This is a genomic window from Erythrobacter dokdonensis DSW-74 (genome assembly GCF_001677335.1).
Lineage (GTDB): Bacteria > Pseudomonadota > Alphaproteobacteria > Sphingomonadales > Sphingomonadaceae > Erythrobacter > Erythrobacter dokdonensis.
The window spans coordinates 448,736-505,296 of sequence record NZ_LZYB01000001.1 but is presented as its reverse complement, the minus strand read 5'-3'; the positions used below and the strand labels follow the sequence as shown (position 1 = coordinate 505,296).

Annotated in this window: 56 protein-coding genes (2 of these 56 running past the window's edge); 28 read left to right on the top strand and 28 right to left on the bottom strand. The window is 64.0% G+C overall.

The features are described from left to right. Positions 1-578, bottom strand: partial view of an oxygen-dependent coproporphyrinogen oxidase gene (gene hemF / locus I603_RS02490; protein WP_068862213.1) — the 5' portion only. Its footprint begins 280 nt before the window's first position; only the first 578 of its 858 coding nucleotides appear in the window; it begins with the start codon at positions 576-578; its stop codon lies off the left edge, out of view. A gap of 115 nt (positions 579-693) precedes the next feature. On the opposite strand from hemF, the gene pdeM reads away from it, so the two are divergent. From pdeM to I603_RS02475, 3 genes are all read left to right on the top strand, one after another. Next, positions 694-1,401 (top strand): ligase-associated DNA damage response endonuclease PdeM, encoded by a 708-nt coding sequence (gene pdeM, locus I603_RS02485; RefSeq protein ID WP_068862514.1) that lies wholly within the window; start codon positions 694-696, stop codon positions 1,399-1,401. Between the two features lie 124 nt (positions 1,402-1,525). After that, positions 1,526-2,005 carry a translation initiation factor IF-3 gene (gene infC / locus I603_RS02480; protein ID WP_068862212.1) on the top strand — a complete coding sequence of 160 codons (480 nt, stop codon included), beginning with the start codon at positions 1,526-1,528 and terminating at the stop codon, positions 2,003-2,005. A 289-nt stretch (positions 2,006-2,294) separates the two neighbouring features. After that, positions 2,295-3,752, top strand: coding sequence for an SLC13 family permease (locus I603_RS02475; protein WP_068862211.1), 1,458 nt, complete (start codon positions 2,295-2,297; stop codon positions 3,750-3,752). A gap of 3 nt (positions 3,753-3,755) precedes the next feature. On the opposite strand, the gene I603_RS02470 is transcribed toward I603_RS02475, so the two are convergent. Next, positions 3,756-4,496 carry a DNA/RNA non-specific endonuclease gene (locus I603_RS02470; protein WP_232305220.1) on the bottom strand — a complete coding sequence of 247 codons (741 nt, stop codon included), beginning with the start codon at positions 4,494-4,496 and terminating at the stop codon, positions 3,756-3,758. Between the two features lie 278 nt (positions 4,497-4,774). Between I603_RS02470 and I603_RS02465 the strand changes: the two genes are divergently transcribed. The 3 genes from I603_RS02465 (at position 4,775) to I603_RS02455 (ending at position 8,510) form a co-directional block, all read left to right on the top strand. Next, the gene (locus I603_RS02465; protein WP_068862210.1) at positions 4,775-6,088 is read left to right on the top strand and encodes a cystathionine gamma-synthase family protein; all 1,314 of its coding nucleotides are present in this window, start codon (positions 4,775-4,777) and stop codon (positions 6,086-6,088) included. Between the two features lie 51 nt (positions 6,089-6,139). Beyond that, positions 6,140-6,973, top strand: coding sequence for an SDR family NAD(P)-dependent oxidoreductase (locus I603_RS02460; RefSeq protein ID WP_068862209.1), 834 nt, complete (start codon positions 6,140-6,142; stop codon positions 6,971-6,973). A gap of 64 nt (positions 6,974-7,037) precedes the next feature. After that, positions 7,038-8,510 (top strand): metal-dependent hydrolase family protein, encoded by a 1,473-nt coding sequence (locus I603_RS02455; RefSeq protein ID WP_068862208.1) that lies wholly within the window; start codon positions 7,038-7,040, stop codon positions 8,508-8,510. 7 nt (positions 8,511-8,517) lie between these two features. Here the strand turns inward: I603_RS02455 and I603_RS02450 are convergent, their stop codons facing one another. Next, the gene (locus I603_RS02450) at positions 8,518-9,051 is read right to left on the bottom strand and encodes a J domain-containing protein (RefSeq protein ID WP_068862207.1); all 534 of its coding nucleotides are present in this window, start codon (positions 9,049-9,051) and stop codon (positions 8,518-8,520) included. A gap of 147 nt (positions 9,052-9,198) precedes the next feature. Here I603_RS02450 and I603_RS14410 point away from each other — a divergent pair, with 147 nt between their 5' ends. Then, positions 9,199-9,360 (top strand): hypothetical protein, encoded by a 162-nt coding sequence (locus I603_RS14410; protein WP_157090849.1) that lies wholly within the window; start codon positions 9,199-9,201, stop codon positions 9,358-9,360. A 3-nt stretch (positions 9,361-9,363) separates the two neighbouring features. Here I603_RS14410 and pal read toward each other — a convergent pair whose 3' ends face one another. The 13 genes from pal to hisB form a co-directional block, all read right to left on the bottom strand. Next, positions 9,364-9,885, bottom strand: a complete 522-nt coding sequence (pal, locus tag I603_RS02445; RefSeq protein WP_198157206.1) for a peptidoglycan-associated lipoprotein Pal — start codon at positions 9,883-9,885, stop codon at positions 9,364-9,366. Positions 9,886-9,931: 46 nt separating this feature from the next. Then, positions 9,932-11,341: a Tol-Pal system beta propeller repeat protein TolB gene (gene tolB, locus I603_RS02440; protein ID WP_068862206.1), complete on the bottom strand. Its 1,410-nt coding sequence runs from the start codon at positions 11,339-11,341 to the stop codon at positions 9,932-9,934. After that, complete coding sequence (locus I603_RS02435; protein WP_324613983.1) at positions 11,338-12,147, bottom strand: energy transducer TonB; 810 nt, start codon at positions 12,145-12,147, stop codon at positions 11,338-11,340. Before I603_RS02435 ends, tolB begins: the two co-directional genes overlap by 4 nt. A 7-nt stretch (positions 12,148-12,154) precedes the next feature. Continuing rightward, the gene (locus I603_RS02430; RefSeq protein ID WP_068862205.1) at positions 12,155-12,598 is read right to left on the bottom strand and encodes an ExbD/TolR family protein; all 444 of its coding nucleotides are present in this window, start codon (positions 12,596-12,598) and stop codon (positions 12,155-12,157) included. Beyond that, positions 12,598-13,299: a protein TolQ gene (gene tolQ / locus I603_RS02425; RefSeq protein ID WP_068862204.1), complete on the bottom strand. Its 702-nt coding sequence runs from the start codon at positions 13,297-13,299 to the stop codon at positions 12,598-12,600. The genes I603_RS02430 and tolQ overlap by 1 nt, the downstream gene beginning before the upstream one ends. Positions 13,300-13,303: 4 nt before the next feature. Further along, the gene (locus I603_RS02420; RefSeq protein WP_068862203.1) at positions 13,304-13,753 is read right to left on the bottom strand and encodes a YbgC/FadM family acyl-CoA thioesterase; all 450 of its coding nucleotides are present in this window, start codon (positions 13,751-13,753) and stop codon (positions 13,304-13,306) included. A 95-nt stretch (positions 13,754-13,848) separates the two neighbouring features. Next, complete coding sequence (locus I603_RS02415) at positions 13,849-14,229, bottom strand: histidine triad nucleotide-binding protein (RefSeq protein WP_068862509.1); 381 nt, start codon at positions 14,227-14,229, stop codon at positions 13,849-13,851. Further along, positions 14,229-14,543: a phosphoribosyl-ATP diphosphatase gene (locus tag I603_RS02410; protein ID WP_068862510.1), complete on the bottom strand. Its 315-nt coding sequence runs from the start codon at positions 14,541-14,543 to the stop codon at positions 14,229-14,231. The genes I603_RS02415 and I603_RS02410 overlap by 1 nt, the downstream gene beginning before the upstream one ends. A 14-nt stretch (positions 14,544-14,557) precedes the next feature. Continuing rightward, the gene (gene hisF, locus I603_RS02405) at positions 14,558-15,322 is read right to left on the bottom strand and encodes an imidazole glycerol phosphate synthase subunit HisF (protein WP_068862202.1); all 765 of its coding nucleotides are present in this window, start codon (positions 15,320-15,322) and stop codon (positions 14,558-14,560) included. After that, positions 15,319-16,050 carry a 1-(5-phosphoribosyl)-5-[(5-phosphoribosylamino)methylideneamino]imidazole-4-carboxamide isomerase gene (gene hisA, locus I603_RS02400; RefSeq protein ID WP_068862201.1) on the bottom strand — a complete coding sequence of 244 codons (732 nt, stop codon included), beginning with the start codon at positions 16,048-16,050 and terminating at the stop codon, positions 15,319-15,321. The genes hisF and hisA overlap by 4 nt, the downstream gene beginning before the upstream one ends. Further along, entirely contained in the window at positions 16,047-16,673 is a 627-nt protein-coding gene (gene hisH, locus I603_RS02395) for an imidazole glycerol phosphate synthase subunit HisH (protein WP_068862200.1), read from the bottom strand. Before hisH ends, hisA begins: the two co-directional genes overlap by 4 nt. After that, complete coding sequence (locus tag I603_RS02390; RefSeq protein WP_198157205.1) at positions 16,666-16,962, bottom strand: YciI family protein; 297 nt, start codon at positions 16,960-16,962, stop codon at positions 16,666-16,668. Before I603_RS02390 ends, hisH begins: the two co-directional genes overlap by 8 nt. Then, the gene (gene hisB, locus I603_RS02385; RefSeq protein WP_068862507.1) at positions 16,955-17,563 is read right to left on the bottom strand and encodes an imidazoleglycerol-phosphate dehydratase HisB; all 609 of its coding nucleotides are present in this window, start codon (positions 17,561-17,563) and stop codon (positions 16,955-16,957) included. The genes I603_RS02390 and hisB overlap by 8 nt, the downstream gene beginning before the upstream one ends. Positions 17,564-17,697: 134 nt before the next feature. Here hisB and I603_RS02380 point away from each other — a divergent pair, with 134 nt between their 5' ends. The 3 genes from I603_RS02380 to gmk all read left to right on the top strand — a co-directional run bounded on the left by I603_RS02380 (position 17,698) and on the right by gmk (position 19,274). Beyond that, the gene (locus I603_RS02380; protein WP_068862199.1) at positions 17,698-18,189 is read left to right on the top strand and encodes an SspB family protein; all 492 of its coding nucleotides are present in this window, start codon (positions 17,698-17,700) and stop codon (positions 18,187-18,189) included. Positions 18,190-18,272: 83 nt separating this feature from the next. Then, positions 18,273-18,581: a hypothetical protein gene (locus I603_RS02375; protein ID WP_143736731.1), complete on the top strand. Its 309-nt coding sequence runs from the start codon at positions 18,273-18,275 to the stop codon at positions 18,579-18,581. A gap of 42 nt (positions 18,582-18,623) precedes the next feature. Further along, positions 18,624-19,274 (top strand): guanylate kinase, encoded by a 651-nt coding sequence (gene gmk, locus I603_RS02370; protein ID WP_068862197.1) that lies wholly within the window; start codon positions 18,624-18,626, stop codon positions 19,272-19,274. 8 nt (positions 19,275-19,282) lie between these two features. Here gmk and I603_RS02365 read toward each other — a convergent pair whose 3' ends face one another. Then, complete coding sequence (locus I603_RS02365; RefSeq protein WP_068862196.1) at positions 19,283-19,969, bottom strand: aquaporin; 687 nt, start codon at positions 19,967-19,969, stop codon at positions 19,283-19,285. 288 nt (positions 19,970-20,257) lie between these two features. On the opposite strand from I603_RS02365, the gene I603_RS02360 reads away from it, so the two are divergent. Genes I603_RS02360 through I603_RS02350 form a run of 3 tightly spaced genes read left to right on the top strand, consistent with a single transcriptional unit; the run spans position 20,258 to position 24,943 of the window. Further along, a complete protein-coding gene (locus I603_RS02360) occupies positions 20,258-21,481 on the top strand; it encodes an NADP-dependent isocitrate dehydrogenase (protein WP_068862195.1) in 1,224 nt (407 codons plus the stop codon). Positions 21,482-21,504: 23 nt separating this feature from the next. Then, positions 21,505-23,142, top strand: coding sequence for a bifunctional GNAT family N-acetyltransferase/carbon-nitrogen hydrolase family protein (locus I603_RS02355; RefSeq protein WP_068862194.1), 1,638 nt, complete (start codon positions 21,505-21,507; stop codon positions 23,140-23,142). 34 nt (positions 23,143-23,176) lie between these two features. After that, positions 23,177-24,943, top strand: a complete 1,767-nt coding sequence (locus tag I603_RS02350) for a cation:proton antiporter domain-containing protein (protein ID WP_068862193.1) — start codon at positions 23,177-23,179, stop codon at positions 24,941-24,943. A 23-nt stretch (positions 24,944-24,966) separates the two neighbouring features. On the opposite strand, the gene alaS is transcribed toward I603_RS02350, so the two are convergent. From alaS to dapA, 6 genes are all read right to left on the bottom strand, one after another. Next, positions 24,967-27,636, bottom strand: coding sequence for an alanine--tRNA ligase (alaS, locus tag I603_RS02345; protein ID WP_068862192.1), 2,670 nt, complete (start codon positions 27,634-27,636; stop codon positions 24,967-24,969). A gap of 260 nt (positions 27,637-27,896) precedes the next feature. After that, a complete protein-coding gene (gene recA, locus I603_RS02340; RefSeq protein WP_068862191.1) occupies positions 27,897-28,961 on the bottom strand; it encodes a recombinase RecA in 1,065 nt (354 codons plus the stop codon). Between the two features lie 143 nt (positions 28,962-29,104). Beyond that, on the bottom strand, positions 29,105-31,540 hold the full coding sequence (locus I603_RS02335) for a response regulator (RefSeq protein ID WP_068862190.1): 2,436 nt from the start codon (positions 31,538-31,540) through the stop codon (positions 29,105-29,107). A 151-nt stretch (positions 31,541-31,691) separates the two neighbouring features. Then, the gene (locus I603_RS02330; RefSeq protein ID WP_068862506.1) at positions 31,692-32,246 is read right to left on the bottom strand and encodes a DUF2062 domain-containing protein; all 555 of its coding nucleotides are present in this window, start codon (positions 32,244-32,246) and stop codon (positions 31,692-31,694) included. Between the two features lie 196 nt (positions 32,247-32,442). Then, positions 32,443-32,925, bottom strand: coding sequence for an SsrA-binding protein SmpB (gene smpB, locus I603_RS02325; protein WP_068862189.1), 483 nt, complete (start codon positions 32,923-32,925; stop codon positions 32,443-32,445). 45 nt (positions 32,926-32,970) lie between these two features. Next, the gene (dapA, locus tag I603_RS02320; protein ID WP_068862188.1) at positions 32,971-33,858 is read right to left on the bottom strand and encodes a 4-hydroxy-tetrahydrodipicolinate synthase; all 888 of its coding nucleotides are present in this window, start codon (positions 33,856-33,858) and stop codon (positions 32,971-32,973) included. A 98-nt stretch (positions 33,859-33,956) separates the two neighbouring features. Here dapA and I603_RS02315 point away from each other — a divergent pair, with 98 nt between their 5' ends. The 10 genes from I603_RS02315 (at position 33,957) to I603_RS02270 (ending at position 42,369) form a co-directional block, all read left to right on the top strand. Then, the gene (locus tag I603_RS02315) at positions 33,957-35,927 is read left to right on the top strand and encodes a lytic transglycosylase domain-containing protein (RefSeq protein WP_232305219.1); all 1,971 of its coding nucleotides are present in this window, start codon (positions 33,957-33,959) and stop codon (positions 35,925-35,927) included. 12 nt (positions 35,928-35,939) lie between these two features. After that, on the top strand, positions 35,940-36,422 hold the full coding sequence (locus I603_RS02310) for a GreA/GreB family elongation factor (protein ID WP_068862187.1): 483 nt from the start codon (positions 35,940-35,942) through the stop codon (positions 36,420-36,422). Continuing rightward, on the top strand, positions 36,415-36,891 hold the full coding sequence (locus I603_RS02305) for a hypothetical protein (RefSeq protein ID WP_068862186.1): 477 nt from the start codon (positions 36,415-36,417) through the stop codon (positions 36,889-36,891). Before I603_RS02310 ends, I603_RS02305 begins: the two co-directional genes overlap by 8 nt. Positions 36,892-36,932: 41 nt before the next feature. Further along, positions 36,933-38,204, top strand: coding sequence for a dual-specificity RNA methyltransferase RlmN (rlmN, locus tag I603_RS02300; RefSeq protein ID WP_068862185.1), 1,272 nt, complete (start codon positions 36,933-36,935; stop codon positions 38,202-38,204). After that, positions 38,201-38,794: a class I SAM-dependent methyltransferase gene (locus I603_RS02295; RefSeq protein WP_068862184.1), complete on the top strand. Its 594-nt coding sequence runs from the start codon at positions 38,201-38,203 to the stop codon at positions 38,792-38,794. The genes rlmN and I603_RS02295 overlap by 4 nt, the downstream gene beginning before the upstream one ends. Then, a complete protein-coding gene (locus I603_RS02290; RefSeq protein ID WP_068862183.1) occupies positions 38,791-39,429 on the top strand; it encodes an MOSC domain-containing protein in 639 nt (212 codons plus the stop codon). The genes I603_RS02295 and I603_RS02290 overlap by 4 nt, the downstream gene beginning before the upstream one ends. Before the next feature lie 135 nt (positions 39,430-39,564). Continuing rightward, on the top strand, positions 39,565-40,023 hold the full coding sequence (locus I603_RS02285; RefSeq protein ID WP_068862182.1) for a glycine zipper 2TM domain-containing protein: 459 nt from the start codon (positions 39,565-39,567) through the stop codon (positions 40,021-40,023). 165 nt (positions 40,024-40,188) lie between these two features. Beyond that, complete coding sequence (locus I603_RS02280; protein WP_068862181.1) at positions 40,189-40,965, top strand: SDR family oxidoreductase; 777 nt, start codon at positions 40,189-40,191, stop codon at positions 40,963-40,965. Next, positions 40,962-41,627: a cytochrome b/b6 domain-containing protein gene (locus I603_RS02275; protein ID WP_086621833.1), complete on the top strand. Its 666-nt coding sequence runs from the start codon at positions 40,962-40,964 to the stop codon at positions 41,625-41,627. Before I603_RS02280 ends, I603_RS02275 begins: the two co-directional genes overlap by 4 nt. After that, positions 41,620-42,369 carry a molybdopterin-dependent oxidoreductase gene (locus I603_RS02270; protein WP_068862179.1) on the top strand — a complete coding sequence of 250 codons (750 nt, stop codon included), beginning with the start codon at positions 41,620-41,622 and terminating at the stop codon, positions 42,367-42,369. The genes I603_RS02275 and I603_RS02270 overlap by 8 nt, the downstream gene beginning before the upstream one ends. Here I603_RS02270 and I603_RS02265 read toward each other — a convergent pair. Then, positions 42,366-42,791 (bottom strand): DUF1801 domain-containing protein, encoded by a 426-nt coding sequence (locus I603_RS02265; RefSeq protein ID WP_232305218.1) that lies wholly within the window; start codon positions 42,789-42,791, stop codon positions 42,366-42,368. The two genes, I603_RS02270 and I603_RS02265, sit on opposite strands and share 4 nt — an antisense overlap. Positions 42,792-42,892: 101 nt before the next feature. Here I603_RS02265 and I603_RS02260 point away from each other — a divergent pair, with 101 nt between their 5' ends. Continuing rightward, positions 42,893-44,119 (top strand): SAM-dependent methyltransferase, encoded by a 1,227-nt coding sequence (locus tag I603_RS02260; protein ID WP_068862177.1) that lies wholly within the window; start codon positions 42,893-42,895, stop codon positions 44,117-44,119. Positions 44,120-44,127: 8 nt separating this feature from the next. On the opposite strand, the gene I603_RS02255 is transcribed toward I603_RS02260, so the two are convergent. Further along, complete coding sequence (locus I603_RS02255) at positions 44,128-44,541, bottom strand: hypothetical protein (protein ID WP_198157204.1); 414 nt, start codon at positions 44,539-44,541, stop codon at positions 44,128-44,130. 195 nt (positions 44,542-44,736) lie between these two features. Between I603_RS02255 and I603_RS02250 the strand changes: the two genes are divergently transcribed. From I603_RS02250 to I603_RS02240, 3 genes are all read left to right on the top strand, one after another. After that, on the top strand, positions 44,737-45,957 hold the full coding sequence (locus tag I603_RS02250; protein WP_068862176.1) for an argininosuccinate synthase: 1,221 nt from the start codon (positions 44,737-44,739) through the stop codon (positions 45,955-45,957). Between the two features lie 941 nt (positions 45,958-46,898). Then, complete coding sequence (locus I603_RS02245; protein ID WP_068862503.1) at positions 46,899-47,432, top strand: septal ring lytic transglycosylase RlpA family protein; 534 nt, start codon at positions 46,899-46,901, stop codon at positions 47,430-47,432. Between the two features lie 114 nt (positions 47,433-47,546). After that, positions 47,547-49,028 carry a sodium:solute symporter family transporter gene (locus I603_RS02240; protein ID WP_068862175.1) on the top strand — a complete coding sequence of 494 codons (1,482 nt, stop codon included), beginning with the start codon at positions 47,547-47,549 and terminating at the stop codon, positions 49,026-49,028. Positions 49,029-49,258: 230 nt separating this feature from the next. Here I603_RS02240 and I603_RS02235 read toward each other — a convergent pair whose 3' ends face one another. Both I603_RS02235 and uvrA read right to left on the bottom strand, forming a co-directional pair. Further along, the gene (locus I603_RS02235; protein WP_068862174.1) at positions 49,259-51,265 is read right to left on the bottom strand and encodes an ATP-binding protein; all 2,007 of its coding nucleotides are present in this window, start codon (positions 51,263-51,265) and stop codon (positions 49,259-49,261) included. A gap of 104 nt (positions 51,266-51,369) precedes the next feature. Further along, entirely contained in the window at positions 51,370-54,276 is a 2,907-nt protein-coding gene (gene uvrA, locus I603_RS02230; RefSeq protein ID WP_068862173.1) for an excinuclease ABC subunit UvrA, read from the bottom strand. Positions 54,277-54,480: 204 nt separating this feature from the next. On the opposite strand from uvrA, the gene I603_RS02225 reads away from it, so the two are divergent. Further along, on the top strand, positions 54,481-56,046 hold the full coding sequence (locus tag I603_RS02225) for a hypothetical protein (protein ID WP_068862172.1): 1,566 nt from the start codon (positions 54,481-54,483) through the stop codon (positions 56,044-56,046). A gap of 294 nt (positions 56,047-56,340) precedes the next feature. Here the strand turns inward: I603_RS02225 and I603_RS02220 are convergent, their stop codons facing one another. Next, a protein-coding gene (locus tag I603_RS02220; RefSeq protein WP_068862171.1) for an ABC transporter ATP-binding protein crosses the window boundary here: on the bottom strand, positions 56,341-56,561 show its 3' portion. It continues 541 nt past the right edge of the window; 221 of the gene's 762 nt are visible here — the last part of the coding sequence; its start codon lies off the right edge, out of view — the gene reads right to left on this strand; the stop codon is at positions 56,341-56,343.

Sequence of the window (56,561 nt, the reverse complement as noted above, 5' to 3'; positions counted from 1 at the left end):
AAAATCCCCCCGACCCCTCGCCCGACCTGCCGGTGGGGGATGTAGAAATATTCCTCCGCCCACTTGCTGTAGCGTTCGAAATAGGTCGGGTTGTGCGGATCGCAGGCGGCCTGCATCGCGGCATGGAATTCTGCCGTGTCCTCTTCATAGGGGATCGGCGGATTGAGGTCCGCCCCGCCGCCGAACCACGCCTTGGTGGTGGTAAGGAACCGGGTGTTCATATGCACCGCGGGAACGTGCGGATTGGCCATGTGGGCGACCAGAGAAATGCCGGTGGCGGCAAAGCCGGGATTATCCGCGCTCGCGCCGTTGATGCTGCCTGCAAATTCCTTGGCGAAGCTGCCGCGCACGGTCGAGACATTGACTCCGACCTTCTCGAACACCTTGCCTTTCATCAACCCCTGCGTGCCGCCGCCGGGATCGGGATTGCCTTCCTCGTGGCGGTTCCAGGCGGTGTAGGTGAAGCTCGCATCCGACCCCGCCTCGCGCTCTATCGCCTCGAATTCGGCACAAATCTGGTCGCGCAAATCCTCAAACCACGCCCGCGCGCGTGCAGAATGATCAGTCCAGTCCGTCATACATCCCCATCCGTCATTTGCCCGCACCATAGGCAATGCGGCGCGGCGCACAAGTCTGCAAGCTGTGTTGCAAAGCCGAATGTTTGCAGGCACAGGCTGGACCATGGTTCGCGCTATGTTCACCCCCTTCCCCTTTGCCGGACACGAACTTGCGCTTGGCGCAGGTCGCGCGCTCTACTGGCCGGCTGAACGCGCGCTGCTGGTCGCCGACCTGCATCTGGAAAAGGCAAGCTGGTTCGCGGCGCGCGGCTCGATGCTTCCGCCCTATGACAGCCGCGACACGCTGGAACGGCTGGCGGACGCGGTGCGGCAGACGGGCGCGCGGCGGGTGATTACGCTGGGCGACAATTTCCATGATGATGCGGGCGCCTTGCGGCTCGACGCGCATTGCACCGGGATGCTGGAAGCGCTGACGCGCGCGCTCGACTGGGTGTGGATTACCGGCAATCACGACGAGGCGCTGCCCAAGGGCTTCGGCGGGACGATCGTGTCGGAACTCGAAGTCGGCGGCGTGATCCTGCGCCACGAAGCCCGCGCCGGAGAGACCGCGCCGGAGCTTTCGGGGCACTATCACCCCAAGCTGCGCGTCAATGTCAGGAACCGCCATATCGTCCGGCCATGTGCCGTGCTCGGCCGCTCTGCCGCAGGAGCCGAGCGCATGATCCTGCCCGCCTTCGGCACGCTGACGGGCGGGCTCGATGCAGGCCACCCCGAAATCCTCGGCGCGCTGCAACCCGCCAGAAGGATCGAGGCGCTTATGCCCGCAGCCGGGAAGATTGCCCGCTTTCCGCTGTGGCAGGCGGCGGCGCAAGACTCCACCTAGCGCTCGGCCGCATTTCGGACTAAGGAGCGCGCAGCAAGACGCTACAACAGGAGAACACCCCATATCACGTCCACCCCGGCGCTCGCTGGCCCCGCCCGTAAAAAGCGGCCCGCGCTTTGATAACATGATCAACGTTCCCAAGGTCCGCGTCATCGATGACGAAGGCGAAAACCTTGGCGTGATGTACACCCGAGAAGCGATCGAGCAGGCCAATGACAAGGGCCTGAATCTCGTTGAAGTGTCCCCCAACGCGGACCCGCCGGTGTGCAAGTTCCTCGATGTCGGCAAATATCGCTACGAGGCCCAGAAAAAGGCCAACGCGGCGCGCAAGACGCAGAAGACGCAGGACATCAAGGAAGTGAAGATGCGTCCGAACATCGACACGCATGATTATGACGTGAAGATGCGCAACGTGAACAAGTTCATCGAGCATGGCGACAAGGTGAAGATCACCTTGCGGTTCCGCGGGCGCGAGATGGCGCACCAGCACCTCGGCATGGACCTGCTCAAGCGGGTGCAGGACGACGTGGCCGAAATCGCCAAGGTCGAGGCTTTTCCCCGGCTCGAAGGCCGTCAGATGCTGATGGTGCTTGCGCCGAAGTAAGGCGCAGCCAAAAGCGGCAGCAAAGTGGGGCGGGCCTGACGGTTCGCCCCCTTCTGCTTGGGCCGCAGCCTCACCCGCGACTATCGCTTCTCTTGCCTCCCCTTTGCCTGCCTCCAGGCTGCCCTCACCCCCCTCTTGACCCCTGTTTGCCTGGCATCGCCCCGCGCTCGCGCGCCGTGCCGCGCCTGTTCCACGTGAAACACCGGGCCGATGCCGCAAGGCTTGCAGGCTCGCCCTTCGGACTGATAGTCCTGCCCGCGGGATCGCAAAGCCGGGGGATCAAGACCGCATGACAGCACGCCGGATCGGCCTCCTCGTCGGCCCGCTGGCCTTCGCGCTGACAGCGCTGCTGCCTCCGCCTGCCGGCATGCCACCCGGAGCCTGGCTGGTGGCGGGGCTGGTGATCTGGATGGCGGCATGGTGGATGACCGAGGCCGTGCCGATGGCGATCACGGCGCTGTTGCCCTTCCTCGTCATTCCCATGACCGGCATCGCCTCCGCCGAACAGACGGCCAATGACTACTTCTCGCCGATCCTCTTCCTGCTGCTGGGCGGTGCGTTCATCGCGCTGGCCATCGAGCGCACCGGACTGCATTGCCGCCTGAGCCTCGCGATCCTGCAAATCGTTGGTTCCAAAGGAGGTTCTGCGCGCCTGCTGCTGGCATTCATGATCGCCGCCGCGCTGCTTTCGATGCTGATCTCGAACACATCGACGACGCTTATCATGATGCCAATGGCGATTGCCGTGCTGGAAGGCGGCAGGCGCTCGGGCAACGGAGCGATAGGGCAGCAAGCCGCGCCCTCAAGCAGCGAAGCGGTAGGGCCGCAAGAAGGCATCTCCGGAGCACTGCCCATGGGGATCGCCTTTGCCGCCAGTATTGGCGGACTTGGAACCATCGTCGGCTCGCCCACCAATGCGATTGCCGTCGGGCTGCTCGACCAGATCGCCGGGGTGCGGATCAGTTTTGCCCAGTGGTCGCTCTACGGCGTGCCGGTGGTGCTCGCCGGGGTGCCACTCGCGGCATGGATCATTGCCCGGGTGCAGCGGGTGGCCGCCTACCCGTTCGATCTCGCCGCCGCCCGCGCCGCCATCGCCACCCGTGCCGAGTGGAGCACGCCCGAGCGGCGGCTCGTACCGCTGGTGGCGCTGACCTTTGCCGGTTGGGCGACCCAGCCACTTGTCGCTCCGTTATTGCCGCCGGGCGCGTGGACCGACGGCACTATCGCCTCCATCGGCGCCCTCGCATTATTCCTTGTTCCCGACGGGACAGGTCGCAGCCTGCTGGCCTGGGATGAGGCCAGGACTGCTCCCTGGAGCGTCATTTTCCTGTTCGGCGGAGGACTGGCGCTGGCAGGTGGGATGCAGGCATCGGGGCTGACCGACTGGCTCGGAGCGGCGCTGCTGCCTCTGGAAGCCTGGCCACTGCTGCTGGTTGCGCTGACGGTAACGGCGCTAGTGATCGTGGTTACCGAATTCGCAAGCAATGTCGCTACCGCCACGGGGATCATCCCGGTTGTTGCTGCGCTGGTGGTGGCGATCGGAGCCGATCCGGTCGTGCTCGCCCTGCCCGCCGCGCTGGCAGCGAGCTGGGGCTTCATGCTTCCCGCGGGCACCGGGCCCAACGCCATCGCCTGGAGCACGGGCCGTATCCGCATCGGGCGGATGGTGAAGGCAGGCGCGCTGCTCGATCTTGCAGGGGTATTCCTTATCGTCGGTGTGGTGTGGGGGATCGGGGCCTTGATCTGATGCCTACCACATCGTCCCGCGCCGTCCCTTGGCCGTGTGCAGGTCGCCTCCGGAGATACGATCCCAGAACCGGCCGCCCACGATCTGTTCCGCATCGTAGGTCTTGACCAGAAACGTATCGAGCGATGCCGTCTGCGGCGCGTTGGGTATCTCGAAGGTCCACAGGCGGTGGCGCCCGCGCTTGTTCTCGACCAGCACGCTCTTGATGAAGGCATGGGGGATGGGCACGCTAATCCCGAAATCCTCCTGCTCCTTGCCGATCCGCTCGACCTTTTCTCCGAAGTAGAACACCGGACAGGTCAGCACATAGGTCTCGAGCGTGCTCGGGCGCTTGTCCAGTTCGCGGATTTCATGCTCCAACTCGCTCCAGATGCCGCGATTGAACTGGGGGTGCTGCGGCGACATGTTGGACAGAAGGAAGGTCTCGGAATTCTGGATGTTCTGGAGATCCTGGTTGGCGCTGGCGACGAGATGTCCCCGGTCATAGCCGCTGCCCTTGTAGGCCTTGAGACCGGCGCGGAAGCGCTTGGGGATCCGGGTGTCCGCGCGAAAATTGTCGAGCCGCTCGACCGCGTCGAGATCATCGACCAGTTCGCGGTCGCGGTTGATGATTTCGAGCGTCCATTTAGCCTGCCGGAAATACCAGGAATAGCCGATGGTGAAGTGCCTACCGGTCAGGATCTGGTCGCACACCGGCGCACCGTAGCGCAGTTCGCGCTGCATCTGGAACGGATCATCGATCATCTGTATCTCCCCGGCCTGCGGATGGAGCCCTGCTCCTCCCTTAACATGTCGCCCGCACTTGCAGCAGGCCACAAGAGCACGCGCCTGCCAACCTGCCTTTTCCTGTAGATGCCAGCATCCCGCTTGCTTGAAAGCGTCATCAGCGCAGGATAATCGGGGGCCAGCACAGCGAGAGGCAGCGGAGAGGCGTTCCTGCGGAGGTTAGGAACGGGCGCCCTGCCCGCCGCCGAACGGCTCCCGCCTTCCTGGGAGCGTGAGCAAAGGAAGGATGCGCCGTCATGCCTGACGCCGTCGATGCAGTCGAAACCCCCACCCCCCGCCGCAAACCCAAGCCCGCGAAACGCGAAATCGGTGGCAGGCCGCTGAAACCCTCAACCCTGATGATGGGACACGGCTATGATCCGGCGCTGTCGGAAGGATCGCTGAAAGCGCCGATCTTCCTCACCAGCACCTTTGCATTCGAGAATGCCGCGGCCGGCAAACGCCATTTCGAGGGCATCACCGGCCTGCGCGAAGGGGGCGCGGAAGGCCTCGTCTATTCGCGCTTCAACGGCCCCAACCAGGAAATCCTGGAAGATCGTCTTGCGGTGTGGGACGGGGCCGAGGACGCGCTGACCTTTTCCAGCGGGATGACCGCAATCTGCATCCTGATGATGGCCTATGCGAGCCAGAACGATGTGATTGTCCATTCCGGCCCGCTCTATGCGGCCTCCGAAGGCTTCGTCGCCAAGGTCCTGAGCCGTTTTGGCGTGACCTATGTCGATTTCCCTGCCGGTGCGAGCCGCGCGGAGCTCGACGCGGTGCTGGCGAAGGCCAAGGCGCAGGCCGAGGCACAGGGCGGCAAGGTGGCGATGATCTATCTCGAAAGCCCCGCCAACCCGACCAACGCGCTGGTCGATGTCGAGGCGGTGCGCGATGCGCGCGATGCCGCGCTTGAAGGCACGCCGATCGCCATCGACAACACCTTCCTAGGCCCCCTGTGGTCGCGCCCGCTGGAGCACGGCGCGGACATTGTCGCCTATTCGCTGACCAAATATGTCGGCGGCCATTCCGATCTCGTCGCAGGCAGCATCACAGGGGCCAAGCGCTGGATGGACCCGGTGCGTGCGCTCAGGAACACGATGGGCGGGATTGTCGATCCCAATACCGCTTGGATGCTGTTGCGCTCGCTGGAGACGGTGGAGCTGCGGATGCAGCGCGCGGGCGAGAATGCCGCCAAGGTGTGCGCCTTCCTGCGCTCGCACCCCAAGGTCGAAGGGCTGGGCTATCTCGGCTTCATCGCCGATCCGCGCCAGCAGGACATCTATGATCGCCACTGCCTTGGCGCCGGATCAACCTTCTCGGTCTTCATCAAGGGCGGCGAGGCGGAGTGTTTCCGCTTTCTCGACAACCTCACCATCGCCAAGCTCGCGGTCAGCCTGGGCGGGACCGAGACGCTGGCAAGCCACCCCGCCTCGATGACCCACCTTTCCGTGCCGCAGGCGCGCAAGTACATGCTCGGCATAACCGACAATCTGGTGCGCATCAGCATCGGGATCGAGGATGCCGACGATCTGATCGCAGATTTCGCGCAGGCGCTGGAACATGTGTGAGTTTCCTCCCCTCGCCTGCTAGTCCATTAGCAGCGCAAGGGAGAAACAAGCATGACCGACAGCCGCAAACCCGTGTTCCTCGTGATCGGCGCGGGCGCCGGGATCGGGGGCAATGCTGCCTTGCGCTTTGCCGCCGGGGGCTATCACGCGGTAATGGCGCGCCGCTCGGACGAGGCGGGATTGCAGCGGCTGGTCGGCCAGGTCGAGGCGGCGGGCGGCTCGGCTTCGGGCACGCTGCTCAATGCCGCCGAGGACGGAGCGATCGAGGAACTGGTCGCCCGCACCGAGGCTGACATCGGCCCGGTCCATGCCGCGCTCTACAATCTCGGCGCGCAGATCGGGAACCGGGCGCTTGACCAGACCCCGCACCGGATTTTCGAACTCGGCTGGCGGCTGGCGACCTTCGGCGTGTTTCGCCTCGCCCACGCGCTGTTCCCGAACATGGTCGAGCGCGCGAAGACCGGCGCGCATGGCACGCTACTGGTAACCTCGGCCACCGCAGCAATGCGCGGCAATGCCGGTCAGCACAGCCACGCCGCAGCGATGGGCGGGCGGCGGATGCTCTGCCAGACCCTCAATGCCGAATTCGCGCCTCAGGGCGTCCACGTTGCGCATGTGGTGGTCGATGGCGCGGTCGATGCCCCCGATACGCTCGGCAAGCTGCTGGGCGACAAATACGAGGCCTTCAAGCAGAAGAAAGGCCGCGAGGGCATCATCGACCCGGCGGCGCTGGCCGAGACCTACTGGCACCTCGCTCACCAGCCGCGCAATTGCTGGACCCACGAGGTCGATGTGCGCCCATGGAGCGACGTCGCATGGTGGAACGACAATCCCGATCCGCAAATCGATGCGCGCGGAAAAGGTTTCGCCGGACCAAAGGATTAGACACGCGCACAAACTTGCTGCCATAGTCCCCGCGAAGCTTGATTGACGACCGGGGGATCATCGCATGGGTCTGGAATGTTGTGGGCATGATCATGCCGAGGGCTCGCCTGAGGCGGCATGGATCAACCCCTGCCTGTGCGGTTCTCCCAAGACGCAGGCCGCCTTCGCCCGGCTAGAGGCCGACATCTCGCGGCGCGAGGCGCTGGGCGGCAGCGCGGCGGTGCTGGGCATGTTCGCAGGCTTCGGCCTAGCTCCCAGCTTCGCCCGCGCGCAAACGCCGGGTCGGCCGACTGTGCTGACCAACCTCGCGTTCTTCGACGGCAATGCTGCGAAGATGCATACCGGTCGCGAAATCGTGGTCGAAGGCGGCAGGATCACGGCTATCGTCGGAGCAGGACAAGGACCGCAGGACGCGGTGCGGATCGATTGCGGCGGTCACAGCGTCACGCCGGGGCTGATAGACTGCCACTGGCACGCAACGCTGGTGAGCGTCAGCCAGATCGCCGCACTGACGCAGGATATCGCGCTTGTTCACCTCATTGCAGGGCAGGAAGCCGGCGCGACACTGATGCGCGGCTTCACCACCGTTCGCGATACCGGCGGGCCCGTTTTCGGGCTCAAGATGGCGGTGGATCGCAATATCCTTGCCGGTCCGCGCATCTTCCCGAGCGGGGCCATGATCTCGCAGACCTCGGGCCACGGCGATTTCCGCTTCCTCAACACCCTGCCCCGGATGGACAGCGATCCGGCAGATTACACCGAGCGCACCGGCGTCGCCGCGATTGCCGATGGCGAGGCCGAAGTGCTGCGCCGCACCCGCGAGCAGCTGATGAAAGGTGCGAGCCAGATCAAGATCATGGCGGGCGGCGGGGTGTCATCGCTTTACGATCCGCTCGATACCGCGCAATTTCTTGAAGAGGAGATGCGCGCCGCGGTGCGGGCGGCGGCGGACTGGGGCACCTATGTGTGCAGCCATGTCTATACCAGCGAAGGCATCCAGCGCGCGCTCAGGGCGGGCGTCCGGTCGATCGAGCACGGCCAGCTGGCCGATGACGCTACGATCCGCATGATGAAGGCCGAAGGCGCGTGGTGGTCGATCCAGCCCTTCCTTGCCGATGAGGACGCCAATCCCAAGACCGATCCGGTGCAGATCGCCAAGCAGGAGCAGGTCTCCATCGGCACGGTGCGCGCCTTCGAGAAGGGGCGCGCCGAGGGCGTGAAGATGGCCTTCGGTACCGACATCCTGATGAACCCCGGCGGTTCGCGCAGTCAGGGGCGCCAGCTGGCCAAGCTCACCCGCTTCATGTCGCCCTTCGACGCGCTGCGCATGGCGACCGGCGCTGCGGGCGAGTTGCTGGCCATGTCGGGCGAGCGCGCGCCCTATCCGGGCAAGCTTGGCGTGATCGCGCCGGGGGCGCTTGCCGATCTGCTGGTGTGGGACGGAGATCCGGCGAAAAGCCTTGATTTTATGGGTGATCCTGATGCGAACCTGAAGCTGGTGATGAAGGGCGGACGGGTTTTCAAGGAAGCGCTGTAGCCGTCCTCTAGCCCCGCCATTCGCGCCGTTCCTCTGCTGCGCGCAGGACCTCGTAACTTGTCTGGATCAGCTGGAACTGGCGCGCGGCCTCGGCATCGCCGGGCTTCACGTCGGGGTGCACTTCCTTGGCGCGGGCGCGGTAGGCCTTCTTCACCGTGTTGAAATCAGCATCGGCCTCAAGCCCCAGCACCTCGAGCGCCCGCATCTCGTCAGCCGAGCGCGAACCATCGCCCGAACCCGCCCAGCCGTAATGCGCGCTTTCGGCATAGCCGGCGCTTTCCTGACGTTCGGCGCGGGCACGTTCTTCCTTTTCGGCCTTCTCCAGCCCCTCGAAATAGTCCCACTTCGAATTGTATTCGGCAGCGTGCTTCTGGCAGAAATACCACCGGTCGCGGCTGTTCGGCGCCTTGGGTGCAGGGCAATCGCCGGGCTCGTCACAACCGTGGCGGTCACAGATGCGAACATTGGTCGCCTCCTGCGATGAGCCATAGGGCCGCCAGCGCGGAAAGCCCCAGTCCATCGAACGGCGCGCGCGGCTCATGGCTGGTGCCTGTGCTGGCGATAGGTCATGTCGTTGGTCGATTGGGTCACGCGGTCAATCTAGGCGAGGTGGTAGGCCAAGGGAAGGCGTGAGATACGGGAACCAGTTGCATTGTGAAATGTTGCAGTGCAAACGAAAGACCGAGACATGAGCCAGCAACTGACGATCTCCAGCCTGTTTTCCGTGCTAGCCCTGGCCGGGCTGTGCGTGGTTACGAGCGCACGGGATCTGTATGGTGCCGAGATCGTCGCATCGCCCTCCGGCTATGCGGTGCAGGCCGAGCTTGCGCCCGGCCTGCTGGGAAGCTGACAATCAGTTGATGATGACACTCGCGGCGCGGCGGTTCTGCGCCCAGGCGCTTTCGTTCGAGGCCAGCGCCACCGGGCGTTCCTTGCCATAACTCACCACCGAGATCCGGCCCGGATCGACGCCGAGACTGACCAGAAAATTCTTGGCGGCATTGGCACGACGCTCGCCCAGCGCGAGATTGTATTCGCGCGTCCCGCGCTCGTCGGCATGGCCTTCGATCGTGAAGGTGACCTGCGGATAGCGCGCGAAATACTGGGCCTGAGCCTGCAGCGCGGCCGCATCCTGGGAATCGACATTGTAGCGGTCGGTGTCGAAATAGATCGTGGTCGACGAACCGACGGCAGCTGCGAAATGGGCCTGCGTACCGACCTGCGGGCCGGTCGGCTGGACCTGCGGGGTCGGCTGTGCGGTGGGCTGCGTGGTTTCGGGCGGCGGCGGGGGAAGCTGCTCCGGGGCCTTCTTGGCGCAAGCGGCCAGAGTGGAGGCCGAGGCCAGCATCAGGATCGTGGCAATTTTCCTATTCATCGCTCTTTTCCTTTCGGGTGAAGTCTATCAGGCAAGCGTCGGGCCGTCACGGACGGATCGGACCCCAGGCGGGATCGGACGCATCGACCGGAGTCGGCAGCCGGCGTTCGTTCTGACCGGTCAGGTCGACCTGCCAGATACCCGAACGCCCGGTGTTCCTTTCGGTGCGGAAAAACTGGATGATGCGGCCATTGGGCGCCCAGGTGGGCGCCTCATCCTGCCATCCGCGGGTCAGCACCCGCATATTGCCGCCGCCGGTGTTCATCACCGCGATGTTGAAGTCGCCGGCGATGCGGGTGAAAGCGATCTGGTCGCCGCGCGGGCTCCATTCGGGCGTCGCGCAGCGGCCCCCGAAAAAGCTGATGCGCTTCTGGTTGGTGCCGTCGGCATCCATGACATAACACTGCTGGCTACCCGAACGGTCGCTCTCGAACACGATCTTGCGGCCGTCGGGCGAATAGGAGCCGCCCACATCGATGCCGGGATTGTTGGTGAGCCGCACACTCTGTCCGCCGGTCGCGGGGACGCGGTAGATATCGGTATTGCCCGCGACTGCCATCGAATAGAGGATGAACTTGCCATCCGGCGACCAGCGAGGAGCGATGGTCGGATTACGGTTCTCGGTCACCAGCGTCTGCTTGCCGGTGCCGATGTCATAGACATAGATCCGCGGATTGCCGTCGACATAGGAGAGATAGAGGATCTTCGAATAGTCGGGCGAATAGCGCGGCGTCAGGGCGGTGGCGCTGCCGAGCGTCAGAAAGCGATGGTTGGCACCGTCGGAATCCATGATCGCGAGGCGCTTTACACGGGCATTCTTCGGGCCGGTTTCGGCGATATAGGCGATGCGGCTGTCGAAGAACGGACTTTCACCGGTCAGGCGCGAGAAGATGAGATCGGAGCATTTGTGCGCCGCACGGCGCCAGTCGGCGGGGCCCACCACCCAGCCCTCGCGCACCAGCTCGTCCTGCAAGGCGACATCGTAGAGGTAGCAACCCACCACCAAACGCCCGTCATCGCGCGCGCGCACATATCCGTGCACCAGCATCTCCGCACCGCGCCCGCTCCACGTACCGAAGGACGGTGCTGTGATTTGCGGGAAGGCGGGCTGTGGCAGGCTGTCTGGACCGACCGGCTTGAACAGGCCGTTGTTGCGCAAGTTGGCAGTGATGACGCGCGCGATCTCGCGGCCCAATGCGCCGGTGCCATCGGCATTGGCGGCGGTGGCACGGTCGCGGTCGGTGGCGAAGGCGGGGATGGCGATGCCGATGTCCGACCAGGCGGATTCGTCTGTGACGGTGAAGGAAATGCCTTCCTCTGCCTGAGCCTGCGAAGCTTCGGTCGCGGTGGTTTCGACCTGCCCGTCCTCGCTGATCGGCGCCCCGAGATCCTGAGCCACGGCATAGGCGGGCAGCGAGGCGGTAATCATCAGGGCAGCGACTAGAGCGAATTTCATCGTGACGTGTTCCTATCAAATCGGGCGCCGCGAACGCTCTTCCATGCCTCGTAATACTCGGCCGGAAGATCGAAGGGCGTAGCAAGCTGCACCGCGCGGATGGCATTCTCCGCGTGGCGCGCGGCCTGTGCGCGGTTGGAGTCTGTGATGCCACTCTGACTGCGCACTCGCGGACGACCTTTGAGTGTGCCATCCGGGTTGAGATCAAAGTCGATCAATGTGACGAGCTCGTCAACATCGAGCCCCTGCGGCGCTGTCCAGTGAGGTTTGACCTGACGCGCCAAAGCCTGGCCGATCGAGGCCTTGGCGCTGGGTCCGATCTGCGAGGCGGGGATGCGGGTTTCGGTCGTGCTGGTGGAACTGCCCGCACCGGGCAGGAAATCATCCCCGATGCGGCTGCCGCCGCCCTTCTCCGCCGCCTTTGCAGGGGTCGGACTTGGCTTGCTCGTTGGCGCACGATCCGGGCGTGAACGCTCGCGGGTCGGGGCGGGCTGGCTGGTCGCGGTGCGGGTAGCCGGTTTCGGCGGCGCCGGCTGAGCACCCTCGGCTGGCGCGGTATCGGGCGCGGGCGCAGGCTCTTCGGACAGGGTCGGCGCGATAGCTGCGCGGCTTTCGGCGACCGGGTCGGGCGAGGCCGCCTCCAGCCCCACCTCGGTTGCCAGGCTCACCGTCATGCGTTCGGGGAACACCGAAACCTCGCTGCGCACCGTCTGCAACAGCAGCACCGCCACCAGCGCGCCGTGCAGCACGAGCGCGGCGGCAAGGCCGATTTTCTCCTCGTTGCGAAAGGCGACTGCTCCCATCATGCGCGGGTTATGGCGGCGTAACTGAACCGTCGGTGACCAGCGAGATCGAGGTGAAGCCCGCCCGCCCCAACTCGCCCATCACTCGCATCACCCGGCCATAGTCCAGGCTGCGATCCCCGCGCAGCACGATCAGCGGCGGCTGGCCACCGCGATCGAGCGCTTCGAGTGCTTCGGGCAGGCGCCCGGCTTCGACAGCCTCGTTCTCGATATAGATCACGCCGGCGCGGTCGATCGATATGGTCACCTGATCGGGCTGTTCCTCGACCGGCGCGGCGCGGCTTTCGGGCAGTTCCACCGGCACGCCGACCGCCGGTAGCGTCACCGTCACCATGAAGATGATCAGCAGCACCAGCATCACGTCCACGAGAGGGGTAACGTTGATTTCAGCCATGGCGGCGCGGCGCGAACGCTTGCCGCGGCGGGCGGAGGAAGAGGCGACACCCATCCCCATCAGAGACGGTCCAGCTCGCGGCTCAGCCCGGCGTGGACCTTGTCGGCAAAGCGTTGCAGCTTGGCCTCGTACACATTCACCGCGCCTGAGAAGCGGTTATAGGCGATGACCGCCGGGATCGCGGCGAACAGGCCGATGGCGGTGGCAAACAGCGCCTCGGCAATGCCGGGGGCGACCACCGCGAGGCTTGCGCTCTGCTGCGCGCCGATCTGGAAGAAGCTGTTCATGATCCCCCAGACCGTGCCGAACAGGCCGACAAAGGGCGCCACCGAACCGACCGTGGCGAGGAAATTCAGCCGTCCGGCAAGTTCATCCGCTTCCTCGGCGACCTGGCTTTCCATCGCCGCACCGATACGTTGGCGGGTAGCATCGCGGTCAACCGGCTGCTTCGCCGTGGATTTCTTCCATTCGTCCAGTCCCGCACCAACGACACGCGCTGCGGGGATTTCCTTGCGCTGCTCCTTGCCGACCAGTGCCTGCGTGTCGCGCTCCCCCCAGAAATCGTTCTCGTAATCGCGCGAGGCCTTGTCGAGCTTGCCGATCCGCAGGGAGAAAGAAACGATGATCATCCACACCCAGATACTCGCGAGAATAAGGCCTACCATTACCGCCTGAACGATGATGTCGGCCTGCAGGAAGAGATCGACCGGATCGAGCCGGGTCGGTGCAGGAGCGGCAGCGCTGAGCAGGGCAAGCGTCACGGGTTCAATTGTCCTCGTTCATGAAAGTCTGGAAGGCGGCGCGCCATTCGGCAGGCTGGCGCCGCGGACGGCCGTCAAGCGTGATGAAGCCGACGCGCAAATGCGCTTCGCAAAGCATTTCGTCTCCCCGCCGGGCGATCTGGTGCATCCGGCATGATGCAGCGCCGAGTTCGGTGCAGCGGGTTTCGATCACCACATCATCGTCGAGCCTGGCCGGAAGCAGATACTTGAGATTGACCTCCGAAAGGGCATAGGCGCCCTCCCCGCTCTCGATCGCCGCGCGCTGGTCGATACCAAGCAGGCGCAAGAGGTCGCTCCGGGCACGTTCGAACCAGCGCAGGTAATTGGCATGATACGTAATCCCCGACAGATCGGTGTCCTCGTAATAGACGCGCACGGCATAAAGATGCCGCGCTCCATCGATCACGCCGTCTGGGGAATTGGGAGAGGTCATCACCCGCCACCTAGCCTAGCAGGGAATCGCTGCAAAGGCGCGTTTCGCAATTTCTCGATGAACGGCTGCGGAAATGGGGGCTAACCCCCCCGGGATTACCGGCGCATGATCATCGGCCCCAATGGCTGGCCACCGAAGATATGCACGTGGAGATGCGGCACTTCCTGCCCGCCGTGCGCGCCGATATTGGCGAGCAGGCGGTATCCCGGCTCGACCAGGCCTTTCATCCGCGCCACTGCGCCCACAGCGCGCACGAAACCGCCGATTTCGGCGTCGGAAGCCTTCTCGGAAAAATCGTCCCAGCTGACGTAGCGTCCCTTGGGTATTACCAGCGTATGGACCTGGGCCTGCGGGTTGATGTCCTCGAATGCGAAGGCCCAGTCATCCTCGTAGACCTTGTTGCACGGGATCTCACCGCGCAGGATCTTCGCGAAGATGTTGTCATCGTCGTACGGCTGGGTCGGGTCGATCGGCATCATTCGCTCCGGCTGGCTTTTTCGGCAATTCCCGAGGTGCCCTCGCGCCGGTCGAGTTCGGCAAGCACCTGTTCGAGGCGCACCCCCTTTTCGGCGAGCAGCACCATAAGGTGGAACAACACGTCCGCCGCTTCGCCCACCAGTTCGGCCTCGTCGCCGGCGAGCGCGGCGATCACTGCCTCGGTCGCTTCCTCGCCCAGTTTCTGGGCGATTTTCTTGAGCCCCTTGGCATGAAGCTTTGCCACGTAGCTTTCATCCGGCGAGGCGGTGAGGCGCTGGGCGATAGTCGCTTCGAGGCGGGTCAGGGTGTCCATGCGGGCCTTTTCGGTCAAACCCCGCGCGCGGGCAAGCCCGCTGCTCTAAGCGCCGCGTGGGCCTCGGCGATGGTGTGGGTGCCGAAGTGGAAGATCGAGGCGGCGAGCACCGCGCTGGCGTGGCCTTTGGTCACGCCTTCGACAAGGTGCTCAAGGCTCCCCACCCCACCGCTGGCAATCACCGGCACGCTGACGGAGTCGGCGATTTCGCGGGTGAGATCGAGGTCATAGCCGGCTCTCGTGCCGTCCCCGTCCATCGAGGTGACGAGCAATTCGCCCGCGCCGAGGTCAGCCACTTTGCGCGCATATTCCACGGCGTCGATGCCCGTCGGCTTGCGCCCGCCATGGGTGAAGATTTCCCAGTTCCCGCGCGGGGTGCGGCGCGCATCGACACTGGCGACGACGCACTGGCTGCCGAAGCGTGTCGCAATCTCGCCCACCAGTTCGGGCCGGGCGACAGCGGCGGAGTTCACCGCGACCTTGTCCGCCCCTGCCAGCAACAACGCGCGCGCATCCGCGGCCGAGCGCACCCCGCCGCCGACAGTCAGCGGCATGAAGCACACCTCCGCCGTGCGCCGCACCATGTCGAGCAGCGTCCCGCGTCCTTCGTGGCTGGCGGAAATGTCGAGAAAGCACAGCTCGTCCGCGCCCGCCGCATCGTAGGCGCGCGCCTGCTCCACGGGATCGCCCGCGTCCTTGAGGTCAACAAAGTTCACGCCCTTGACCACGCGGCCATCGGCGACATCGAGGCAGGGTATGACGCGGATGCGGACGGTCATCCGACACGCGCCCCCATCGCAATCGCCGCCGCCAGATCGAGCCGACCTTCATACAGCGCCCGCCCCGTGATCACCCCCTCGATCCCCTCGTGCGCGTGGAGCGCGAGGATGTGGATGTCATCAAGCCCCTTCACCCCGCCGCTGGCGATCACCGGAATGTCTACCCGGCGGGCGAGATCCACCGTGGCGTCGATGTTGACGCCCTTGAGCAACCCATCGCGCCCGATATCGGTGAACAGCAGGCTGGCGACGCCCGCATCCTCGAAGCGGCGGGCGAGGTCGGTGACGGGAACGTCGGAAACTTCCGCCCAGCCCTCGGTCGCCACCATGCCATCACGCGCGTCCACGGCGACGACAATGCCGCCCTCCCACTCGCGGGCCATGTCCTTGACGAAATCGGGGTTCTTGAGCGCGGCCGAACCCATCACCACCCGCGCCACGCCGAGGTTGAACCAGTCCTCCACGGCCTTCGCATCGCGGATGCCGCCCCCCAGCTGCACATAGCCGGGGAAGGCTTTGACGATCGCTTCCACCGCCGCGCGGTTGCGGCTTTCGCCCGCGAAGCTGCCGTCGAGATCGACGACATGGAGGTGCTCCGCGCCGGCTTGCGCAAAGATCATCGCCTGCGCCGCCGGATCATCGCCGTAGATCGTGGCGCGCTCCATGTCCCCTTCGGCAAGGCGCACGACCTGGCCGCCTTTGAGATCGATCGCGGGGAATACAATCACGGATACCACTCCAGAAAGCGCCGGAGGGTCGCAAGGCCATAGGCCTGGCTCTTCTCCGGATGAAACTGCACGCCGAGCACATTGCCCTTCGCCACCGCTGCCACGAGCCCCTCGCCGTGATCGGTCATCGCGGCGACATCGTGCCAGTCGCGGGCGGCGAAGTGATAGGAGTGGAGGAAATAAGCCTCGCCCTCCTCGATTACGGGATGGTCCTTGGCATGGGGCAGCACCGCCACATCGTTCCAGCCCATGTGAGGCACCTTGATGGCAAGGTCTGTCGGTTCGATCAGCCGCACCTCGCCCGGCACCCAGCCGAGGCCTGGCGTGACGCCATGTTCGAGGCCCCTATCAGCCAGCAATTGCATCCCAACGCAAATGCCGAGGAACGGCGCCCCGCCCACGTGGACGCGCTCGGTCATTGCCTCGATCATGTGGGGAATGGCGTTCAGCCCTTGCGCGCAGGCCTTGAAGCTGCCGACACCGGGAAGCACGATCCGGTCGGCCGCGCGCACCACGTAGGGGTCTGCGGTGACGGTGACTTCTGCCCCGGCGGCCTTCAGCGCATTGTGAACCGAATGCAGATTGCCCGCGCCGTAATCGATCAGCGCGATCACCTCAGCCATTGAACGCCTCGAGACCGGGGAAGGCCATGCGCGGGATCCATTCGGTAATGGTCAGATCGGCAAGCGCGTGGAGTATGAAGGGATCACTCGCGAGCAGCGCCTCGGCCTCGTCGCGGCTCGGTGCCTTAACGAAGATCAACCCGCCGTCACGTGGTTCGCGCGGACCCCAGGCGATGAAATGTCCCGCTTCGTGTCCGGCCTTCAGCCACGCCAGATGATCGGCCAGCACCGCATCTACCCTTCCGATCGGTACGATGTAGGTCAGCGAGGCTATGAAGATGCTAGCCACCGAGCTGCCCCTTGGTCGAGGGAATCGCCCCGCCCTTGCGCGGATCGCGCTCCACCGCCTGTCGCATCGCGCGGGCAAAGCCCTTGTAAAGGCTTTCGCAAATGTGGTGGTTGTTGGTGCCGTAGAGCAGTTCCATGTGCAGCGTGATGCCCGCCGCCTGGGCAACCGAATGGAACCAGTGCTCGATCAGCTCCGTATCCCACTCGCCCAGGCGTTCCTGTGTGAATTTGGCATTCCACACGAGATAGGGCCGACCGGAAATATCCAGCGCTACCCGGCTAAGCGTCTCGTCCATCGGCGAATAGGCCGCGCCGTAGCGCCCGATCCCTGCCTTGTCGCCCAGCGCCTGCGCAATCGCCTGACCTAGCGCAATCGCCGAATCCTCCGTGGTGTGGTGCTGATCGACATGCAGATCGCCCTCTACCTTCATGGTCACATCGATCAGCGAATGGCGGCTGAACTGTTCGACCATGTGATCGAGAAAGCCGATGCCGGTCGACACGTCATAGGAGCCGGTGCCGTCGAGATCGACATGGATCGCAATGCGCGTTTCGGTGGTGTTGCGCGCGATTGATCCGGTGCGTGATGGGATGCTGGCCATGAGCGGCGCTATAATCCTCTCGCCGCCCATGACAAGCATCCGCCGCAGGCCCTAGCGCTATCCCCTGTCAAACGCACGAAGTGGCGCGGGAAAGGCTTGACCAAGCCCGCGCGCCCCGTCACGATTCATCAGGTATGAGCAACGATACGCCAGACAGCCTTATTCCCTACGACGAAATCGTGCAGGAAGCCCTGCGCGCGGTCGTGGGCCGGGTGCTCGGCGCAATAGTGAATGGCGGGGGCACGCTGCCAGGAACGCATCATTTCTATATAACCTTCAAGACCGGAGCGCCGGGCGTCTCGATCCCGCCGCACCTGCGCGAACGTTTCCCCGATGAGATGACCATCGTGCTCCAGAACAAGTTCTGGGATCTTGAGGTCGGCGCGCAGGGCTTTTCGGTCAGTCTCACCTTCAATCAGGTGCCGGCCAAGCTGACCATTCCCTTTGCCGCGATCACTGCTTTCGTCGATCCGGCGGTCGATTTCGGGCTGCAGTTCCAGGCCGCGGTCGATGAACTCGCACCCGAAGCCCACGACGATGCGGAAAATGACGGACCCGATGGGAGCGGCGAAGGCGATGGTGACGGCTCCAATGTCGTCACGGTGGATTTCGGGCGCAAGAAGTAATTCCGATGGTGCGGCGCAAGTCCAAAAGCAAGCCTACCAAGAGGGGTAAGCTGGACGATTCGCGCCTGCCATCGCCCGATCCCGTGACCAATCTGGTGATTGCCGATATCGTCCTGCGCGGCGCAGGCTCGCTGCTGCGTCAGCGGCTCGAGAAGGGTTTGCTGACAGGTCAGCTTGATGGCGACAAGGCCAAGCATCTGGTCGAAAGCCGGGGGATGGTCAGCACTCTTGCGCTCTGGGGGGCGAGCCGCCTTGCCACCCGTTCGCCCGTCGGACTTGCGGTCGTCGCCGGCGGACTTGCGGCAAAGGTGCTTTACGATCGCGGCAAACAGATCGAGGCAAAGCGCCGGGCGCGCAAGGCCGCGGCCGCATCCGGACAGAGCGATTCCTGACTGGCCCTTGATTTGTGCGGCCTGCCTGGTGCAACGGGGCCTATGGGCGACACTCCTCAAAATCCTTTCGACACGCTCCAGCGCAGGGGCCTGATGTTCATCCTTTCCTCGCCATCAGGGGCGGGCAAGACGACTCTGTCGAAAATGCTGCTGGCAAAAGACAGCGAGATAAAGCTCTCGGTTTCGGCCACCACGCGCCCGCCCCGCCCGGGAGAGATCGACGGGGTTCACTACCACTTCGTCTCGCCCGAGCGCTTTCAACAGATGATCGACGAGGATGATTTCTACGAATGGGCCGAGGTCTTCGGACACCGCTACGGCACGCCCAAGGGCATGATCCGCGCCGCGCTCAAGGAAGGACAGGACTTCCTGTTCGACATTGACTGGCAAGGCACCCAGCAGCTCTATCAGAAAGACCAGCAGGATGTGGTGCGGGTATTCATCCTGCCGCCCTCGATCGAGGAACTTCACCGTCGCCTGCAAAGCCGCGCCACCGACAGCGCCGAGGTAATCGCTGCCCGGATGGAGCGCGCCCGCGCGGAAATCAGCCACTGGGACGGCTATGACTACGTCATCATCAATGACGATGTGAACATCTGCTTTGCAAAGGTCTGCGCGATTCTTGAAGCGGAACGGATGAAGCGCCAGCGGCAGACCGGGCTCATTCCCTTCGTGCGCGAATTGATGACATAGCGCGGCGCTCACTCCGCCACGATTGTCTCCGGTGCCGGTGCCTGTGCCTCGCCCCCTAACAGCACACGGCACACCCCCATGGCCGCCAGAGCGCCCGCCAACTGCGAGGCAATGAAGCCGGGAATATCACCCGGTGCAATCCCGGTGAAAGTATCGGTCAGGCTCCGGGCGACAGTGATCGCCGGGTTGGCAAAGCTGGTCGAGGACGTGAACCAGCAGGCCGCGAAAATGTAAAGCGCAACGCTCGCTGCCACCCAGTCCGGCCGCGCCCGCGCTGTGGCGAGGATCGTCACGATAAGCCCGAAGGTCGCCACCCCCTCGCCCGCCCATTGTCCGATCCCCGTACGCGGTGTGTCGGCGATCTGGAAAACCGGCAGGTCGAACATCAGGTGGACCACCCAAACGGCGATAACGCCGCTCGCCAACTGGACAAGCACGTAGGCCAGTGCCGCGAGGGTTTCGATCTCGCGGCGCAGCCACACCACCAGCGTCACCGCCGGATTGAAATGCGCCCCCGAAAATGGCGCGAGCATAGCGATTATCACGAAGAGGATCGCACCGATGGGGAGCGTCGTGCCGATCAAGGCCACAGCGACATTCCCGCCCGCCAGCCTGTCGGCCATGATCCCGGCGCCGATCACGGTAGCGAAAAGAAAAAAGGTGCCCAGCGCCTCGGCTAGCAGGCGAATGGTCAAGGCACGTCACCCCTGGTGCCCATGGTTGTCTGGCGCATCGCGGTTTCCCCCCTCGTCTTTTCGCTCTGCTGCATCTAGCAGCGGCCGCCCATTTCCCGCAAGCTGCACCAATATGCGGTCAATCCGGTCCTAGCTTGCAACCGCCTTACCAGAGTTTGCAAATCATTTGCAAAGTGCCCCGCTTGCATAGGCGGCAGGCCCTGCTAAAGCCCGCCCGGGATCTTTCACGACATCCTGTTCACTCACAGGCTGCCCGCGGACGGGCGATGCGAATGGGGCAAAATAGCAATGCAGAAAATCAAGGTGGCAAACCCGGTCGTCGAGCTCGATGGCGACGAGATGACCCGGATCATCTGGCAGTGGATCCGCGAGCGGCTGATCCTGCCCTACCTCGACATCGACCTGAAATACTACGACCTCTCGATCGAGAACCGCGATGCCACCGATGACCAGGTCACGGTCGATTCCGCCAATGCGATCAAGCAGTATGGCGTAGGCGTGAAGTGCGCCACGATCACCCCGGATGAAGCCCGCGTGGAGGAATTCGGTCTCAAGAAGATGTGGAAGTCGCCCAACGGCACGATCCGCAACATCCTGGGCGGTGTCGTTTTCCGCGAACCGATCGTGATCGACAACGTGCCGCGGCTGGTGCCGGGCTGGACCGATCCGATCGTGGTCGGCCGTCATGCCTTCGGCGACCAGTACCGCGCCACCGATACGCTGATCCCCGGCCCCGGCAAGCTGCGGCTGGTCTTCGACGGCGAGGATGGCACCAAGATCGACCTCGATGTGTTCGACTTCCCCAGCGCCGGCATTGCGATGGCGATGTACAACCTCGACGATTCGATCCGCGACTTCGCCCGCGCCAGCTTCAACTATGGCCTCAACCTTGGCTGGCCGGTCTACCTCAGCACCAAGAACACGATCATGAAGGCCTATGACGGGCGCTTCAAAGACCTGTTCCAGGAGGTGTTCGACACCGAGGGCTTCGCCGAGAAGTTCAAGGAAAAGGGCATCGTCTACGAACACCGCCTGATCGACGACATGGTCGCCAGCGCTCTCAAGTGGTCCGGCAAGTTCGTCTGGGCCTGCAAGAATTACGACGGCGATGTGCAGTCCGACACCGTTGCGCAAGGCTTCGGCTCGCTCGGCCTGATGACATCCGTGCTGATGACGCCGGACGGCAAGACCGTCGAGGCCGAAGCCGCGCACGGCACAGTCACCCGCCACTATCGCCAGCACCAGCAGGGCAAGGCGACCTCGACCAACCCGATCGCCTCGATTTTCGCCTGGACCCGCGGCCTGATGTATCGTGGCAAGTTCGACAACACCCCCGACGTGGTGCGCTTTGCCGAAACGCTCGAGAAGGTCTGCATCCAGACCGTCGAGAAGGGCTACATGACCAAGGATCTGGCGCTGCTGATCGGCCCGGGCCAGGCGTGGCAGACCACCGAGCAGTTCTTCGAGACCATCGTGCAGAACCTCGAGAAGGAAATGGCGGGCTGGGCGTAAGGCCCGGCCTTCAAGGAGGCATCTTGGCGAGCAGATCGAAAGCGCGGCTGGAAGTACGCCAGGCCAAGCTGAAGGACGTGCGGGCGATCGGTGAGCTCGTGCGCCGTGCCTATGACGATCTGCCCGCCTATACCCAGGGCGAGATCCGCGGCCAGATCAACAACTATCCCGAAGGCTGCTTTGTCGCAAAGCTCGATGGCGAAGTGGTGGGCTACTGCGCCTCTATGCGGCTGGACGAGCGGGTGGCGCTGTCGAACCATACCTGGGACGAGGTAACCGGCAACGGGTTCGGCAGCCGCCACGATCCGACCGGCGACTGGCTTTACGGCTACGAGATGTGCGTCGATCCGCAGGTGCGCGGCACCCGGCTCGGCCGGCGGCTTTACGAGGAACGCCGCGCGCTGGCCGAGCGGCTGGACCTGACCGGCATCGTTTTCGGCGGACGGATGCCCGGCTATGCGCGGGCCAAGCGGCGCAAGACCAACCGCGCCGAAACGCCGCAGGACTATCTCGACCAGGTCATCGAAAACCGCATTCACGATCCCGTGCTGCGCTTCCAGCTTGCCAACGGTTTCGAACCGCAAGGCATTCTTCCCAAGTACCTACCCGAGGACAAGGCGAGCCGCGGCAACGCCGTGCGCATGGTTTGGCGCAATCCTTACGTCGATAGCGACGCGCCGCCCAAGCACCGCCTTCCGCGTGATGTGGAAAGCGTGCGGATTGCCACCTGCCAGCTCCAGGCCCGCGCGGTCAGCGGCTTCGACGAGTTCATGAAGCAGATCGAATATTTCGTCGATGTGGCAGCAGATTACGAAGCGGACTTCATAGTCTTTCCGGAAATGTTCACGGTCATGCTGCTCTCCGCCGAGCCTTCAGAGCTGACCCCGCTGGAAGCGATCGAGACGCTCAGCGACTACACCCCGCGCATCCGTCGGCGCCTTTCCGAAATGGCCCTGGCCTACAACATCAACATTATCGGCGGTTCGCATCCCACCCGGATGCCCGATGGCGACATCCACAATGTCGCCTATGTCTGCCTGCGCGACGGTTCCATCCACGCGCAGGAGAAGATCCACCCCACCCCCAACGAGGCATATTGGTGGAACATCAAGGGTGGCGACAGCATCGACGCGATCCCGACCGATTGCGGCCCAATCGGCGTCCTGATCTGCTATGATAGCGAATTTCCCGAACTCGCCCGCCGGCTGGTCGACGAAGGCGCGCGGATCATCTTCGTGCCCTTCTGCACCGACAGCCGGCAAGGCTACATGCGGGTGCGCTATTGTTCGCAGGCGCGCGCGATCGAGAACCAGTGTTTCGTTGTGCTCAGCGGGAATGTCGGCAACCTGCCCAATGTCGCCAACATGGACATCCAGTATGCCCAGAGCTGCATCCTCACCCCCTGCGACTTCCCCTTCGCGCGCGACGGCATTGCTGCCGAGGCTTCCGAGAATGTAGAGACCCTGACGATCAGCGACGTCAATCTTGCGGATCTGTCCTGGGCGCGGGCCGAGGGCACCGTGCAGAATCTCGCCGACCGGCGTTTCGACCTCTACCGCATCGAGTGGGACAAGCGCGTCGGCAATATCAAGGACCCGCTGGGCGAGGAACGCGCCGGCTATCTCGCCAAGCCCGTCGGGCCTCCCTCGGCACGCGGTTGATGACAGGGGCATCGGCCCACGCTAAGCCGATGGCGTGGCTGGCGAACTGACCCCCTCTCCGCTCCTGTCCGATGCGCTGGTGATCCTCGGCGCGGCGGGAATCGTGATTCCGGTCTTTGCGCGCTTCCGCATTACGCCGATCATCGGGTTTATCCTGATCGGCGTGCTGGTCGGTCCCTATGGCCTCGGCTCGCTGGTCGAGCGAATACCCTGGCTTACCCATATCACCATTACCAATCCCGAAGTGCTCGTGCCCTTCGCGGATTTCGGGATCATCCTGCTGCTGTTCGCCATCGGCCTCGAGTTGTCATTCAACCGCCTGTGGCAATTGCGCCGGCTGGTCTTCGGCCTGGGCGCCTTGGAACTGATCATCATCGGCTCGTCGCTGGCGGCGTTCCTCGGCCTGACCGGAATGCTCGACTGGACGGCTGCGCTCGCGCTGGGATTTGCCCTCGCCTTCTCCTCGACCGCAATCGTGCTGCCGATATCAGGCACCCGCACTCCGGTGGGCCGCGCGGCGCTTTCGATGCTGCTGTTCGAGGACATCATGATCGTGCCGATCATCTTCATCCTCGGCGCGCTGGCACCTAATGCGCAAGGCGAGGGCTGGGCCGGGCTCGCCGAGACACTCTGGCAGGGCGGATTGGTCATTGCCGTGCTGCTGGTGGTCGGACGGGTCGCACTACCCCGCCTGTTTGCACAGGCCGCGCGCACCAAAAGCCCCGAACTTTTCCTCGCCGCCTCAATGCTGGTGGTAATCGGCGCCAGCCTCGCCACGGCCGCTGTGGGCCTTTCGCCGATCGTCGGCGCGCTGATCGCGGGGCTGCTGATCGCCGAAACCGAATATCACACCGAAGTCGAACTGATCATGGAGCCGTTCAAGGGCCTAGCCCTCGGCGTGTTCCTGATCACCATCGGCATGAGCATCGACCTTTTGGCCATCAGCGCCAATCTCGGCGCGCTGGCACTGGCGGTGGTAGGTGTTCTGGTGTTCAAGGCTCTGGTCACCGGCATCCTTCTCCGGCTGATGGGCGCGCGCCGCAGCACGGCCGCCGAAACCGGCGTGATGATGGCCTCGCCATCAGAGACCACGCTCATCGTGCTTTCGGCAGCAACCGCCGCGCTGGTCGTGGATATGGAAACCGCGCAATTCTGGCAGACGGTAACCGCGATCGGCCTTACCATTACCCCGCTGCTCGCCAAACTCGGCCAGGTTATCGCCCGCAGGGTTGACGGCGCGCCGCATCTTGCCGGCGAGGATGATAGCGACGAGGAGCGCACGATCATCGTCGGCGGTGGCCGCGTGGGCCGTCTGGTGGCCGACATGATGAAGACCCATGGCCAGCCCTATGTGGTGATCGATTCCGATCCGGATCTTATCGCCCGGGTCCAGCGCGACGGATATCGGGCGGTGTTCGGCGATGCTGCCCGCGGTGATGCTCTGAGCAAACTCGGGGTCGAGCGCGCTCCGGCGGTAGTGCTGACCATGGACGAGCCAGTGCTGGCCCAGCGCCTGGTCAGCAAGCTGCGTCGCGAACATCCCGATCTGCTGATCGTCGCGCGCGCTCGCGACACAATCCACGCGGCCGAACTCTATCGGGCCGGGGCGAGCCATGCCGTGCCGGAGACGCTGGAAAGCTCGCTTCAGCTGTCAGAGGCAGTATTGGTCGATATCGGCGTGGCAATGGGTCCGGTGATCGCCTCGATCCACGCAAAACGCGACGAATTCCGGGAACAGCTGGAACGTGACGGGGGGCTGAACGAAAAGCCGAAGCTGCGGACGTCGAACGCCGAGGCCTGAGGCGTTTCGAGCGCGCTTGCGGTTCAGACGGCAGGCTGTGCGGCCAGCACCGCCTTTACCGCCGCCAGAGCATCTGCCGCCCTCGAGCCGTCCGGTCCGCCGCCCTGCGCCATGTCGGGCCGACCGCCGCCGCCCTTGCCGCCGAGCGCCTCGACCCCGGCGCGCACCAGTTCGACCGCGCTGAAGCGCGCCGTCAGATCATCCGTCACTGCCGCGGCGATGCTGGCCTTGCCGTCATTAACCGCGATGATCGTCGCCACGCCCGAGCCGAGCCGCTGCTTGGCCGCATCGAGCAGCGGCCGCAATTCCCTGGGATCAAGTCCTTCCAGCACCTGCCCTGAGAAGGTCACACCGGCGACGGTCTCGTCCGCTGCAGCCGTGCCGCCACCCGAACCACCGCCGCCCAGTGCCAGCGCCTTCTTGGCCTCGGCCAGTTCCTTTTCAAGCCGCTTGCGTTCGTCCATCAGCGCGGCGAGGCGAGCAGGGACTTCATCGGGGGTCGCGCGGATCACGCCCGCCGCCGCCTTGAGCGCTTCCTCGCGTCCCACCAGCCACCGGCGAGCGCCCTCGCCGGTCAGCGCCTCGATCCGGCGCACACCCGAGGACACCGCACTTTCGGAGACAATCCGGAACAGGCCAATGTCTCCGGTGGCACGGACATGGGTGCCGCCGCACAGCTCGACCGAATAGTTGCGGCCTTCGCGCCCTGCGCGGCCCATCGACAGCACCCTTACCTCATCGCCGTATTTTTCGCCGAACAGCGCCAGCGCTCCCGCCGCCACGGCATCATCGGGGGTCATCAGGCGGATGGACACAGTCTCGTTGGCGCGGATTTCCGCGTTCACCTCTGCCTCGATCGCGGCGATGTCCTCACCCGTGAGCGCAACAGGGTGCGAAAAATCGAAGCGCAGCCGGTCTTCGGCGACCATCGAGCCCTTCTGCGTCACATGACCGCCGAGACGGTTCCTGAGAGCAGCGTGGACAAGATGGGTGGCAGAGTGATTCGCGCGGATACGATCCCGCCGCTCGGCATCGACCTTCAGTTCCACCGTATCGCCGACCGCCACCGTGCCCGAATCGATGCGTACATGATGCGCGTGCAGGCGACCGAGCGGCTTCGACGTGTCGGAAACAGTCGCTCTTAGTCCCGAAAGGCTGGCCATGGTGCCGGCATCCCCGGTCTGGCCGCCGCTTTCACCGTAGAACGGGGTCTGATTGGTGAGCACCACCACATCCTCGCCGGCCGCGGCGCTGGCGACCTCGGCTCCGTCCCTGACGATCGCCACCACCCGGCCCTCGCCGCTGGTGGAGGTGTAGCCGGTAAACTCGGTTGCGCCCTCGCGCTCGGCAATGTCGAACCACACTTCACCCGAAGCGGCTTCGCCGGAGCCTTTCCACGCGGCGCGGGCAGCCGCCTTCTGCCGGGCCATGGCGGCGTCGAAACCGGCCTTGTCGACTCCGATCCCGCGGGCGCGCAACGCGTCCTCGGTCAGATCGTAAGGGAAGCCGTAGGTGTCATAGAGACGGAAGGCGATCTCGCCGTCGAGCTCGCCGCCCTCGCCAAGGTCGCCCGTCGCTTCGTCGAGGAGCTTGAGACCCTTGTCGAGGGTACGCCGGAACTGGGTTTCCTCGCGTTCGAGCACTTCCTCGATCAGCGCCTGCCCACGCACCAGTTCGGGATAGGCCTGCCCCATCTCGCTCACCAGCGCGGGAACGAGACGATGCATCAGCGGCTCGCTCGCGCCGAGCAGGTGGGCATGGCGCATAGCGCGGCGCATGATTCGCCGCAGCACATAGCCACGCCCCTCGTTCGAAGGCAGCACACCGTCGGCCATGAGAAAGCTGGTCGAGCGCAGGTGATCGGCAATCACGCGGTGCGAGGCGGCCTGGTCGCCTTGCGCGCGAACGTTGGTGAGGCTTTCCGAGGCCGCGATCAGCGCCTTGAAGGTGTCGGTGTCATAATTGTCGTGCACGCCCTGGAGGACGGCGGCGATACGCTCGATCCCCATGCCGGTGTCGATCGACGGCTTGGGAAGGTCGCGGCGGGTGCCATCGGCCTGCTGCTCGTATTGCATGAACACGAGGTTCCAGATCTCGACAAAACGGTCGCCATCCTCGTCCGGGCTGCCCGGCGGGCCGCCGAAGATGTGTTCGCCGTGGTCGTAGAAGATTTCCGAACACGGACCGCAGGGGCCGGTATCGCCCATCGACCAGAAATTGTCGCTGGTGGCGATGCGAATGATGCGATCGTCAGGCAGCCCGGCGATGCGCTTCCACAGGCCCGCGGCTTCATCGTCGGTGTGGTAAACGGTGACGGTGAGCTTGTCCTTGGGCAGGCCCCATTCGCTGGTCAGCAGGGTCCAGGCGTGGGTGATCGCCTGTTCCTTGAAATAGTCCCCGAAGGAGAAATTGCCGAGCATTTCAAAGAATGTGTGATGCCGCGCGGTGTAGCCGACATTGTCGAGGTCATTGTGCTTGCCGCCAGCGCGCACACACTTCTGCGAAGAGGCGGCGCGCGGCGCGGGCGGGGTTTCGAGGCCGGTGAAGACATTCTTGAACGGCACCATCCCGGCATTGACGAACATCAGTGTCGGATCATTGTGGGGCACGAGCGGCGCGCTCGGCGTCACGGCATGACCGGCCTTGCCGAAATAGTCGAGAAAGGAGCGGCGGATTTCGTTGGTTGAGCTCATGGCGGAGCAGTTAGGCAAAGCGCGGCAATTTCGCAATGGACCGTGCAAAAAGGGCGTCCCGACCGGGGTCTGGAGGGGGTCAAAGGGGGTGCAAGGGGCGGTCTAGGGCCACGCGAACCGTGGCAAGAGGCCCACAGATTGCCGCTGAAAAGCGAAAGGCCGGCGCGCGCTCTGGAGAGAAGCGCACGCCGGCCTTCCGGTCTTCCGGGCGGTGTGGGACAAGAAGGAGCAGGACGCTCCCCGATACGCCCGCTTGAGGATCAGTCGTCGGAGTCCGCGTCCGGGCCCGCCATCATCTCCTCGGCGACCGCATCGGTGCGGCTGCGGATCGCAGCTTCCAGACGGTCGCAAACTTCAGGGTTCTCCTTGAGGTAGGTCTTGGCGTTCTCGCGCCCCTGGCCGATGCGGATCGAATCATAGGAGAACCAGCTCCCCGACTTCTCCACGAGGCCGGCCTTTACCCCGAGATCAAGTATCTCGCCGATCTTCGAGATGCCCTCGCCATACATGATGTCGAATTCGACCTGCTTGAACGGCGGTGCAACCTTGTTCTTCACCACCTTTACGCGGGTGGTGTTGCCGATGATCTCGTCACGATCCTTGATCTGACCGGTGCGGCGGATGTCGAGCCGGACCGAAGCGTAGAACTTGAGCGCGTTACCGCCCGTCGTGGTTTCGGGATTGCCGTACATCACGCCGATCTTCATGCGCAGCTGGTTGATGAAGATCACCATGCACTTCGAGCGGTTGATCGAGCCGGTCAGCTTGCGCAGGCTCTGGCTCATGAGGCGTGCCTGAAGGCCGACGTGGGAATCGCCCATCTCGCCCTCGATTTCCGCGCGCGGCACCAGCGCCGCGACCGAATCGACCACCAGCACATCGATCGCGTTGGAGCGGACCAGCGTATCGGTGATTTCAAGCGCCTGTTCGCCGGTATCGGGCTGCGAGACGATCAGTTCGTCGATATCGACACCCAGCTTCCTCGCATAAACCGGATCGAGCGCGTGTTCGGCATCGACGAAGGCCGCGGTCCCGCCCGCCTTCTGTGCCTCGGCAATCACATGCAGCGCCAACGTGGTCTTGCCAGAGCTTTCCGGGCCATAGACCTCGATCACGCGGCCCTTGGGCAAGCCGCCCACACCAAGCGCGATGTCGAGCCCGAGCGATCCGGTCGAGATGGCTTCGACCTGCATGGTTTCCTTCTGGCCCAGCTTCATCGCCGAACCCTTGCCGAAAGCCCGGTCAATCTGGGCAAGCGCAGCTTCGAGCGCCTTCTGACGATCCACGTCCTTTTCCTTCTCTACCAGTTTCAATGACGTAGCCATCGCATGCGCTCCTTCGCTTGCCTAGAGGCGATCGGCAGTTTTCGACGACCGTCCTTGGAAGGCGATGTATCGCATTTGTTCTCATGGAACAAGGGGGGAACGAAAAATAATTTCCTACAGGCCTGGCAATCCCTTGCGCAGCATCACCTGCCCGCCGCCTCGACCTCAGTCTGGTCGGCCCGCGCCTGTCGCAGCACAGCGCCGACCTTGTCGCCGATTGCGGCAACGCTGAATGGCTTGGGGATGAAGTGCATGTCGGGAATGTCGATGTCGCGGCGCAGCTGTTCCTCGGCATAGCCGGACATGAACAGCACCGGCATTGCGGGCAGCTGAGCGCGAATTGCACGGACCATTGCCGGCCCGTCCATCCCCGGCATGACAACGTCGCTGACAACGATGTCGAACGCTGCTCCCGGTTCGGCGATGGCGGCGAGGCCCTCTTCACCGCTGGCACAGGCCCTTACCTCGTAACCGGCGCGCACGAGCGCACGTTCGGCAACGGCACGCACCATGTCCTCGTCCTCGACCAGCAGAACCTTGCCGCCGGCCGACCATTCGGACGACACCAGCGGCGCAGGGATATCGCGTTTCTTGGGAACCTCGCCGCGATGCACGGGCAGATAGACCGTGAAGCGCGCCCCAACGGGGTGCCCCTGCTTGTCGGTGATGTTGTCGGCAAAAATGAAGCCGCCCGATTGCTTGACGATCCCGTAGGCGGTCGAGAGGCCCAGACCCGTGCCCTTGCCTTGTTCCTTGGTGGTGAAGAAGGGCTCGAACAGTTTGGGCAGCACGTGCGGCGGGATGCCGCCGCCCGTGTCCTGGACAATCAGGACCGTGTAATCGGCCGCGGGGAGGACTTCCGACCCCAGCTGCACCACCTCGGTCGCATGCAGATGACGGGTGTAGAGCGAAATCCGACCGCTGCCGCTCCCGCGGGACTGGATCGCGTCGCGCGCGTTGACCGCAAGGTTCATGATCACCTGTTCGAGCTGCTGCGGATCGGCGCGCACGGGGCCGAGATTGCGGTCGTGCTGGACGTAATAGGTGATCTTTTCGCCCAGCAGCCGCTTGATCAGCGGGCTGACCTCGCTGACGACGTCGGGCAGCTGGATGACCTCGGGCCGCAGCGTCTGCTGGCGCGAGAAGGCGAGCAACTGGCGGGTAAGCGAAGCGGCACGATTGGAATTGGCACGGATCTGCTGGATGTCGTCATAATCGCTGTCGCCCGGAATATGGCGCAGCAGCATCAGGTCGCAGGTACCGATAATCGCGGTCAGCACGTTGTTGAAGTCATGCGCGACCCCGCCTGCCAGCTGCCCCACGGCCTGCATCTTGGTGGCCTGGGCGACCTGGCGGCGCAGCTGGTTTTCCTGACTGCTGTCCGCGAGACTGAGCAGCACCGCTGCCTCTCCCAATCCGCGAACGCCCGCAAGGCCGAGCGACACCGGCTCTTCCGGACTGTTCGCCAGCCGCACGGCGACATCGCCGCTGGTGGTCGGCCCGCGCCCGTGGCGGCGCACCGCATCGGACAGCGCGGCCTTGTCCTCGCGCACCACCAGATCGGTCGGAAAGGCGGGCAGCCCGCGCCCCTCGCGCCCGACCGCGCGCAGGAAGGCCTCGTTGCCGAACAGGAAACGCCCGTCACGGTCGGTCATGGCAAGGCCGAGCGGCAATTGCCCGAGCAGCGCATCGAGCTGTGCGACGCCGGCCTGCGAGGCACCGTCCCAGCCGCTGCCGATCCCGACCCCGCTGTCGATCAGCAGCATCAGCGAGGTCGCCTCGTCAGGGCCGGGTTGCGCGCCCTGTATGGCCGGATCGATCAGCGGCACGTCGACAAGCGTCTGCGGGGTACCGCCTCTCCCTTCCCGGGCAAAGAAAATCCGTTCACGTTCGTCGATGCGCAGGAAACTGACGAAGTCCTGCCCTGCAAGCGTCGCTCTCTCGTCGCCCGAGGCGCGCTCGGCAAAGCCCGCACTGACCGCGCGGATAACCCCGTCTGCAGTGGTGATCGCGGTCTCGATACCCGCCCGGCTCAGCATCTTGCCGAACGGTCCGGAAAGGTCGAGCGCGCCAAGGCTCGCGCCGGCCACACGGGGAACAGGGCGCAGCCGCCAGACAAGGTGATCCTCACTGCGCCCGGCCCGGCTCGCCGATATGTCCCATTCGATCCCGCCGTCCGGCGCGGCCAAGGCCTCGATCGCCCCTGCCCCCTCTCGCCAGGCATTACGCGCGAGCCGGGCGAGCGCTTCAAGGCCCTCACGCTCGAACGGCAAGGCCGGAGGCGCGGCGGCAGAACCGAAGCTGTCGATGAAGAAACCGTTCGCGCAGACCAGCCGGTTGGCGCGGTCGGTGATCGCGATCGCCTCTCCATCATTCTCGATCGCCGCAACAGTCACGGTCCAGTCGGGCGATGCCGACAGGTCTTCAACAGGCGCGGCGCGCATCCGGTCAAACACCAGTACGCTGCCAAGCAGCACCGCAACGGCCAGCACGAAGACCAACGCCACCAGCCAGCTGGCCGTGGCAAAAAAGAGCACCATGGTGCTGGCCAAAATGCCGCCTGCCAGCATCATGAGCATGGTCGACGAAGGCTGTGGAGCAAGATGCCCGTCGGGCTCCGCAATCTGTGCGGCGTTGCGCTTCTGACCTCGGCTGATGGGCTCGGACACGCGCTTGCTTCCCGTTGCTGCGTTTGGTTGGCGGGGCCGTTCAAGGCCCGGTCTGCTATTCCTAGTGTTCGCCGAGCCGCTGGTCGAGACGCGCTTCCATAACCTTCAACCGTTTGGCCCGCCTGCGCGCAACCACTGCGCGCCAGATCCAGCCGGAGACGAGGTATCCGACCGCAGGTGCGATCGCGGCCATCACGGCAAAGCCGAAGGCGGTGGTGCCGGCCAGTTCGAAGAATTCGGCGAATTTGCTCCACGCCCCGGTCTCCACCGCACTATTTGCCAGTGCCGGCCCGTCGGCATCGATCCGCAAGGTCACATTGCCGACCTTGTTGGCCACGACCAGCCAGAACGGCAGAGTGAAGGGATTGGTGACAAAGGTCACCAGCGCGGCAAGCGGCACGTTTGCGCGCGAGGGCAACGCGAGAAAGGCGGCGAGAAAAATCTGGCCGACCGGAATGATGAAAGCCGCAAACAGTCCCAGCGCCACCCCTCGCGGCACCGAACGGCGGGTGAAGCGCCACAGTTCCGGAGAGAGGAATCGATGCGCGATCGGGGCCAGATACTTGTTCGTGGCCATCTCCTCGCGCGTCGGCATGTACTTGCGCAGCATGTCCATCGCCCAGGTCTTGGAGCGTTTCGAACCACTTGCAGGATCGGAACCGGGCATCGTCACGCGCATGCCCTTCCCTTGCGCTCGGAGGCGCAATGACTCGGGCAGGGCAAGGAAAGGTTCTGCATGACCACCATCTAGCGCAATATGGGTAGCAAGGCGTTTCTGACCAGTAGGTGAATCCGCCGGAAACCGTGATTTTTTATCCGCGCTCCCGCATCAGCCGGGCCTTGTCGCGCTTCCAGTCGCGTTCCTTGATGCTGGCCCGCTTGTCGTGGGTCTGCTTCCCCTTGGCGAGCGCCAGTTCGACCTTCGCGCGACCGGTGCGGTTGAAGTAGATCGACAGCGGCACCATCGTCATCCCCTTCCTTTCGACCGCACCCAGCAGCTTGTCGATCTCGCGCTCGTGGAGCAGCAGCTTGCGGGGGCGGCGCGGCTCATGGTTGAGGCGGTTGCCGTGGCTGTATTCGGGGATGTTGGCATTCACCAGCCATACTTCTCCGTCCTTCATTTCGGCATAGCTTTCCGCGATCGAGGCTTCACCCGCCCGCAGCGCCTTGACCTCGGTCCCCTGCAGCGCGAGGCCTGCCTCGAACACGTCCTCGATATGATAATCGAACCGCGCGCGCCGGTTTTCGGCAACGGTCTTGAGCTTGTCGAAGGTGACGGGTTTGGGGCGTGCCATAAGGCCGGGCGATGTAGGCGCACCTTGGCGAAAAAGCGAGGGGGTTTAGCCGGGCAGCACCCCGGCGAGCACCAGCGCCTCGTCGACCGCGCGTCTGGCCTCGTCCGAACATTCCACCAGCGGCAGGCGCACTTCCGGTTCGATCCAGTCATGGACGCGGCTGAGGGCATATTTCACCGGAGCCGGGGACGCATCGGAGAACATCGCGTAGTGCAACGGGAACAGGCGGTCGTTCAGTTCGCGCGCCTTCTTCAATTCATTGGCGGCGATCGCCTCGTGGAACTCGGCACACAGTGCCGGTGCGACATTGGCCGTGACCGAAATGCACCCCCTGCCTCCGGCGGCGGCATGGGGCAGCCACAACTCGTCATTGCCCGACAGCTGGCAGAACTCGCGCCCGATTCCCATGCGGTGATCGGCCACACGCGAAAGGTCCCCGCTGGCATCCTTGATGGCAATGATCCGGTCGGGATACTTGTTTACCAGCGCCACGACCGTCTCGTCCTCCAGATCGGTCACCGTGCGGCCCGGCACATTATAGAGCACGATCGGCAGATCGCTGTTTTCGGCCAGGAAACTGAAATGGGCGATCAGCCCGCGCTGGCTCGGGCGGTTGTAATAGGGCGCGACGCACAGGCCTGCCGCCGCCCCGGCCTTGCGCGAGAAATTCATGTGCAGCAACGCATTGCGCGTATCGTTAGAGCCGCAACCCGCGATCACCGGCACGCGGCCTGCGGCCTGTTCGATGCACACCTCGATCACACGGTGATGCTCGGCATTGGAGAGTGTGGAGGCCTCGCCCGTGGTGCCGCAGGGCACCAGCGCCGCGCTGCCGTTTGCGATCTGCCAGTCGACCAGCCGCCGGAAGGCGGGCTCGTCAAACGATCCGCCGCGAAAAGGAGTCACCAGAGCGGGTATCGATCCGCTGAACATTGCTTTTGTCCTGTCATGACCATTAGACTGCGATGGCGGCGCGGATGAGGGAATCCGCGCATCCCTGTTAAGCGCCTACTAAGGAGCCGATTGGCACTATGTCCAGCATGGTCCTCATGCCCCTGCAAAAGCCCCGCCGCCTGACGCTCGCCGGAATGGCGCTGCTGCTGGGCGGACTGGCGCTGCCGCTGGCGGCGCAGGGCTACTTGCAACCGGCGGGGACAAGCGATCTGGTCGCCCGCCAGCCGGGTGCGATGGGGGCGGCCCTGGCGCGGTGGGAAATGCTGCAGGCCAACCGCGAGCTGGGCTTTGCCGATTATGCGGGCTTCGTGCTTGCCTATCCGAACTTCCCGCGCTCCGAAATCCTGCGCCTGCGCGCGGAAAAGACGCTCGATGACGAGGCGCCCTCGCAGGCCGATCTGCTGCGCTACTTCGCCGCCAATCCGCCGCTCACCAATCCGGCCCGCGCACGCCATGCACTGGCACTGGCGGGCGCACAGCGGCCCGAAGCCTTCGAAGAAGCGCGCAAGGCATGGCGGGGCGGCCGAATGAGCGATCCGGCCGAGCTTTATATCGTCGGGCTCTACGGCGGACAGTTTACGCCCGAAGATCATGCCGCGCGGATGGATACGCTGCTGTGGCAGGGTGAGGCCGAAGCGGCGGCGCGGCAGGTGGTCAACCTTGCCCAGGACGACCGGCCGCTGGCGCTTGCCCGACTGTCATTGCTGCGCGGAACCCGGCCCGAAGAAGCCGGTCTGGCCGTGCCTCCGAACGCGATGAGCGATCCGGGCTACGTCTTCAACCTCGTCAACTACCTGCGCGCCACACGCCAGACCGGCGAAGCGGTGCGTGTACTTACAACCGGCCCCGCCCTTGACCGTCCCGCGCTGCAAGCCGAGGAATTCGTCGGGGACATGCTCGCCATTGCCAAGGCGGGCGGATCGCGCGAGGCGGCGCAGATCGCGGCGCGCGTGGACCAGCTCTTCGCCCCCGGCACCGACATTTCGCAACTCTCCTTCACCCTGCGTGACCGTTACACGGATCTGGTATGGCTGGGCGGGACGAAGGCGCTTTGGAACCTCGGCGACGGAGCGATGGCTGCCCCGCTGTTCCAGCGCTATGGCGATGCCGCGCGCACCCCGCTGACCAAGGCCAAGGGGTATTACTGGGCGGGTCGCGCCGCCCGCCAGGCAGGTGATGCGGACATGGCGAAAGCCTATTTCGAAGCCGCCGCCCAGTGGCCGCATTACTATTACGGCCAGCTCGCCATTGCTGCGCTGGGGCAGGACATGCCCCAATTCGACGCCTTGCCCGATGTCGCGATCAGCGCAGAGGCGCGCGCGGCTTTCGAGGCCAACCCTCTGGTGCAGGCCATCCGCGCCCTGGCCGCCAGCCGCCGCGACTGGCGCACCGAGCGGCGTTTCTTCGAGGCGCTGGGCGATGAGGCCGACACCCCCGAAGAACTGACCATGGCCGCCCAACTCGCCGCCGAGACCCGGCTCGACGAAATGGCGGTGGTGATCGGCATGAAGGCAGGCGAGCACGGGTTGGCCGGGTTCGAGCGCATCGGTTTTCCCACAATCGCCACGCCGGTGGTAAATGACTGGACCATGGTCCACGCCATCAGCCGTCAGGAAAGCGAGTTCGACCGCACCCGCGTATCGCATGCCGGCGCGCGCGGAATGATGCAGCTGATGCCCGGCACCGCGCGCGAGCAGGCGGGCAAGCTGGGCGTCCAGTATCTCTCTGCCGATCTCACCGGATCGCCCAGCTACAACATCCAGCTGGGCGATGCCTATTTCGCGCGAATGATGAGCTATTACGGCGGTGCCTATCCGCTCGCGGTGGGAGCATACAATGCCGGCCCGGGGCGGGTGAACGAATGGCTGCGCATGAATGGCGATCCGCGCAAGGGCGAGATCGACTGGGTTACCTGGGTCGAGAAGATTCCGGCCAATTTCGAGACGCGCTACTACATCATGCGCGTGATCGGGAACGCGGTAACCTATTCGCACATGTATCCGCGCGAGGCTGGCTTGCCGCGTCCGGTCAACACTTTCCTGCGCTGATTCCTGCATCCCATGTCGCTCAAACCGGGTCCGCCGATCACGCCGGAAGGCATGGCCGCCTTGAAGGCACGTTACGATCACCTGCTTTCCACCGAGCGTCCCGCGATTCTCGAGATCGTCAGCTGGGCAGCGGGCAATGGTGACCGCAGCGAGAATGGCGACTATCTTTACGGTCGCAAGAAAATGCGCGAGATCGACCGCGAACTGGCCCATCTGGCGCGCAGGATGAAGGTGCTGCGAGTGGTTGATCCGGCTGCCCAGCCTGACCGGTCGCGGGCCTTCTTCGGCGCAAGGGTCGAAATCGCCGACGAGGATGATAACCGGCAGACGGTGCAACTGGTGGGCGATGACGAGGCGGATGCAGGAGCAGGACGGATCGGCTGGAATTCGCCACTTGCCCGCGCGTTGCGCGGTGCGTGCGTCGGCGATCTGCGCGTGGCAAACCTGCCTTCCGGCACACGCGAGTGGGAGGTCATGGGGATAGCCTATGACTAGACTTGCAGCTCTTGCCCTGCTGATCGTCGCAGCACCGATCCCCGCGCGTGAAAGCCTTGGGGTATACGAAAGCTGGGGCGCTTTCCGGGATGCTGAACCCTTGCGCTGTTACGCTATTGCCAAAGCCCGGGGAAAGCCCCCTGCTCCCGCCTATGCCACGATTTCGGACTGGCCGGAAAGGAAGATGCGCGGCGCCCTGCATATCGTCCTCTCGCGCGAGGTGGCGGACAAGGCCAACGCGCGTCTGCTTGTCGGTGGCAGGAGTTTCGAACTGGTCGCCAAGGGACGCAATGCATGGTCAAGGAATGCGCGCGATGATGCCGCGATCCTCGCCGCGCTGCGATCCGCCAGCCGGATGAGCATATCGGCCAGGACTCCAAACGGCGGCCGCTTTACCGACCGTTATGGGCTCGACGGAGCAGCCACCGCCATCGATGCCGCTACCGTGGGCTGCGCCAAACGGAGCTGACTGGTCAAATCGCCCGACCACGACTATATGGCCGGGCATCCATGGCCGATACCGCACTCATGACCATTCCGGGGCACGTCGACCCGGTCCCCGCCGCACGCGACATAACGCCGCGCGCCGATGGCCGCATTGACCTGATCGGTCTGCCGCGTCCGCGCATCCGCGAACTGTTTGCCGAAGCAGGGCTGGACGCGAAGCAGGCCAAGCTGCGCGCCAAGCAGGTGTTCCACTGGCTCTACCACCGCGGCGTGACATCGTTCGAGGCGATGACCGATATCGCCAAGCCGATGCGCCCGTGGCTGGCGGAGCGTTTCGTGATCGGCCGCCCGGACGTGGTCGAGGCCCAGCATTCGGTCGACGGCACCCGCAAGTGGCTGCTGCGCACCGCCGACGGGCACGATTTCGAGATGGTGTTCATCCCCGACGAGACGCGCGGCACGCTATGCGTGTCCAGCCAGGTCGGCTGCACCCTCACCTGCTCCTTCTGCCACACCGGCACGATGAAGCTGGTGCGCAACCTCACTCCGGGCGAGATCGTCGGGCAGGTGATGCTCGCCCGCGATGCGCTGGGAGAGTGGCCGAAGGGTTCGATGGCGAGCGATGCCGACGCGATCGACGAGGACGACGAGGCCGGCCACTACACCGCCGACGGGCGCCTGCTCACCAATATAGTGATGATGGGCATGGGCGAGCCGCTCTACAATTTCGATCACGTGCGCGACGCGCTGAAGCTGGTGATGGACGGTGACGGCCTTGCCCTCTCCAAGCGGCGCATCACCCTGTCCACCAGCGGCGTCATCCCGATGATGGAACGCTGCGGCGAGGAGATCGGCGTGAACCTCGCGGTCAGCTTGCACGGCGTACGCAAAGAGGTGCGCGACGAGCTGGTGCCGCTCAACAAGAAATACGGCATCGAGGACCTGCTTCAGGCCTGCGCCGACTATCCGGGCGCGAGCAACGCCCGGCGCATCACCTTTGAATATGTGATGATCAAGGACAAGAACGACAGCGACGAGGACGCGCGCGAGCTGGTCCGCCTGCTGCGTCAGTTCAACCTGCCGGCCAAGGTCAACCTGATCCCCTTCAACCCTTGGCCGGGCGCGGGCTACGAAACCTCCACGCCCGAGCGCATCCGCGCCTTTTCGGAAATCGTGTTTCAAGGCGGCTTTTCCGCTCCCGTGCGCACGCCCCGGGGCCGCGATATCGATGCGGCTTGCGGGCAGCTGAAGACCGCCGCCGAGAAGAAGAGCCGCGCCCAGCGCGACCGCGAGGCAGCCGCAGCCGCAGCCGCCGCGCTTGCCGAGGGCGCTTGAGCACCGATCCCGACACGATCGCCTTCTATCAGGCCCGCGCGCCGCATTGGGTGTTCCATTCGGGCGAGCGCCACAGCCATCAGCTCGACGCCTTTCTGGACCGCCTGCCCGAAGGCGCGCTCCTGCTCGAACTGGGCTGCGGCGGCGGGCGCGATGCAGCCCATATCCGGTCGCGCGGTTTCCGGATCGATGCCACCGACGCGACTCCTGCCCTCGTCAAGCGCGCCAACGAAGCCTTCGCCCTGGGCGCGCGGGTCATGGCCTTCCATGAACTCGACGCCGAGGCTGCCTATGCTGGAGTCTGGGCGCATGCCAGCCTGCTGCACTGCCCGCGCGAGGCTTTGCCCGATGTCTTGCGGCGCATCCATCGCGCGCTGGTGCCGGGCGGCTGGTTCTTCTCGAGCTACAAGCTGGGCGATGCTGAAGGCCGCGACCTGCTCGGCCGCTTGCACAACTTCCCTTCCGCCGACTGGCTGGAGGCGGCCTATGAGGCGGCAGGCTTTGTCATAGCGGCGCGGGAAACCTATGCGGGACAGGCCAGCGACGGGACCCAGCGCGACTGGATCGACCTTATCGTGAGCAGGCCATGAAGCACTTGGTCACCGCCGTCTGCACCGGCACCGCCCGCCCCTTCAACGGGGCGGAGACCAGCGCGATCATGAAACGCCCGCGCGAAGGGGCAGTGCAGGTCTTGCCACAAGGCCTCGCGCCGGACGAACAGGCCGACCGCCGCGTGCATGGCGGCCCCGAAATGGCGCTGCACCTCTATCCGCTCGATCACCACGATTGGTGGCGCGGAGTGATCGGCGACCACCCGGCGCTGGATGAACCGGGCGGCTTCGGATCGAACCTCGCCGTCACCGGCCTGACCGAAGACATGGTCCATATCGGCGACCGCTTCCGGCTCGGGAGCGCGCTGGTCGAAATCAGCCAGCCGCGCCAGCCGTGCTGGAAGATCGAGCACCGGTTCGGTCACAAGGGCATGGTGGTGCGGATCGTGCAGACAGGACGGTGCGGATGGTATTTCCGGGTGATCGAACCCGGCGAGGTCGCGGCGGGCGATTCGCTCGAACGGGTTGCCACCGGAGCTGCGGAATGGAGCGTTGCACGGGTATTCGCCACGCTGTTCGGGGCAAAGCCGGAGCCCGCAGCGCTGCGCGATCTCGCGGAACTTGCGACCCTCGCACCGAAATTGCGCGCCAAGGCCTCTGCTCGTCTCTCCTAGGCAACGATCTGGCCTGCAAACGGAATTATCGGCCAACCTTAACAATTCCCTGTAGACTTCGTTCAGCAAGCGTTCGCCTCAGATGAACGAAAACAGTCTTGCTCCATCGGGGAGCCGCCACAAGGGAACAGAGAGATGAAATACCTAGCCCTCATCGCCGCCGCCGGGTCGCTGGCGGCTTTTGCCGCCCCCGCGCAGGCCGCCGAGCTCCCGGCGCCCGCGGCACCCGCCTTCGCGGGTGTCCACGACAGCAGCATGCCGATCGCACCGATCGCTGCATGGAACCGCGGCGACTGGGACGACGACTGGCGCGACCGCCGCGACCGGCGCCGCTGGCGTGATCGCGACCGCGACTGGGATCGCGGTGATCGTCGCTGGAGAGGTCGCGACCGCTACTGGCAGGGCCGTGACGGGCGCTGGCGCTGCCGCCGCGACGATGGCACGGTCGGCCTGCTGGTCGGTGCGGGTGTCGGCGCGCTGATCGGCCGCGAGATCGACCGCCGCGGCGACCGCACGCTCGGTACGGTGCTTGGCGCGGTTGGCGGCGGGTTGCTCGGCCGCGAAATCGACCGCGGCGGAGCGCGCTGCCGCTGATACCCTTACCTGACGTTACCGCGAACGTCGCCGGCCCCACCACCGGCGGCGTTCCCGGCTGTCAGGGCGGTGCCCGGCTGGTCCGCGTGCATGGCTTCCCCGATTGAAGCGTGCCGGCTGTGCTGGTAGCGACGCTGCCATGCTTTTCCTGACCGATTTCCCCGTATGACCCGCCCTGCCGTGCTCGTGACAGGCGGTGCGACCCGCATCGGTGCCGCCATCACCCGCGCCTTTGCCGATGCGGGCTGGCATGTGATCATCCATTATCGCAGCTCTGCCGCGCAGGCCGATGCGCTGGCAGCCAGCCTGCCCGCAGCCGAAACCGTCAGCTTCGACCTGGCCGATGACGATGCAGCGGTGGCGGCTATCCGCGCGCTCGCCAATCGCCTTCCCGACTGGCGCTGCCTCGTCAATTCGGCCTCGGTTTTCCATTATGACCCTGTAACCGCGCTCGATCCGGCAACGTATAGGGAAGCAATGCAGGTCAACGCTCTTGCCCCGGCCCGGATGGCCCAGACCTATCTCGCCCATGCGGCGAGCGCTGGCACGCGCGTGGTGATCCAGGTCACCGACATGAAAATTGAAAATACGAACCCCGATTTCTTCAGCTACACGATGTCCAAGCATGCTCTGGCGTCCACCATCGGCATGCTGGCCAAGGGTGCGCGCTCGCCGCAGGACAGGGTCTATGGCATCGCACCGGGCGCAATCCTTGCCAGCCATGACCAGCAGGAGGAGGAGACCGAGTTGTCGCACCGCATGAACCTGCTCGGCCGCAAGACCGGCGCACAGGAGATTGCGGGAGCCGCGCTGTTCCTGGCGGGCGGGACGCTGAAAAGCGGCGAAACGCTGTTCATCGATAGCGGCCAACACCTGCTTGACCAGCCGCGCGACGTGATCTGGCTGGCACGCGAACTCGCCGCCGCAGGACGCAGCGCGTGATGGGCCATGCGCTTTCCACCCGCCTGTGGCACTGGGTCAACGCCGCCGCGATCGTGGTGCTGTTCATGAGCGGGCTCAACATCTCCAACGCCCACCGCTACCTGTATTGGGGCAATTACGGCTTCGATCCGGCAGATGCCTGGGCGAAGGTGATCCGCTTTCCGGGCTGGGCGACGATCCCGCAGCGCTATGATCTGGCGGAGGCGCGCGACTGGCACATTCTCGCCGCCTGGCCCTTTGCGCTGGGGCTGGCGTTCATCTGGCTGGCAATGCTCGCCAACCGCCATTTCCGCCGCGATCTGGCCACACGTCCCGCAGACTGGACGCCGCGCGCCTTCATCGCCTCGCTGCGCACCCATTCAGGCGGCACGGCAGAGCATGGCTACAATGCGGTGCAGAAGATCCTCTACGGCCTAGTATTCGGGGTGCTGCTGCCCGGCATGGTTCTGACCGGGCTTGCGATCAGCCCCGGTATCGAGCCAGCCGCGCCATGGCTGGTCGAGCTGCTCGGCGGACGCCAGAGCGCGCGCTCGCTCCACTTCATCGTCGCCTGGGGGATTTTCGGCTTTGTCGTCCTCCATGTGGTGCTGGCGCTCGCCGACTGGCGCCGGATCGGGGCGATGGTGACTGGCGGGCGGGCGAAAGGGATTGCCGATGGTTGAGATCAGACGCCGCTCGCTCATCGCCGGGATCGCCGCGCTGGGCGCAGGGGCATGCTCCAAGATCGCCGACAGCGAGGCCGGGCGCAGCGTCTTCAAGGCCGCCGAAGGCTGGCACCGCGCCGCCCACCGCGCGCTTGCGGGCAGACAGGGGCTGGCGCCCGAATATGCACCCGAAGATCGCTCGCCCGGCTTCAAGGGCAATGGATCGATCACGGTCGACAGCGATTTCTACAGGCAGGAGCTGGCGAGCGGCTTTCCCGCATGGCGGCTGACCGTGGGCGGGCTGGTGGAACAGCCGCTCAGCCTCGGCCTAGCCGATATCCGCGCCCTGCCCCAGCGCAGCCAGATCACCCGCCACGATTGCGTCGAGGGCTGGAGCGCAATCGGCGAATGGACCGGGCCGCAGCTTGCCACACTGCTCGATGAGGCGAAGGTGCGCGAGGAAGCGAAGTTCATCCTCTTCCGCTGCGCCGATACGCTTTATGGCCGGCCCTATTACGAAAGCATCGACATGGTCGAGGCCTATCATCCGCAGACCATCATCGCCCATGCGCTGAACGGCGAGCCTCTACCCGAGAAGAACGGCGCTCCGCTGCGCGCCCGGATCGAACGGCAGCTGGGCTACAAGCACGCCAAATATCTGACTGGCATCGAAGCGGTCGCCAGTCTCGATGACATCGGTGCGGGCAAGGGCGGCTTCTGGGAGGATTTCGCGGGCTACCAGTGGTACGCGGGCATCTAGTCCGGCGGATAGATCCTGAGCATCGCCTGCCAGTCGGCGGCAATCATCTCCTCCAGCACGCCGAGGTCCACATCGGCCAGCTTGTTTATGTAAAGACAGCTCTTGCCCTCGGAATGCTTGCCGAGCCGGGCAAGGATCGCGGCGCGCTCGGTTGCCGCGGCGGCATCGCAATAGCCGCCGTTCAGGTAAAGCGAGTGCTTGGCCTTGCGCGGGCTGAAGCCGCTGCGCATCCAGTGGACCGCGCGCCCGCTTTCGTAGGTGGTGCGGTATTCGCCGTAGCCGATGATGGTCGGCCCCCACAGGCGCGGGCTTTCTCCGGTGACCTTGCGGAACAATGCGTCGAGCGCCTCGGCATCGGCGTGCTTGGCCGGCGGTTCGACCGCTTCGATGAAGGCCGCCACCGCCGCGGGATCCGCATTCATGCTCGTCGCAACCATGGCCAAATCCCCAACTTGGGCGCCAAGACCTTGCATGGCGTCGTCGCATCTCTATCACTGGAAAGCCCCCTTGCGAAAGGAGAACCATGAGCAAGGCCCTCCTCGGCCGCTTTCTTTCCCGCAGCGTCAGGCACGGTCGCCTCGGCGTCGTCTTCGCCGACGGCAGCGCGTCCACCTATGGCACCCCTTCGCCCGGCTTTCCCGAGATCGTTCTGCGTTTCACCGATGGCAAGGTGCCGCGCGACATCGTGATGGACCCGCGGCTTGGCGCAGCAGAGGCCTTCATGGACGGGCGGCTACTGATCGAGGAAGGCGACGTCATGGGCCTCGTCAGCCTGCTGCGCGCCAACAATTCGTGGGACAAGGGCGGCGATATCGGCAAGCCGAGCGTGCTCAAGCGGCTGGTCGGTCGCGCCAGCTTCGCTGCGGAGCAGATCAACAACAGGGTCGGCGCCAAGCAGAACGTCGCGCATCATTATGACATCGGCAACGCGCTCTATGCGCTGATGCTCGATGACGAGCATTGGCAATATTCCTGCGCCTACTGGGGCGAAGGCGTGACCACGCTGGCCGAGGCACAGGGCGCGAAACTCGCGCATATCGCAAAGAAACTGCACCTCTCGCCCGGTCAGGAGGTGCTCGATATCGGCTGCGGCTGGGGCGGCATGGCAATCCATCTCGCCAGGCATCACGATGTACGCGTGACCGGCATAACCCTGTCGGAAGAACAGGCCACCCTCGCCCGCGAACGGGTGGCGGCGGCAGGCGTCGCGGACAAGGTCAGCATCCTGCTCGAAGACTACCGCGACACCGCCGCTTCAGGCCGCAGGTTCGACCGGATCGTGTCGGTCGGCATGTTCGAACATGTCGGCCGCGCGCAGTTCGAAACTTTCTTCCAGGCCTGCGCCAACCTCTTGCAGGATGACGGCGTGATGCTGCTCCACACCATCGGGCGGATGGGCCGGCCCGGCACCACCGACGCCTTCACCCGCAAGTACATCTTTCCCGGCGGCTATATCCCTGCCCTGTCCGAGACACTCGCCGCGTCCGAGAAATTTCGCCTCATCGCCGCCGACATCGAGACGCTGCGGCTGCACTACGCCAAGACGATCCGGCAATGGTATGCCAACTGCATGGCCAACCGCGAGGCGATCATCGCGCTGAATGGCGAACGCTTCTTCCGGATGTGGACCTTCTATCTCGCCGGTGCGGCGACCGTCTTCGAGCACGGCAGCATGTGCAATTACCAGATCCAGTATGTGCGCAGCCGCCATGCCCTGCCGATCACGCGGGACTACCTGATCGGCAGCTGAGAAGCGGTTCAGCGAGCAGCGAGCAGCTTCACCGTGCCGTGATCGTCCATGTGATCGCCGTGGACATGATGCAGCCGCCCATCATGGATGAAGTCGACATGGGTGCCGTGCTGCACGCTCATGTGTTCCTCGCCCGCATGGCCATGCATGTGATCGTCGCTGGTAACGGTGGCGCTCAGTTCCTCGGCCTCGGGATTGACCGTGCTGACCTCCAGCGCATGTTCGTCGACATGCCCCGCGTGGCCGTGGTGCAGGTGCCCGTCATGCAGGAAATCGACATGGCCCGCATGTTCGAGCGCCTGGTGGCCGCAGCCCATGCCATGGGCATGGGCATCGTGCCCGGCGTGCAGCACCTCGTGCGCCATGACAGGAGTGGCTGCGAACGGCAGTGCGAGCGCGGCGAAAATCAGGGAACGGGTCATCGAACAAAACTCCACAATCGACGATCCCGCCTGCGGCATAGGCGCAGGGATGGCATAAGTCACGGAATTTATTATGATACTTTAACTCATTACATGGAGCGAGACGGGCAGCCACGCTGATCCATTGCCTCGCCGGGGCGGCGCTGATAGGGCGCGCCGCATCAATTCCTGCCCGATCTTAAGGATTCTCCGTCCATGGCCCAGCCCCAGAAAGTCGTCCTCGCCTATTCCGGCGGGCTCGATACCAGCGTCATCGCCAAGTGGCTGAGCGTGGAGCGCGGGCTGGAAGTCGTGACCTTCACCGCCGATCTGGGTCAGGGTGAGGAAATCGAACCCGCACGCGCCAAGGCCCGCGCCATGGGCATTCCCGACAAGCACATCTTCATCGAGGACCTGCGCGAGGAATTCGTGCGCGATTTCGTCTTCCCGATGATGCGCGCCAATGCCCGTTACGAGGGCGATTACCTGCTCGGCACCTCGATTGCGCGGCCCCTGATCTCCAAGCGCCTTGTCGAGATCGCGCATGAAACCGGCGCCGATTTCATCGCCCATGGCGCGACCGGCAAGGGCAATGATCAGGTGCGCTTCGAACTGTCAGCCTATGCGCTCGACCCGGACATCAAGGTGATCGCCCCGTGGCGCGAGTGGGATCTGACCAGCCGCACCGCGCTGATCGCCTGGGCGGAAAAGCACCAGATCCAGGTGCCCAAGGACAAACGGGGCGAAAGCCCCTTTTCCACCGATGCGAACCTGCTGCACACCTCGTCCGAGGGCAAGGTGCTCGAAGATCCGTGGGAAGAAACCCCGGACTATGTTTATTCGCGCACGGTCAATCCCGAGGACGCGCCGGATGTGCCCGAATACATCACGATCGAGTTTGCAAAGGGCGACGGCGTCGCGCTGAATGGCGATCCCATGTCGCCTGCCACGCTGCTGGCCGCGCTCAACGAGCTTGGCCGCAAACACGGTATCGGGCGCCTCGATCTGGTCGAGAACCGCTTTGTCGGCATGAAGAGCCGCGGGATGTATGAAACCCCCGGCGGCGAGATATACGCCCGCGCGCATCGCGGGATCGAGCAGATCACGCTTGATCGCGGCGCGGCTCATCTCAAGGACGAGCTGATGCCGCGCTATGCCGAGCTGATCTATAACGGCTTCTGGTTCAGCCCCGAGCGCGAGATGCTGCAAGCCGCGATCGACCACTCGCAGGACAAGGTCACCGGCACGGTGCGGCTGAAGCTCTATAAGGGGCTGGCGAGCGTGGTCGGCCGCAAGTCGCCCTACTCGCTCTATTCCGAGGCGCACGTTACCTTCGAGGATGACGCCGGGGCTTACGACCAGAAGGACGCGGAAGGCTTCATCAAGCTCAACGGGCTGCGGCTGCGGTTGCTGGCTCGCCGCAACCGCGACGCCTGACCCAGCCGGACAGCGATTCGGGGCGAGTCGCGGGTCTGAGACGGCGACACGCCCGCCGCAATATGACAATTTCGGGACGGTTTCGTTCCCCGCCGATCGCGCATTTCGTGACAAATGCGACGAAGCGTTGATTTATCCACTCCCGTCCACAGGTGATCGGGGCAAAAGTGGAAAACTCGGGGTTGCAGATGTTGCCAGATCGCCGGTTGAGGCGCACTTTCAACTTGTCTTCGGGACACGAAGCAACCGGAACGGAAAGCCGCAAGGCCTTGAAGTAACCGGAGTTTTGATCCCAAGGATGGCGGTGGCAACTGTCCACGCGCCTGTCGAGAGAGGGCATGCAAGAAGCTTCGGCCAAATGCAAGTCGGCTCGTTTGAGGCAGGAGCGACGCTATGCCGCCGGACAGGCCGGGAACCTGGCCGGATCGGGTGATGGAACCGCGCGCAAGCACGGCTCCGCCGCAAGCCCGGATCGGTAAAGGGACACGGTCTCGGCCAAGCGACTGCGCAAGGCAGCGGACATCGGAGGCTTCGGGCTTCGAACGGACGCAGCAGGGCAGAAGCGAAAGCCGGATGCCGGCGCGAGCGCCGGTGACAAATCTCTGGCAATGCCTGTCGCAAGACCGGGCGGTCGGAGGCTAGACATCGGGCGCCAAGTATACCCTGGCGCGAAAGATGCGGAAGGTTCGCCGGAAGCATCGTGAGCAAAGGGTGTCCACGCGCTGGTGAGAGTGGGGTCGGCAGCAATGCCGGCCCCATTTGCTTTGGGCAGCGCCCCCAGGTGGCCGATTCGCAGGGTCTTTCGCTCGCCGCCCAGCCCGCCTGCGGCGCAACGTTTCGCCGCAAATCCCTCACGCTTCATGCCGCAATGGCACTTCGGTGACGACGACACGTTGCCTGGATTTGCCTTTTTCAACGCTTCCGACCTAGGCGCTCAAGCCATGCGGACGGGAATTCGCCTCGATAGCTCTGGAAGCCGCGGCCTGCGTGCCGCACTCATCGCCAGCGCGCTCGGCATGGCTCCGCTCGCCGCCTCGACGGCAGCGACACCCGCCGATGGCGCGATGCCGGTCGAAGCCGGCACCGCCGCCGCAGAATTGTCCGCCGAAATCGTGCCGCTTGTCGAAGCCCCGCTGGCCGACACCTCGGACGATCCGGGCGCCGAACAGGCCGCCACCACCCCGCTCGGCACCGGCACCGCCTCCTACTACGGGCGCAAGTTCCACGGCCGCCGCACCGCCAGCGGTGAGACATTCGACATGGGCGCGATGACCGCCGCCCACCGCACCCTGCCCTTCGGCAGCCTCGTGCGGGTCACCAACCCCGCCAACGGCCGCAGCGTCACCGTGCGCATCAATGATCGCGGCCCCTTCAGCCGCGGCCGGGTGATCGACGTCAGCCGCGCCGCCGCCGAGGAGCTCGGCCTGATCACCCGGGGCCACGCCCCGGTCGCGCTTGAACTGATCGGGGGCTGAGGCGCTCTCGCCTTCGTCCCCCTCTTGCGAAGCCGCACCGCGCCGCTAGGACGGCACGTTCGCCGGACGGACCATCCTCCGGCGTGACAATCCGTAACCGGGGGTGCTGCAGGCGTGACGCTAGCTCTGATCCTGCTCTATGTTTTTGCACAGGTGCTGCTCGCCGCCTGGGCGGGACGCGGGGCGAAGTCCGATGCCGACTACCTCGTCGCCGGACGCAGCCTCGGACCGTTTGCGGTCGCGATGAGCCTGTTCGCCACATGGTTCGCCTCCGAAAGCCTGATCGCCACCTCCTCCGAGGTCGCCAATGACGGGCTGGCGGGCGCGCGCACCGAGCCTTTCGCCTATGCGCTGGGCATCCTCGCCATCGCGCTGTTCTTCGCCCATCGCCTGCGGAGCGGCGGCTACATCACCATCGCCGATTTCCTGCGCGCCCGGTTCGGGCCGGGGACAGAGCTGCTGGCCGCAGGCGTCATCGCGCTCAGCGCCACCACCTGGTCCGCCGCCCAGCTCTATGCCTTCGCCACGATCATCGCCGCGGCCTCGCCCTTCGATTTCCCGGTGGCGCTTGCCGGAGCGACCCTGCTGGTGCTCACCTACACCCTGTTCGGCGGCCTCGCAGGCGATGTGGTGACCGACATCGTGCAAGGGGTGATCATGATCGCCGCGATGCTGGTGCTGGCCTTCCTGATGTTCGACGCCCACGGCGGCATCGCCCCTGCCATCGCCAGCGTTCGGGCCGAGGCGTGGTCCTTCTCCCTGCCAGACGAAAGCTGGACCGCGTGGGCCGAGCTCTGGCTCATCCCCATCGCCGGGACCATGGTCAGCCAGGAGGCGCTCGCCCGCACCCTTGCCGCGCGTTCTCCGGAGGTCGCCCGACGGGGCGCGCTGGCGGGGGCGGGGATCTACCTCTGCGTCGGCCTCATCCCTGTCAGCTTCGGGCTGTTCGGCCCCTCGCTGGCCCCGGTGCTGGGGGTCGAGCTGGGTGCGGACGAGGCCTTCCTGCCCTCGCTCGCCAGCGCGCTGTTCCCCTCGTGGCTCTACATCATCTTCACCGGCGCGCTGCTCTCGGCGATCCTCTCCTCGGTGGACTCCGCGCTGCTGGCGGTGTCGGCGGTGGCGACCGAGAGCGGGTATCGCCGCATCGACCCCGATGCTTCCCCGCGCACCATGCTGCGCGCCGCGAGAGGCGCGACGGTGATCGCGGGGGTGGTGGCCGCGCTGGTCGCCGCCTCGGGCGAGAGCTTGCGCGACCTCGTGCTCGACGCCGGAGCGATTGCCGCGGTGCTGGCGGTGCCGATCATCATGGGCCTCGCCGGACGGGGCCTCGGCACCCGTGCGGGGCTGGCGGCGATCGTGGTGCAGGTGGCGGTGCTGGGCGTGCTCGACTGGATGCTGGGGATCGAGGGCGCCTTCCTGTGGATGATCGCGAGCGGGCTGGCGGTGTTCGCCGGAGCCACCTGGGCGGAGCGGCGGGCGCTGCGTGTGGTGCGTGCCGAAGCGGGTCGAAAACGGCAACGAGGCGGCAATGAAGCGCCAATGACCGGGGTCAAAAGGGGGTATGAGAGGGCGCGAAAGCGACCAAAACGCCCCTAGCGAGGGGGTTGGCGGGGAATGTTTCACGCTTAGGGCGTTGAATTTGCGTACTTAAAAATGTTTCACGGCTGAATGAGCGCCGTGTGTGGTGCCGGAGTGGCCTTTTGCAGGGCCGCCGCAAGGCCCGTCAGGGCTGAGGACGGCCTAGCGGGCGGAGGCCCGTGCTGGCGCTTGCGGCGAGCCAACGCGCGCGGGAGGGTATGTCGGGGGTGGGGGTGTAGGAAAGGTACTTAAGTCCTTCCTTGGCCTTCGTCCTCTTCCTCATCATTCCAACCGTCCGGCACCTCAAGGTCGGCAAAAACATCTTCATACCGATCTTTCAACTCGGAAAGTGCTTCCTGCTCTGTTGCATCATACTTTAGCCGCTCCTGCACGAACGAAAGGCGGGCGAAATTGTCGTCCAGCACTTCCCCCCAAGTCTTGATCCCAATGCGGACACGGTCGTCGTTCCTGATCAACCGAGATCTTTGGTTAGGCCCACCCGAGATACGGCCCTCAACGTATCGATCATACTCGTCGGCGATCAACCAGAAATGCCATCTGATCCCAGGCACTCGATGAAACCTCTCATCGTGAGCCACTGCATCCGCATATTTTTCAATTTGAACGACATGATCAGAATTTAATTTTACTTTGGGGGCTTTGATTTCTACGACTAAGTTATCATATTCATCGGCAGCACCAACTTTATTAGTTCTACCTAGAACCAAATCAACAATCCCACGATTTTTATCTAAGATCTTGACCCTATCATCAACAACACAATTGTCTCCAAGTAAACTTAGGCACGCCTTAAGAACATTGGTAAGCTCCTTATCGCTAGCCCAAAGATTATATCTTTCACCGAAAACCCACGTGTTTGCCTCAAGGATTTTATGTAGTTGCGATCTCTCCTTAACAAGTTTCTTTAATTCTTGATCGAACAAGATCGATCGCAAAGCCGTAAGAAACTTAATCCGCTCCCCCACAACAGCCGCTGCACTAATTATATCTGATAGCTCGGAATGATTTAACAGATTTGCAAGTTCAGCTTGCTTCTTTTTCGGAAGCTTCAAAACTTCACTTAATATTCTTTGAAGATCATCTGGACTACGCTCAATTGCGTGTTTGAGTAATTGAAGGTGGAGCGCCTTGGCTTGGACTGGCGTCTCTTCGAACTCTGGAACAGAGGTGCTGACGGCTACAGCAACCGTTTCAAACATCTGCCGCTCAGCACGGTCGATACTGTCCTTAGGCTCCCCCTCGTATGGATAGACTTTCTCGGCCTTCCATGTCTCGACCAGAGATTTCCCTGCTTCCTTTCCCTTCGCACGAAAATGTGACTTAATTGCCTGTCGAGCGTCGGAGACAGCCTTCCGTACCTCAGGTCGATCTCCCACCGATACTACGTCTGCTGCATCGACGACCTTCGGAAAGTAATCTGACTGAATGTACGCCGAAAAATCTCCGTTCTCCGCATGAACCTTCCCATCGAGCTGTAGGACGGGGAACCCCTTTTCATTAGCCAAAAACAGCAACCTACGCGTTTTCGTATTCCATTCGATTATGGTTAATGAACATGGAAATGATTCCCCATCGTCAACGATGTGAGGGAGTTCATGATTGGTCTGATCTGAAATTGCGATTAATGGATCGAGATCACTACCGTCGATTTCAATCGACGCATCTCGATACGACATCAGGTAAACAGCGAATACCTGAGAGAAGTATTCGATCGCTTCAACCGATCTGATTTTTTCTACATTTTTCTTCGGATTTCGTACATGGACGACAGTCCCAGTAGCCCGATCTGTTTCAACAGGCTCTGAGATAGCAACGATATTAGGCGCCTGCTCATCAAGCCATATGTTGAACTTGTACCGTTTACCGTTGTCCTCGTACACGGTGTCCCACTGAATTTGGGTTCCAAGGGAAAGAGCACGGAAGCGCCCCCTACCTTCTTTGCCGTGGAGTTCACGGCGCCGCTTCGATGTAAGCTTCTTTACACCCTTCCATGAGCCTCCGAGACTCCTGAATAAGGTCGGCGCTTCGGAGTGGGCTATCCCAGTCCCATCATCGATAATCCTAATTCTGTCTGGGATGCCAAGGCCACCCCAGTCAATCTTCACGGATACAGACTGCGCATCGGCATCTAGAGCGTTCCAAATGAGTTCAGCCAGACCAGTCTCAATGCTGCTTTTGCTTTGCCGTGCGATGAAGTCGGGCTTGACTTCAAGCTCATAGGTTTGCTCGCTCATCGTCCCATGGCCCTCAAAATCAATTGGTTTCGCTGTGGTTGGCGCAATCCCAACGAGGAATCAACGCGAAAGCTTACCACGTTTGAGCGGCGTGTTCGGCGGAGTCACCGCCCCAACAAAGGCGCAAGGTACTGCCCCGTAAACGACCTCGGCTCCTTGACGACCTGTTCGGGAGTGCCAGCGGCAACCACCTCCCCGCCCCGCACCCCCCCCTCAGGCCCGAGATCGATAATCCAGTCCGCGGTCTTGATCACGTCGAGGTTGTGCTCGATCACCACCACCGAATTGCCGCCCTCCACCAGCCGGTGCAGCACTTCGAGCAGCTTCCTCACATCCTCGAAGTGCAGACCCGTGGTCGGCTCGTCCAGAATATAGAGCGTCTGTCCGGTGCTGCGGCGGGCGAGTTCCTTGGCGAGTTTCACCCGCTGCGCCTCGCCGCCTGACAGGGTCGTCGCCTGCTGGCCGACCTTGACGTAGCCGAGGCCGACCTCGTTCAGCATCCGCATCTTCTCGCGGATCGCAGGCACGGCCTTGAAGAACTCCTCGGCGTCCTCGATCGTCATGTCGAGCACGTCGGCGATCGAGTGGCCCTTGAACTTCACCTCCAGCGTCTCGCGGTTGTAGCGCTTGCCGTGGCATTCCTCGCAGGTGACGTAGACATCGGGGAGGAAGTGCATCTCGATCTTGATGAGGCCGTCGCCCTGGCACTTCTCGCAGCGGCCGCCCTTGACGTTGAAGGAGAAGCGGCCGGGCTTGTAGCCGCGCGCCTGCGATTCCGGGAGGCCGGCGAACCAGTCGCGGATCTGGGTGAAGGCGCCGGTGTAGGTGGCGGGGTTGGAGCGCGGCGTGCGGCCGATGGGGGACTGGTCGATCTCGATCACCTTGTCGCAATATTCGAGGCCGGTGATCTCGTCATGCGCGCCCGCGATCACCCGCGCGCCGTTGAGCACCCGCGCTGCGCCCGCCTGCAGGGTGTCGATGGTGAGCGAGGATTTGCCGCTCCCCGAAACGCCGGTGATGCAGGTAAAGGTGCCAAGCGGGATTTTCGCGGTGACGCCTTTCAGGTTGTTGGCGCGCGCGTTCTTCACCTCGATGAAGTGCCCGTTGCCCTTGCGGCGCCTGGCCGGCACCTCGATACGGCGTTTGCCGGTGAGGTAGTCGGCGGTGAGCGAGCCCTTGGCCTTGAGGATCTGCTTGAGCGTCCCCTGCGCCACCACCTCGCCGCCATGCACCCCAGCACCGGGGCCGAGGTCGACGATATGGTCGGCGGCGCGGATCGCGTCCTCGTCATGCTCCACCACGATCACCGTATTGCCGAGATCGCGCAGGCGTTTGAGGGTTTCGAGCAGCCGGTCATTGTCGCGCTGGTGGAGGCCAATGCTGGGTTCATCCAGCACGTAGAGCACGCCCGACAGGCCTGAGCCGATCTGCGAGGCGAGGCGGATGCGCTGGCTCTCCCCGCCCGACAGGGTGCCGCTGGTGCGGTCGAGGTTGAGGTAGTCGAGGCCGACATTGTCGAGGAAGCCCAGCCGCTCGTTGATCTCCTTCAGGATCGCGCGGGCGATCTGCGATTGCTGCGGCGTCAGATGCGCGTCGAGCGCGAGGAACCACGCCTTGGCATCGGCGACGCTCATCTGCACGGGCGTGGCGATGTCGGTCCCGGCGACCTTCACGCTCAAGGCCTTCTCGTTCAATCGCTTGCCGCCGCACACCTCGCAAGGCTGCGCAGTCTGATACTTGGAGAGCTCCTCCTGCATCCACGCGCTTTCGGTCTGCATCATGCGGCGGTTGAGGTTGCCGATCACGCCCTCGAAGGCCTTGTTGACGGTGTATTCGCGCCGCCCGTCCTTGAAGGTCAGCGGCACCGGCAGGCCGTTCGTGCCGTGGAGGATGATCATCTTCTGGTCGGGCTCCAGATCCTTCCATGGGGTGGTGAGATCGAAATCATAGGCCTTGGCGAGGCTGGCGAGCACCTGCATGTAATAGGGTGACGGCGGGTTGGACTTGGCCCAGGGCACCACCGCGCCCTGCTTGAGGGTCAGGGCCTCGTTGGGCACTACCAGCTGCGGGTCGAACAGCTGCTTTTCCCCGATCCCGTCGCAGGCGGCGCAGGCTCCCTGGGGGGCGTTGAAGGAGAACAGGCGGGGTTCGATCTCCTCGATGGTGAAGCCGCTGACGGGACAGGCGAATTTCTCGGAGAAGACGATGCGGTTGGCCGGCAGGCCTGCGCCCTTCATCGCGCCCCCCTTGTTATTGGCCTGCTCTTCCGTCTCGCGCCCCGGCACCACGCCGTCCGCCAGATCGACATAGGCCAATCCCTCGGCCAGCTTCAGGGCGGTTTCGAAGGAGTCCGCCAGCCGCGTCTCGATGCCTTCGCGCACCGCGATCCGGTCGACCACCACTTCGATGTCGTGCTTGTATTTCTTGTCGAGCGCCGGGGCCTCTTCGATCGGGTAGATCTCCCCGTCGATCCGCACGCGGGTGAAGCCGGCGCGCTGCCATTCGGCCAGCTCCTTGCGGTATTCGCCCTTGCGCCCGCGAACGACGGGCGCGAGCAGATAGGCGCGGGTGCCTTCGGACAAGGCCATCACCCGATCGACCATCTGGCTGACGGTCTGGGCGGAAATCGGCTCTCCGGTGGCAGGCGAATAGGGAACGCCCACCCGCGCCCACAAAAGCCGCATGTAGTCATAGATCTCGGTCACCGTCGCGACCGTTGAGCGCGGGTTGCGGCTGGTGGTCTTCTGTTCGATGGAAATGGCGGGGCTGAGCCCGTCGATATGCTCGACATCGGGCTTCTGCATCATCTCCAGGAACTGGCGCGCATAGGCGCTCAGCGATTCCACGTAACGCCGCTGTCCCTCGGCATAGATGGTGTCGAAGGCGAGGCTCGACTTGCCGCTGCCGGACAGGCCCGTGACCACGATCAGCGCATCGCGCGGCAGATCGATATCAATGCCCTTGAGGTTGTGTTCGCGCGCACCGCGCACGGAGATGGTGGTAAGGCTCATGGGCGTGACGTGTTCCGGAAATGTTCGCGTAGGTCAAGGGAAGTGGCGAGGTGTCCACTGCCACCTGCGAAATGGCATGGGGCAGCGGAATTACAACGCGCGAGGCGGTTATCGGTTCTCCGCAATTATTGAACGCGGTGCACAAAATCTGAAGTGTCCTCGCCTGCCTGTCGGCCTATTGAGCCGGGAACGAATGGGGGGACCATGAACCACGCCTTGTTGATTACCACTACCTCAAGCCTTCTCTTGGCAGGCTGCACGACCTTGAAGGTTCACAAATTCGCGGACAAAACATCCGACCGTCAGGGGATCGCCTATTTCCTGCCTTTCTCGCAATTCGACACGAAGCTTAGCTGGACGGCCAGCTGTGATGCGAAAACCAACGCATTGAAGCTGATCCCAAAGGCCGAGATGACGCCGAAAACCGGTCCTGATCCTGATGGACTTTATGTCATCGACTATGCTTCGCTGGATGCCTTCACCAAAACCAGCGACATCAAGGTGGACTTCTACGACAACGGGGCGATCAAGGCGATCAACGCATCTGCTGAAGACAGGACCGGCGAAATTCTAAGCACCACGCTCATAGCAGTCGGCAAAGTTGCCGGTGCCACAATCGCCAAAAGTAGCGAGGGCAATGATCCGGACAAGCAAAAGGACAAACAGCCAGTCCCTGTTTGCACACCATCGCTGATTTCAGCGATCAAGGCCGTGCAGGAAGCAAAGTCGGGCAAGAGAGATGATGCGGGAAGGCTGGTCATTGAAGGGGTCGATCAGAAGATCCAGAACGTCAAGACAGCCACCGAGCAGCTTACGGCCTACAGCGCGATAATCCTGCGCGCCGGTGGATCGATTACCGACGCGCAGAAAGCGGAACACTTCAGACGGATTTTGGCTGTGTCCGCCGCGCAGGTCGAACTCGATATTGCGACCAGAACGCTGAGCGAGGCGCAAAAGAAGATCACCTTTACAAAGTCGCTCCTGTTCCCCGCGCGCAGCAGCGTGACCCAAAGCCCGGCACCCGAAATGATCGATATCGGAGCTCTGGCGAAATGGGTCTTCGACGATCCGGCGGTCTTCTGCCGGCCGGATGAAGAGGAGTGCAAAGGGTCAGGCAAGCCGACCTTTCGCGATGCGCTAACGCAGCTTGCTAAAGAAAATTCGCTCCGGCTCAAGCTTCAGGCAAATTCGGATTTTGCCGGCAGATTCAATACCAGTGCGGAAGCATCTGCCGAAGCAGGCATTCGTTATCGCATCGCCGTGCCGGCCACGCTGACCGTATGCGGGCAGGAGGAATGCGGCAAGGAGCCTATCAAGGCATTTCCGGTGCAGATGATGAACCAGGGAACAACGCTTTATCTTCCTTTCAAGAGCAAGGCGTTCACCAACGCTACGCTGTCGGCCACATTTGCGCAGAACGGTGTGATGACGAGCGCAGGCTACGCCCAGAAGCGCGCCCAGGGTGAGGCCGTTGCTGGCGCGGCGAGCACCTTGGCAGGGGAGATGGGGAGCATCATCGACACGTTGCGCGGCAACGAGAAAAGCGAACTGGATTTGCTCAAGGAGGAAACCGAGCTGGCCAAGGCGGAAAAGGAACTGGCCGATGCTCGCGCTGCCCTGATCGAGAAGGCACTTGATCCCAATGACGAGGCCATTGCCCAGTTGGAGGCCGAAACGGCGCTGCGCGAAGCAGAGGTCGCCAACATCAATGCGGCTATTGCCAGGATCGAAGCAAACCGGAGGCTCACCGAAGCCCAATCGTCCGAATGAGCGGCCTGTTCGGTTGGCGCAAAAGCGCGCAAGCGTGATCGGCCAAGCTTGGCGTACACCGATTAAATTACTGAAAGTCATGAATTCTTGGTGATTTCCGGAGACCCTATAGAAAAACTGAAGTCGCCAATCGTGTATCGAAGGGGCAAGGTCACTCCGTGTTCAGCAGTCTCCAGCCGGGTCCCTTCGAGGGTCGCAACCTGGCCCTACCAGAGTCGGAGACGGACCGGGGCGCATTGGCATTGATGGCTGTCCCCATGCCTAAGGCCGCGCCCCGGTTCACCTGACAACACTTTACGCCTGAGCCTGGCCTTGGGGTGTCGTTACCAGCCCCATTGCCGGTGCCTTTCCGAGCCATTGCGCCTGCACTCCCCAGACGCGTGCGATAACATCGCAAGCGAGCGCCGCTTCCGGCGTGCCATCGGCGACCAGCCGTCCCTGCTCCAGCACCAGCACGCGATCGGCGTGGTTCATCGCCAGCGCCAGATCGTGCAGCACCAGCACCACGCCCTGCC

Coding starts and splice junctions, on each gene's coding strand:
- pdeM (WP_068862514.1), top strand. CDS start 694: ATGTTCACCCCCTTCCCCTTTGCCGGACACGAACTTGCGCTTGGCGCA.
- infC (WP_068862212.1), top strand. CDS start 1,526: ATGATCAACGTTCCCAAGGTCCGCGTCATCGATGACGAAGGCGAAAAC.
- I603_RS02475 (WP_068862211.1), top strand. CDS start 2,295: ATGACAGCACGCCGGATCGGCCTCCTCGTCGGCCCGCTGGCCTTCGCG.
- I603_RS02470 (WP_232305220.1), bottom strand. CDS start 4,496: ATGATCGATGATCCGTTCCAGATGCAGCGCGAACTGCGCTACGGTGCG.
- I603_RS02465 (WP_068862210.1), top strand. CDS start 4,775: ATGCCTGACGCCGTCGATGCAGTCGAAACCCCCACCCCCCGCCGCAAA.
- I603_RS02460 (WP_068862209.1), top strand. CDS start 6,140: ATGACCGACAGCCGCAAACCCGTGTTCCTCGTGATCGGCGCGGGCGCC.
- I603_RS02455 (WP_068862208.1), top strand. CDS start 7,038: ATGGGTCTGGAATGTTGTGGGCATGATCATGCCGAGGGCTCGCCTGAG.
- I603_RS02450 (WP_068862207.1), bottom strand. CDS start 9,051: ATGAGCCGCGCGCGCCGTTCGATGGACTGGGGCTTTCCGCGCTGGCGG.
- I603_RS14410 (WP_157090849.1), top strand. CDS start 9,199: ATGAGCCAGCAACTGACGATCTCCAGCCTGTTTTCCGTGCTAGCCCTG.
- pal (WP_198157206.1), bottom strand. CDS start 9,885: ATGAATAGGAAAATTGCCACGATCCTGATGCTGGCCTCGGCCTCCACT.
- tolB (WP_068862206.1), bottom strand. CDS start 11,341: ATGAAATTCGCTCTAGTCGCTGCCCTGATGATTACCGCCTCGCTGCCC.
- I603_RS02435 (WP_324613983.1), bottom strand. CDS start 12,147: ATGATGGGAGCAGTCGCCTTTCGCAACGAGGAGAAAATCGGCCTTGCC.
- I603_RS02430 (WP_068862205.1), bottom strand. CDS start 12,598: ATGGGGATGGGTGTCGCCTCTTCCTCCGCCCGCCGCGGCAAGCGTTCG.
- I603_RS02420 (WP_068862203.1), bottom strand. CDS start 13,753: ATGACCTCTCCCAATTCCCCAGACGGCGTGATCGATGGAGCGCGGCAT.
- I603_RS02415 (WP_068862509.1), bottom strand. CDS start 14,229: ATGCCGATCGACCCGACCCAGCCGTACGACGATGACAACATCTTCGCG.
- I603_RS02410 (WP_068862510.1), bottom strand. CDS start 14,543: ATGGACACCCTGACCCGCCTCGAAGCGACTATCGCCCAGCGCCTCACC.
- hisF (WP_068862202.1), bottom strand. CDS start 15,322: ATGACCGTCCGCATCCGCGTCATACCCTGCCTCGATGTCGCCGATGGC.
- hisH (WP_068862200.1), bottom strand. CDS start 16,673: ATGGCTGAGGTGATCGCGCTGATCGATTACGGCGCGGGCAATCTGCAT.
- hisB (WP_068862507.1), bottom strand. CDS start 17,563: ATGGCCAGCATCCCATCACGCACCGGATCAATCGCGCGCAACACCACC.
- I603_RS02380 (WP_068862199.1), top strand. CDS start 17,698: ATGAGCAACGATACGCCAGACAGCCTTATTCCCTACGACGAAATCGTG.
- gmk (WP_068862197.1), top strand. CDS start 18,624: ATGGGCGACACTCCTCAAAATCCTTTCGACACGCTCCAGCGCAGGGGC.
- I603_RS02360 (WP_068862195.1), top strand. CDS start 20,258: ATGCAGAAAATCAAGGTGGCAAACCCGGTCGTCGAGCTCGATGGCGAC.
- alaS (WP_068862192.1), bottom strand. CDS start 27,636: ATGAGCTCAACCAACGAAATCCGCCGCTCCTTTCTCGACTATTTCGGC.
- recA (WP_068862191.1), bottom strand. CDS start 28,961: ATGGCTACGTCATTGAAACTGGTAGAGAAGGAAAAGGACGTGGATCGT.
- I603_RS02335 (WP_068862190.1), bottom strand. CDS start 31,540: ATGCTCATGATGCTGGCAGGCGGCATTTTGGCCAGCACCATGGTGCTC.
- I603_RS02330 (WP_068862506.1), bottom strand. CDS start 32,246: ATGGACATGCTGCGCAAGTACATGCCGACGCGCGAGGAGATGGCCACG.
- smpB (WP_068862189.1), bottom strand. CDS start 32,925: ATGGCACGCCCCAAACCCGTCACCTTCGACAAGCTCAAGACCGTTGCC.
- dapA (WP_068862188.1), bottom strand. CDS start 33,858: ATGTTCAGCGGATCGATACCCGCTCTGGTGACTCCTTTTCGCGGCGGA.
- I603_RS02315 (WP_232305219.1), top strand. CDS start 33,957: ATGTCCAGCATGGTCCTCATGCCCCTGCAAAAGCCCCGCCGCCTGACG.
- I603_RS02310 (WP_068862187.1), top strand. CDS start 35,940: ATGTCGCTCAAACCGGGTCCGCCGATCACGCCGGAAGGCATGGCCGCC.
- I603_RS02305 (WP_068862186.1), top strand. CDS start 36,415: ATGACTAGACTTGCAGCTCTTGCCCTGCTGATCGTCGCAGCACCGATC.
- rlmN (WP_068862185.1), top strand. CDS start 36,933: ATGGCCGATACCGCACTCATGACCATTCCGGGGCACGTCGACCCGGTC.
- I603_RS02290 (WP_068862183.1), top strand. CDS start 38,791: ATGAAGCACTTGGTCACCGCCGTCTGCACCGGCACCGCCCGCCCCTTC.
- I603_RS02285 (WP_068862182.1), top strand. CDS start 39,565: ATGAAATACCTAGCCCTCATCGCCGCCGCCGGGTCGCTGGCGGCTTTT.
- I603_RS02280 (WP_068862181.1), top strand. CDS start 40,189: ATGACCCGCCCTGCCGTGCTCGTGACAGGCGGTGCGACCCGCATCGGT.
- I603_RS02270 (WP_068862179.1), top strand. CDS start 41,620: ATGGTTGAGATCAGACGCCGCTCGCTCATCGCCGGGATCGCCGCGCTG.
- I603_RS02265 (WP_232305218.1), bottom strand. CDS start 42,791: ATGAATGCGGATCCCGCGGCGGTGGCGGCCTTCATCGAAGCGGTCGAA.
- I603_RS02260 (WP_068862177.1), top strand. CDS start 42,893: ATGAGCAAGGCCCTCCTCGGCCGCTTTCTTTCCCGCAGCGTCAGGCAC.
- I603_RS02255 (WP_198157204.1), bottom strand. CDS start 44,541: ATGACCCGTTCCCTGATTTTCGCCGCGCTCGCACTGCCGTTCGCAGCC.
- I603_RS02250 (WP_068862176.1), top strand. CDS start 44,737: ATGGCCCAGCCCCAGAAAGTCGTCCTCGCCTATTCCGGCGGGCTCGAT.
- I603_RS02245 (WP_068862503.1), top strand. CDS start 46,899: ATGCGGACGGGAATTCGCCTCGATAGCTCTGGAAGCCGCGGCCTGCGT.
- I603_RS02235 (WP_068862174.1), bottom strand. CDS start 51,265: ATGAGCGAGCAAACCTATGAGCTTGAAGTCAAGCCCGACTTCATCGCA.
- uvrA (WP_068862173.1), bottom strand. CDS start 54,276: ATGAGCCTTACCACCATCTCCGTGCGCGGTGCGCGCGAACACAACCTC.
- I603_RS02225 (WP_068862172.1), top strand. CDS start 54,481: ATGAACCACGCCTTGTTGATTACCACTACCTCAAGCCTTCTCTTGGCA.